This is a genomic window from Martinezella sp. CNPSo 3732 (genome assembly GCF_057784515.1).
This window is the reverse complement of sequence record NZ_JBXSOO010000028.1, coordinates 1-41,986: the sequence shown is the minus strand read 5'-3', so window position 1 is coordinate 41,986 and position 41,986 is coordinate 1. Positions and strand designations below refer to the sequence as shown.

Annotated in this window: 34 protein-coding genes; 10 read left to right on the top strand and 24 right to left on the bottom strand. The window is 61.6% G+C overall.

What is annotated here, in order from left to right; translation table 11 throughout:
- Positions 1-21: 21 nt before the first annotated feature.
- From trxA to AC13RM_RS29445, 12 genes are all read right to left on the bottom strand, one after another.
- The gene (trxA, locus tag AC13RM_RS29500) at positions 22-342 is read right to left on the bottom strand and encodes a thioredoxin (protein ID WP_015338194.1); all 321 of its coding nucleotides are present in this window, start codon (positions 340-342) and stop codon (positions 22-24) included.
- 75 nt (positions 343-417) lie between these two features.
- Positions 418-3,984 (bottom strand): double-strand break repair helicase AddA, encoded by a 3,567-nt coding sequence (addA, locus tag AC13RM_RS29495; protein ID WP_488556003.1) that lies wholly within the window; start codon positions 3,982-3,984, stop codon positions 418-420.
- Positions 3,977-7,168 (bottom strand): double-strand break repair protein AddB, encoded by a 3,192-nt coding sequence (gene addB / locus AC13RM_RS29490; protein WP_488556002.1) that lies wholly within the window; start codon positions 7,166-7,168, stop codon positions 3,977-3,979. The genes addA and addB overlap by 8 nt, the downstream gene beginning before the upstream one ends.
- 4 nt (positions 7,169-7,172) lie before the next feature.
- A complete protein-coding gene (locus tag AC13RM_RS29485; RefSeq protein ID WP_488556001.1) occupies positions 7,173-7,904 on the bottom strand; it encodes a nucleotidyltransferase family protein in 732 nt (243 codons plus the stop codon).
- Positions 7,905-7,977: 73 nt separating this feature from the next.
- Positions 7,978-9,489: a tRNA (adenosine(37)-N6)-threonylcarbamoyltransferase complex ATPase subunit type 1 TsaE gene (gene tsaE, locus AC13RM_RS29480; RefSeq protein ID WP_488556000.1), complete on the bottom strand. Its 1,512-nt coding sequence runs from the start codon at positions 9,487-9,489 to the stop codon at positions 7,978-7,980.
- Positions 9,486-11,903, bottom strand: a complete 2,418-nt coding sequence (locus tag AC13RM_RS29475) for a PAS domain-containing sensor histidine kinase (RefSeq protein ID WP_488555999.1) — start codon at positions 11,901-11,903, stop codon at positions 9,486-9,488. Before AC13RM_RS29475 ends, tsaE begins: the two co-directional genes overlap by 4 nt.
- 366 nt (positions 11,904-12,269) lie before the next feature.
- Positions 12,270-13,670, bottom strand: a complete 1,401-nt coding sequence (gene ahcY / locus AC13RM_RS29470; RefSeq protein ID WP_113233588.1) for an adenosylhomocysteinase — start codon at positions 13,668-13,670, stop codon at positions 12,270-12,272.
- Between the two features lie 181 nt (positions 13,671-13,851).
- Positions 13,852-14,127: an HPr family phosphocarrier protein gene (locus AC13RM_RS29465; RefSeq protein ID WP_069613940.1), complete on the bottom strand. Its 276-nt coding sequence runs from the start codon at positions 14,125-14,127 to the stop codon at positions 13,852-13,854.
- Between the two features lie 19 nt (positions 14,128-14,146).
- Positions 14,147-14,548: a PTS sugar transporter subunit IIA gene (locus AC13RM_RS29460; RefSeq protein ID WP_015338202.1), complete on the bottom strand. Its 402-nt coding sequence runs from the start codon at positions 14,546-14,548 to the stop codon at positions 14,147-14,149.
- Positions 14,549-14,688: 140 nt separating this feature from the next.
- A complete protein-coding gene (locus AC13RM_RS29455; protein ID WP_113233587.1) occupies positions 14,689-15,153 on the bottom strand; it encodes an HPr kinase/phosphorylase in 465 nt (154 codons plus the stop codon).
- Between the two features lie 8 nt (positions 15,154-15,161).
- On the bottom strand, positions 15,162-17,000 hold the full coding sequence (locus AC13RM_RS29450) for a sensor histidine kinase (protein WP_113233586.1): 1,839 nt from the start codon (positions 16,998-17,000) through the stop codon (positions 15,162-15,164).
- 39 nt (positions 17,001-17,039) lie between these two features.
- Positions 17,040-17,771: a response regulator transcription factor gene (locus tag AC13RM_RS29445; protein ID WP_208409584.1), complete on the bottom strand. Its 732-nt coding sequence runs from the start codon at positions 17,769-17,771 to the stop codon at positions 17,040-17,042.
- 351 nt (positions 17,772-18,122) lie between these two features.
- On the opposite strand from AC13RM_RS29445, the gene AC13RM_RS29440 reads away from it, so the two are divergent.
- The 3 genes from AC13RM_RS29440 to AC13RM_RS29430 all read left to right on the top strand — a co-directional run bounded on the left by AC13RM_RS29440 (position 18,123) and on the right by AC13RM_RS29430 (position 21,308).
- Positions 18,123-19,733, top strand: coding sequence for a phosphoenolpyruvate carboxykinase (locus AC13RM_RS29440; RefSeq protein ID WP_374824648.1), 1,611 nt, complete (start codon positions 18,123-18,125; stop codon positions 19,731-19,733).
- A 243-nt stretch (positions 19,734-19,976) separates the two neighbouring features.
- Positions 19,977-20,411 (top strand): alternative ribosome rescue aminoacyl-tRNA hydrolase ArfB, encoded by a 435-nt coding sequence (gene arfB, locus AC13RM_RS29435; RefSeq protein WP_106999661.1) that lies wholly within the window; start codon positions 19,977-19,979, stop codon positions 20,409-20,411.
- Positions 20,412-20,699: 288 nt separating this feature from the next.
- Complete coding sequence (locus AC13RM_RS29430) at positions 20,700-21,308, top strand: alpha-ketoglutarate-dependent dioxygenase AlkB (RefSeq protein ID WP_374824645.1); 609 nt, start codon at positions 20,700-20,702, stop codon at positions 21,306-21,308.
- Positions 21,309-21,311: 3 nt separating this feature from the next.
- Here the strand turns inward: AC13RM_RS29430 and coaA are convergent, their stop codons facing one another.
- The 7 genes from coaA to hisB are packed head-to-tail and all read right to left on the bottom strand — an operon-like array spanning position 21,312 to position 25,982.
- A complete protein-coding gene (coaA, locus tag AC13RM_RS29425; RefSeq protein ID WP_113233582.1) occupies positions 21,312-22,307 on the bottom strand; it encodes a type I pantothenate kinase in 996 nt (331 codons plus the stop codon).
- A 7-nt stretch (positions 22,308-22,314) separates the two neighbouring features.
- Positions 22,315-22,629 (bottom strand): phosphoribosyl-ATP diphosphatase, encoded by a 315-nt coding sequence (locus tag AC13RM_RS29420; protein ID WP_113233581.1) that lies wholly within the window; start codon positions 22,627-22,629, stop codon positions 22,315-22,317.
- Between the two features lie 13 nt (positions 22,630-22,642).
- Complete coding sequence (gene hisF / locus AC13RM_RS29415) at positions 22,643-23,431, bottom strand: imidazole glycerol phosphate synthase subunit HisF (RefSeq protein WP_113233580.1); 789 nt, start codon at positions 23,429-23,431, stop codon at positions 22,643-22,645.
- Positions 23,428-24,171: a 1-(5-phosphoribosyl)-5-[(5-phosphoribosylamino)methylideneamino]imidazole-4-carboxamide isomerase gene (gene hisA / locus AC13RM_RS29410; RefSeq protein WP_113233579.1), complete on the bottom strand. Its 744-nt coding sequence runs from the start codon at positions 24,169-24,171 to the stop codon at positions 23,428-23,430. The genes hisF and hisA overlap by 4 nt, the downstream gene beginning before the upstream one ends.
- Positions 24,172-24,197: 26 nt before the next feature.
- Positions 24,198-24,848, bottom strand: a complete 651-nt coding sequence (gene hisH / locus AC13RM_RS29405; RefSeq protein WP_488555998.1) for an imidazole glycerol phosphate synthase subunit HisH — start codon at positions 24,846-24,848, stop codon at positions 24,198-24,200.
- Between the two features lie 2 nt (positions 24,849-24,850).
- Positions 24,851-25,348, bottom strand: a complete 498-nt coding sequence (locus AC13RM_RS29400; protein WP_113233577.1) for a DUF2628 domain-containing protein — start codon at positions 25,346-25,348, stop codon at positions 24,851-24,853.
- A gap of 25 nt (positions 25,349-25,373) precedes the next feature.
- On the bottom strand, positions 25,374-25,982 hold the full coding sequence (hisB, locus tag AC13RM_RS29395) for an imidazoleglycerol-phosphate dehydratase HisB (protein ID WP_015338215.1): 609 nt from the start codon (positions 25,980-25,982) through the stop codon (positions 25,374-25,376).
- A 213-nt stretch (positions 25,983-26,195) separates the two neighbouring features.
- Between hisB and hslV the strand changes: the two genes are divergently transcribed.
- The 6 genes from hslV (at position 26,196) to AC13RM_RS29365 (ending at position 35,352) form a co-directional block, all read left to right on the top strand.
- On the top strand, positions 26,196-26,723 hold the full coding sequence (gene hslV / locus AC13RM_RS29390; protein ID WP_113233576.1) for an ATP-dependent protease subunit HslV: 528 nt from the start codon (positions 26,196-26,198) through the stop codon (positions 26,721-26,723).
- A 47-nt stretch (positions 26,724-26,770) separates the two neighbouring features.
- Positions 26,771-28,081, top strand: coding sequence for an ATP-dependent protease ATPase subunit HslU (gene hslU, locus AC13RM_RS29385; protein WP_113233575.1), 1,311 nt, complete (start codon positions 26,771-26,773; stop codon positions 28,079-28,081).
- A 163-nt stretch (positions 28,082-28,244) separates the two neighbouring features.
- Complete coding sequence (locus AC13RM_RS29380; RefSeq protein ID WP_113233574.1) at positions 28,245-29,198, top strand: DUF1402 family protein; 954 nt, start codon at positions 28,245-28,247, stop codon at positions 29,196-29,198.
- A gap of 116 nt (positions 29,199-29,314) precedes the next feature.
- Positions 29,315-30,709, top strand: coding sequence for a cytochrome P450 (locus AC13RM_RS29375; RefSeq protein WP_113233573.1), 1,395 nt, complete (start codon positions 29,315-29,317; stop codon positions 30,707-30,709).
- Positions 30,710-31,062: 353 nt separating this feature from the next.
- On the top strand, positions 31,063-33,066 hold the full coding sequence (locus tag AC13RM_RS29370) for a hydantoinase/oxoprolinase family protein (protein WP_113233572.1): 2,004 nt from the start codon (positions 31,063-31,065) through the stop codon (positions 33,064-33,066).
- 117 nt (positions 33,067-33,183) lie between these two features.
- Positions 33,184-35,352, top strand: a complete 2,169-nt coding sequence (locus AC13RM_RS29365) for a malate synthase G (RefSeq protein WP_488555997.1) — start codon at positions 33,184-33,186, stop codon at positions 35,350-35,352.
- Positions 35,353-35,830: 478 nt separating this feature from the next.
- Here AC13RM_RS29365 and AC13RM_RS29360 read toward each other — a convergent pair whose 3' ends face one another.
- Positions 35,831-36,505, bottom strand: coding sequence for a L,D-transpeptidase (locus AC13RM_RS29360; protein WP_112414816.1), 675 nt, complete (start codon positions 36,503-36,505; stop codon positions 35,831-35,833).
- Positions 36,506-36,686: 181 nt separating this feature from the next.
- Here AC13RM_RS29360 and AC13RM_RS29355 point away from each other — a divergent pair, with 181 nt between their 5' ends.
- On the top strand, positions 36,687-37,175 hold the full coding sequence (locus tag AC13RM_RS29355) for an MmcB family DNA repair protein (RefSeq protein ID WP_374824614.1): 489 nt from the start codon (positions 36,687-36,689) through the stop codon (positions 37,173-37,175).
- Between the two features lie 58 nt (positions 37,176-37,233).
- On the opposite strand, the gene AC13RM_RS29350 is transcribed toward AC13RM_RS29355, so the two are convergent.
- The 4 genes from AC13RM_RS29350 to AC13RM_RS29335 form a co-directional block, all read right to left on the bottom strand.
- Positions 37,234-37,821: an ActR/PrrA/RegA family redox response regulator transcription factor gene (locus tag AC13RM_RS29350; protein WP_113233595.1), complete on the bottom strand. Its 588-nt coding sequence runs from the start codon at positions 37,819-37,821 to the stop codon at positions 37,234-37,236.
- A 75-nt stretch (positions 37,822-37,896) separates the two neighbouring features.
- A complete protein-coding gene (locus AC13RM_RS29345) occupies positions 37,897-39,189 on the bottom strand; it encodes an ActS/PrrB/RegB family redox-sensitive histidine kinase (protein WP_488556005.1) in 1,293 nt (430 codons plus the stop codon).
- 47 nt (positions 39,190-39,236) lie between these two features.
- The gene (gene hrpB / locus AC13RM_RS29340) at positions 39,237-41,702 is read right to left on the bottom strand and encodes an ATP-dependent helicase HrpB (protein WP_488556004.1); all 2,466 of its coding nucleotides are present in this window, start codon (positions 41,700-41,702) and stop codon (positions 39,237-39,239) included.
- Position 41,703: 1 nt separating this feature from the next.
- The coding region (locus tag AC13RM_RS29335; protein WP_488555996.1) for a hypothetical protein at positions 41,704-41,986 on the bottom strand (283 nt) is incomplete at its 5' end.

Below are 41,986 nucleotides of genomic sequence, written 5' to 3'. Positions count from 1 at the left end.
GTTTCACGCGATCGATACCGATCAGGCTGCGCTGGAGATCCAGTTCTGCAGGGCCGTCTTGGGAGCTGCGCCGACCTTGATGTCGGCGACTTCGCCGGCCTTGAACATGGCAAGTGTCGGGATCGAGCGAACGCCGAACTGGGCGGCCAGTTCCGGGTTTTCGTCGATGTTGAGCTTGGCAACCTTGACCTTGCCTTCGAACTGCACGGCGAGCTCTTCGAGAGCCGGGGCGATCATCTTGCAAGGACCGCACCATTCGGCCCAGAAATCAACGACGACAGGCTCTGCTGACTGCAGCACTTCGGTGGCGAAGTTGGAGGTATCGACTTTAACGGTAGCCATAGGCTGCTCCTTACCAGGATTTGCGGGTTGCTAGATATGTGATGGTGCGGTGCCCAGATTTCAATATCTGGTATTTCACTTTGTCTCGAGCTCCGCAAGCGCCAATGCAAGCGCCCCGTCCGACAGCGTGTAGATCGAGGCATTTTCGGTATAGACCAGCATGCAGTCAACGCGCTTTCCCGGATAGAGCGGCGAAAGGATCTCGCGGTAGATCGCCAGCTGGGCTTTGTGCGCGAAGGGGATGCTGCTTTCCTCGCGGGGCGGCACGCGATTCGTTTTGTAGTCAAGAATGACCACACGATCATCCAGCACTGCGAGCCGGTCGATGCGGCCGGAGACGGCGTAGGACTGATTGCCGAGCTGGAGCGTGCCCATGATCGAGACTTCCGCCTGCGCATGCGTGCTGAACGTGCCCTGCAGATCCGGATGCGCCAGCAGCGCCATGACAGATTTTACCAGCGCTTCTTGCTCGACTTGCGGCCAGAAGCGCGCGGCCCGCTCCGCATAGCGTCGGGCGGCATCGGCGCGTTCGTCGGGCGCGATCTCGGGCAAGGTCTGCAGCATCCGGTGGATGAAGCGGCCCTTTTGCAGGGCGCGATCCGACTTGGCTTTCTCGCCGAAAAGCGCCGAAGTCACCAGCAGATCGTCGGCTTCCTCGTCGATGACGGTGCCGACGCCGGAGGGGCTGAGCGGCCGCGGCAGGCTTCTTTGCGGCGGCAGCGGCCGGCTGAGACTGTCGGGCAGGCCAACACGCTCAGGGCGTTTCTCATGCTCCCTCGCGGTCTCGAATTCGAGTTGGACCTGGGCAATCCGCCAGCTCAACCCCTCCCAGTCGCCGTCAGGTCCGGTGAAGGTCTTCTGCGTGCAGTGTAGTTCATCCCCGTGCAGGGCGGCTGAGATCATGGCGTGCCAGGTGTCGGCATTTTCGCGGATACCGCGGTAACCGCAGATGATCAGCCGGTCGGCGGCGCGGGTCATGCCGACATAGAGCAGCCGGCGATACTCCTCCTCCGCCAGCGCCTGCAGCCGCGCCGTATCGGCCTGCGTGAGAGAATTGGCAAGCGCCGACACCGGCACCCAGACCGGCAGCGGGATCTCGTCTCTGCCGGTTTCAATCAGTCGCATCTTGGGCAGATGCGTATGGGTGAAGGCCTTGCCGCCGCCATCGACAAGGAAGACGATCGGCGCCTCCAGCCCCTTCGAGGCGTGCACCGTCATGATCCGCACCTCATTGCGGCCCTTGTCCTGCTCGCGCTTGACCGTCGGCGCCTCCAGTTCCAGCGTCGAAATGAAGGATTGCAGGCCGGGCAGGCCGCTCGTCTCGTGATCGAGGGTGAAGGTCAGGAATTCGTCGAGGATATCGCTGACCTCGGTGCCGAGCCGCGCCAGAAACTGCCGCCTGCCGCCGAAGCTTCCGAGCACCCGAGCATAGAAATCGTGCACGGGCAGGCTCTTCGACAAGGCAAGGAAGGTTCTTAAGCGTTCGACCACCTGGCTGAAGCGATCATGGCCGTCTGCGGCAAATCTCTGCAGGTGGCTCCAGACGCTTTCCTCGTCATCGCGATAGGCGGCGACCGCAAAGACATCCTCTTCGCTGAGGTCGAACAATGGGCTCTTCATCAGCGCGCACAGCGAAAGATCGTCTTCCGGCAACAGTAGGAAGCGGCCAAGCGCGAGAAGATCCTGAATAGCGATATGGCTCGTCAACACCAGACGATCGGCGCCGGCAACGGGAATGTTGCCGCGCCGCTTCAGGGCGCGGGTCAGCGCGTTGACGAAGCTGTCACGCTTGCGCACCAGCACGAGAATATCGCCGGCTTCGATGAAGCGCGCCTTGCCCTTCTCGATGATCGTTTCCCGGCCGATGAGATTGCCGATCGTATGCGCCATCCGCCGCGCCAGAATGGCGGCCGGCGCGCTCTCAGGCGTCGAATCGAAAGGTGCCGTCCAGTCCTCTTCCTTGGCGGCGGGCTCCGGCGCGATCATCTCCCAGAGATCGACGGCGCCGGGGTGGCCGATGCGGCTGGAGCGATGCACGACCGGTTCGTTGACGGCACTGAGGCCCCGGGCATTCTCCGGACTGGTGAAGACGTGGTCTACTGCGCCGAGCACATCGGCAGTCGAGCGGAAGGAGAGTGGCAGGCGGATCGACGAGAATTGCTGCCCGCTCGCCGCCACGCGCCGCCGGGTGCGGTCGCTCTCCTCGGAAAAGCGTTCAGGACGGGCGCCCTGGAACGAATAGATCGATTGTTTCTCGTCACCGACGGCAAAGATCGTGCGCAGCGTCGGGCGGGCGCTGTCGCCGGAGAAGAAATCCTCCGCCAGCGACTGGATGACGCTCCACTGGACCGGGCTCGTATCCTGCGCCTCGTCCACCAGGATGTGGTCGATACCCTGATCCAGCTTGTAGTGAATCCAGGGGCCGACATCCTTCTTGGTCAAGAGATCGGCCGTGCGGGTGATGAGGTCCTCGAAATCGAGCTGGCTGCGGCGCTTCTTCAGCTCCTCATAGTCGCGGTTCAGGCGATCGGCGAGAATAAGGGCAGCATGGGTGGCGCGATACATCCGCATCAGCTTCAACCGGTCGCGGCCGGCAACGACATGCGCGCGCGCCTCAGCGACCGCTTCGGCGAGGGCAGGCGCATCTGCGAGCATGGCCTTGACGAAGAACTGGCTGTCTGACTTTGGTTCGCCCTTGGCGGTCAGCATGGCCTTTTCCAGGATCTCGGCGCGGGCAAGCGGATCTGCCTCGCGCTTGGCAAGCCGCAGCGCATAAGCAACTTCCTGAGCCTTGGCGCCACCCTTCTCGTCGGCAAGCGTGAGATAAAGCTCCAGTGTTGCTCCGGACAGACCGGGCAACGGCCAATATTGCTCGGCAATGCTCGCTTCCGTCTCGCCGGGCCCAAGGCCAAGCCGGGCAAGCAGTGCTGCTTCGATGCCGCCTTTGCGCTCGGCCGCTTCGGTGAAGCGACGGATCGCGTTACGGTTGGCGACGATATCACCCAGTAGGGTCTCAAGGCCGGATTCATCACCGAGATCGAGCACATAGTCGAAAGCTCGCGCCAGTTCGGCATCGCCATGCGGTGTCGTTGCCGTCAGCAACGCGCGGCGTGCGTCGTCGAGCAGGACTTCGGCGGCGCGGTCGTCGAGAACGGAGAAATGCCCGGCGACGTTCGCCTCAAGCGGGAATTGATGCAGCAAGGCCTCGCAAAAGGCATGGATGGTCTGGATCTTCAGTCCGCCCGGCGTTTCCAGCGCCTTGGCAAAGAGCCGCCTCGCCTCGGCGAGCTTGAAGATATCAGGCTCCTTGCCCTCGATATCGGCGATGCGTGTCTTCAGCTCCTCGTCTGGCATCGTTGCCCAGGCGGCCAGCCGATCGAAGACGCGGTTCGACATTTCGGACGCTGCCGCCTTGGTATAGGTGAGGCAAAGGATCGCCGAGGGCCGTGCGCCTGATAGCAGCAGGCGGATAACGCGCTGCGTCAGGACATGCGTCTTGCCGGAACCGGCATTGGCCGAAACCCAGGCCGAGCGTTCGGGGTCGGAGGCTATGGATTGCTGGATCGTCGTCCAGCCGATCCAGACGCCGGGGTCGTCGCTTTCGGGCAGGGTAGCGAAGTCGTCGGCGGAAAAATCACTCATCGCCGCCGCCTTCCTGCTCGGTCTCGGCCGTCGACCATTCCGAGACACGGGCGAGGTGATCGTAGTCGCCGCCATATTCGAACTGCTGAGCGGGGATCAGCCGCGAGGAAAAACCCTTCTCGCCCGACTGCAGCAGCGAGACGAACTTCACCAGCTGGTCCATCGCCTCCTGCGCGAGATCCATAGCCGACTTCGCTTCCGTCTTGCCGCCCCGGCTGGAATGCTCGTTGTTGACCTGATCGACCTTGAAGCGATCGCCGGGCCTCAGCCGGACATACAGCAGGTTTTCCGGTACCAGTGCGCCGATATTGCGAAAGGCGCCGGCCTTCAGCGCATAGGCTTCCAACGCCAGCTGCGGATCGAGCAGTGCGCGCGCCTGCGGCGGCGAGGGATTATAGCCGGTCTTGTAGTCGATAAGGTCCGCGCCCTTGTCGCTCTTGATGTCGATGCGGTCGGCAACGCCTGTCAGCCGAATGCCGATCGGCTCGATCTCGACGCCAGCAGGCACTTCCGTTGCCGTTTTGCGCACTTCGGGCCGTCGTTCCGCTTCCCAGGCAAGAAAGGCGCGCGCCACCTCGCGGAAACGTGGTCGCCAGACGCTGTCGATATGGACGGGCAGCTTTTCGGCATCGAAAAGCTCTGCAATGATCCGATCCATGGCCAGCGTCGCATCCGGCGTGCCGGCCACGTGCCCCTCGCGGACGAAGCGGTCGATGATCTTGTGGTAGAGCGTGCCGCGTTCAGCCGGGCCGGGATCGCGGTTGAACGGATCGACCGGATCGAGCCGCAGCACGCGCCGGGCGTAGATCGAGTAGGGATCGCGCCGCAGCCGGCCCACTTCGCTGAAGGAGTAGCTCTTCGGCTGCAATTCCACGGGCGGCTTTGGCGCAGGGCGCAGTGCCGGTGCCTGGTTTTCACCCTCGTCGATCATCGCAGCCCAATGGCGATACTGGTCGCCGCGCGCCTTCATGGCCTCTTCCAGTTCCTTGCCGCCGAGCGCGATCAGCCGCTGCAGCCAGCGAGATGCAACCGTCGGCGTCGAGCCCTGGCGCAGCGCGCGGGAATAGATCAAGTCGCGGGTACCGTTCGCCATTTCGAAATCGTGGGCAAGCTGGCCGATGCGACGCTCCGGCGGCTCCAGTCCGATCTCGGTCTTCATGCTGCGCGAAATGAAGGGATTGTTGGCCGTCTGCCCCGGCCATGAGCCCTCATTCAACCCGCCGAGGATCAGCGTGTCGACGCTCTGCAAGCGCGCTTCCAGCGTACCGAAGATGAAGAGGCGGGGATGGCTGAGCGCCCGTGGCTTCACCGCCTGGCCCACGCAGAGTGCTGCCATGATATCGATCCACTGCACCCCGTCGGCTTCAAGTTGACCTTCGGTTTCGATGACATCCCGAAGGAGGCTGGCAAGCGTGTCGCCGGATTCGCCGGACCAGAGACCTGCCAGGCTGCCACGCTCGTCGACGGCGACGGCTTCAAGGGCACGGCCCGTGCGCTCCGCCCAATCCGAAAGTGTGAGGAGACCCTCTGACGCGCAGAGGGAAAGCGCTGATACCAGCGGTTCGCATGCCGCAGTCACTCGCTGGGCCAGAGCTCGCGCATGCTCGATGGCTTCAGGCGGTAGCGCTTTGCGCCATTGCGGCGCATGGCGGTCATTACCCTGCTCCGTCACGCGGTCGTCGAGCAGGGCTTCCAGCCTGCCGATGTCGATGTTGTCGACGCCGCCTCTCAGCGCCAGGATCTCCAGCGCATCGACGCCCGGTTGATGTGTTTCCGCAGGCAGGCCGAACAAGGCGAGGGGATGTTTCAGCAGCGCGACAACGGCAACGGGGTCGCCGGGGCGGAGGGATGCTTCCAGCAGCAATTGCAGTAGCGTGCCTTGCGGCGTCGCGTTCAGCGGCGTACCGGCGGAATCGTCGGCGGTGATGCCGAAACGGGCAAGCTCGGCGGTCACGCGGCGGGCGAGATTGCGGTCGGGCGTGATCAAGGCCGCCTGGCTCTCACCGCCGTTGCGTCCCGGCTTTTCCAGCGCCAGCCGCAAGGCGATGGCGATCGCGGTCGCCTCCTCACGCTCGTTGGCCGCTTCGATCAGCGCCACGTCGGCGAATGCATTCGAGATCGCATCGGGAGCGAGCGTCTTGCGCCAACTTCCCCAGCCGCTCGTCGCCTTGGCCGGCGCCAGTGCGCGCGACAGGATCTGCGTTCGCATCTGCATGGTTTCAGCCGCATCCGCGATGGGTTCGACATCGCGCCGCGTGACCTGCAACCGTTTCAGCAGCAGCGAGAGACCATATTGCGGATGGCTGCGCGTCGTCGGATCGGCCCTTTCGCCGATTGAGGTTTCCGGCGCGACGAGCTGCCAATCCTCCTCCGGCATCGTAAGATCGAGGCCGGGCAGCACGATGACACCTTGCGGCAAGGAGGCGACCGCTGCGATCAGCTCTGCAGTGGCCGGCACCGAGCCGGTCGAGCCTGCTATGATAACCGACCCCGGATGCCGCATAGTGGACATGCGCTGCGCCTCGGCGCGTAGGACGGCATTGCGATTGCGGGCGGGCGAGGACTTTCCGAGTTCTTCAAGACGCGCCGGCCAAAAGGCGCTGGCAATCGCCAGGAATTCCGCCGTCAGCTGCCACCAGAGCGCATGATCCTCCGCGCTGAGAGCCGCAAGCTCGCTCCATTCGCGGTCCTCCGTCTCCAGCGAATCGATGAGTTCGGCGAGATTGCGCGCGAGCCATATGGCGTCAGCCGGGCTTGCAGGCGCCACCAGCGGCGAATCGGAGTGAATATCGCGCACGATCTGCGGCAGCTTATTGCGCCAGGCAAGGATTAGCCGCGCCAGCTCCAGCAATCGGGCGGTATTGGCAAGCGGCTGCGCCAGATCGGCCGTTTCCGGCAGGGTTTCTTCGAAATAGCCGCTGTCGTCATCGGTTTCGCCGAGCGGGCGAATGATCGGCAGGATGGCGGAGCGGCCGCCGAGCAGGTCGACGAATTCCGAACGCAGCACGCGCGCCGCGCGCCGCGTCGGCAGGAAGATGCTGACTTTGGCGAGCGACAGCGGGTCGGCTGGATCGTGACGGAAATGCTCGGTCAGCCGGCCATCGCAAAGAGCCGTCGCAAGGGTCCTCAGGAAGGGCAGGCCTGCCGGAATCGTCAGAATGCGCTGCCGGTGTCCGCCTGCCATAGGCTCACGCAAACGCCCGGAAATTCCGGATCGTTTCCTCCGCCTCGCCGACCGCCTCCGGCGTGCCGACAGTCAGCCAGTGACCGTCGAGCATCGTGCCATAGAGCCGGCTGCGAGCGATGGCCTTGTCGTAATATGTGTTGATGTTGAAGGCGTCGTCAGGTGCGTCGTCGAGGAAGGACGGGTTCATCGCAATTGCACCGGCATAGACGACGCCGTCGTGTCCGACATCGCGATAGCGGGCGAGCCTTCCATCTTGCGCCATGGCGAAGTCATTCTTGCCATTATGACCCGTGGTCCGTTCCAACTCAACGCAGAGCATAGCCATGTCCATGCGCTGCTCGTCGTAGAATCCGGCTAGCTTTTCAAGATTGGTGGGATGGCCTAGCCTCTCGCCGATCCAGAACAGATCGGCATTCATGACGAACACCGAATCGCGGCTCAAAAGTTTCAAGCCCTTGACGAGACCACCGCCATTGTTCATCAGCGCGTCCCGCTCGTCGGAAATCAGGATTTCGAGGCCGCGATAGCCGCGCAGATGTGCTTCCATCTGGTCGGCGTGGTGATGAACGTTGACGACGACCTGCTCGACGCCGGCTTCCGCCAGCGCATCCAGCGCATAATCGATCATCGGCTTGCCGGCGATCTTCACCAGCGGCTTCGGGATAGTGTCGGTGATCGGTCGCATGCGGGTTCCAAGCCCCGCCGCCAGTACCATGGCTTGCTTGATGGTCATTTCGTCTCGAACCTTCGATTCGTATCTGCTTTCCTTAGCACAAGGCTAGAAAGCCGTCGCGGGTCTTGGCCCGCTATACCCGGCCAATACCGGCCTTCTCGCACCATTCGCGCAGAGGCGCGAGCGCTTCGTGCTCGAAGGCGATGGCAAGATAGGCGAGCGTGCGCGGCATATGCTTCAGATATCCGGGCTTGCCGTCACGCTGCAAGAGCCGCACCCAGAGGCCGGCGAGCTTGCAATTGCGCTGTGCCGACATGATCGCCCAGCTCTTCAGGAATTTCGCCTCGTCGAAGCCGCCCTGGACGTGCCGAAGCGCGAGGTAGTCGGCCATCAGCTGGTCATGCAGATCGCGCTCGATCGTCACCCGCGCATCCTGCACCAGCGAGGCGACGTCATAGGAGGTCGGTCCGATCATCGCATCCTGAAAATCGATCATGCCGACACGCTTTATGCCCTGTTCATGCGCCCGCCAGATGATATTCGGTGAATGCATGTCGCGCAGCAGCAGGTTCTTTTCCGCGTCATCGAGCTGATCGATCAGTCTGTCCCAGATCGCCAGGTAGCTGGCTCGTTCCTCATCGCTTGCCGGCGTGCCGCGCTTCCAGGGCAGATGCCAATCGAGCAGCAGCCGCGCTTCCATCTTCATGGCGGTCCGGTCGAAATCCGGAATGTGATGGATGTGATCCGGCGTGACCGGAATGTCGCGGGGAATGGAAAGACCGTGCAGATGCGCAAGGCAGGCGACACTGGCGCGATAGCGCTCGGCAATAGGCTTTCCTCCGGCGTCGACCACGCCGTCGGTGCCGAGATCCTCGATCAGAAGAATGCCGAGATCGTAGTCGGCAGCGAAGATTTCCGGAGCGGCGAAGCCATTTTCTCTGAGGATGTTGGCGATCGCCACGAAGGGATAAGTATCCCAGGCAAGATGCGCGACCTTGGGATAGGGCTTGCCGTCGAGTACCGGCGGCCCTTCCGGCAGCCGTGGCCAATCCATCAGGATCACGCGGTCGCTGCCGTCGGCGGGATAAAGGGACTCGTAAGCCCGCAGCGAGGCATCGCCAGTGAGGAAACGTCTGGCGGCACCGCGATAGCCATGCGAATCGAGAAAGGCGCGTATAGCCAATACGCGCTCGATGCGTGCGATCTGCTTCGCCGGTGCCGTGATGACGGCGCGCCGTCCTTCGCCCTCATGCGTCAGCTTGAGATCGATGCGCTCTTTCGGCAGCTCGCCTTCGGCCATTTCGGGCCATTCGACAAGGCAGATGCCGGTCTGCAGGGCTTCGTCGAAGCCGAGCTCCGTCAACTCGCTGGGGTCACCGAGCCTATAGAGGTCGAAATGCGAGACCGGGATGCGCAGCTCGTAGGATTGCACGAGGGTAAAGGTCGGGCTCGGCACGTCCAGTTCGGGATCGTCGGCCATGGCGCGCAGCAGCGCGCGGGCGAGCGAGGATTTCCCCGCGCCAAGATCGCCTGATAGTGCCAGACAGTCGCCGATCTTCAGGGCCAGCGCCAGATCTTCGCCGAGCTGAGCCGTGGCGGCGTCATCTGCGAGGAAAAGGGAAATGCTGCTTTCTGAGGCTGTCATTCTGCTGCGACGGAGTGGGGCAGTTCGGCCGAAGGAATTCGGCAGGTGACCGTCGTTCCCTTGCCCGGCTGGCTTTCGATCGAAACCTCGCCCTCATGCAGGCTGACGAAGCTTTCGACGATGGAAAGGCCGAGGCCGGCACCGCTGCGCTTGCCGCCTTTGCCGCCGGAGGCGAAGCGGTTGAAGACGCTTTGGATCAGTTCTTCCGGTATGCCCGGACCCTTATCGGCGACTGAGAAGACGAAATCCGCGCCTTCACGTCCGCATTTCAGCGAAATCGTCGATCCTTCCGGCGCGAAATTGGCGGCATTGGTCAGGAGCTTGAGCAGGATCTGCTTCAATCGCTGCTGATCGGCAACGATGGAGCCGAGGTGCGCCGGCACGGTGATTTCGAGCGTCACACCGCTTTCCTGCAGCCGGTCGGCGATCTGCATCGAGACTTCGTCGAGCAGATCGGAGAGCACGATTTCGGAATAGTTCAGCCGCATGATGCCGGCGTCGAGCGTCGCGAGATCAAGGATGTCGTTGACCAGCGTCAGCAGCACGGAAGACGAGGTCGAGATATGATCGATATATTCGGCCTGCCGCTCATTCAAAGAGCCGATGCCAGGCGTCTTCAGAAGGTCGGTGAAGCCGATGATGTTTGTGAGCGGCGAGCGCAGTTCGTAGGAGACATGCTGGACGAAATCGTTCTTCAACTCGTCCGCCTTCAGCAGTGCTTCGTTCTTCTCGGTCAGGGCGCGTTCGGCGCGCACGCTGTCGGTCTTGTTGACGAAGGTCAGCATGGTCTGCGCGTTCGGCAGCGGAATGACCGCGTAGTCGAGCACCAGATTGGAATAGAGCTCCAGCGTGCCTTGTGAGGATGGGCGCTCATCGTCGAAGCTGGTGATCTGCTCGGCAAAGCGCTTCCAGCCGTCCGGCCTGTCATAGGAGGGCAAGCAAGCTTCGGCGAGCGCCTGGATATGCGTGCCAGGCTTCGCCTGCGCCTCGGTGATGTTCCAGAGAATGCGGAATGCCGGGTTCGACAGGCGGATGCGGCCATCGGGGCCGAAAACGGCGACGCCTTCCGATAGATGGTCGATGGTCTCGCCCTGGACCTTGACCAGCGTGTTGTAGCGCGTTTCGAGATCGACCTGCTCGGTCAGGTTCTCGAATACCCATGTGGCGCCGCCCTGCGGATGTGCGGTCGCGAAAACCTTGAGAATCTGGCCGTTCGGCAGGTGCCAGAGATCGGTCTGCGTGTCGAGCGCGCGATAGACCGAAAGGACGCCGTCCTTCCAGGTCTTCCAGTTCAGCTGTTCCGGCAGCTTCTTGGCGCCGCGCAGCCGGTCCAAAAGCTCGCTATTGTCGGGTCGTTTCTCAAGGAAGGCGATATCGAGTTCCCAGAGCTGGACGAAGGCCTGATTATAGAATTGCAGTCGTCTGTCGCCATCGAAAATCGCAACCGGTGTTGCGAGATGGTCGAGGGTTTCGGCGTGGCTTTTGAGTGTACGGGCAAGCTCGGCGCGAACCGCTTCCGCTTCGGAAATATCGATCGCGATGCCGGCGGAGCCGTTTGGTGATTTGACGTCGACGACGTCGAAGAACGTGCGGTTGCCGTGCACGACGGTCGAAATCTTGTCGTGGAAGGGCGATTCCGGCGTTGCCGATGCGCGGATGCGCTCGCGGGCGACGGTCGTCAGGAATTCGCGTTCTTCGCGAATCGCCTCTTCCGCCGAAATAGCCTCGACAGCCTCGCCATAGGCTTGATTGACCCAGGTGAGCTTGCCTTCCGCATCGCGCTGCCAGACGGGCAGGTCGATGGCATCGAGCAAATTCTGGAAGGTGGAGATCGAGGTCATCAGTCGGTCGCGTTCGATCTTCAGCTCGGCGAGTTCGGCGCGCAGATTGTTGAGCGCGATGAAGCGGACGAAGGCGCGGCCGCCGGAAATGCGACCCTGTGCCTCCAGGATTTCGTCGCGGTTGGTTTCGACCACCATGTCGAAGCTCTGGCCGCTGCCGCGCAGCGTGTCGATCGCCTTGTCGAGCTCACCGGCCGACCATGATTTCAGCCAGCGGCCGAAGGCGAGGAATTCATTGTCCTGCGGCGCGCCGGTCTCGACCGGAAGCTGACCGAGCAGTTCGGGCCGCGCATTCTGGCCATCCCAGATGACGATGCGGCGGTTCTTGTCGGCAATCAGCGCCTGATATTGCGAAATACGCTGGTTGGCGTCCGAAAGGGCCGTACGGATCTCGCGGCTTTCGCTTTCCATGTTGCCGCGCTGCCGGACCATCCACATGGTCGAGAGGAGTGCGGCAGAGATCACGCCGATAATGACGGAGAAGACGGCCATTTCCGAAGAGGTGAAGAGGCGCATGCTCGCCTGCGCGGCATCGTTGCTCTGAGCGAGAACGGGACCTGCCAGGCCGGTCATGAGACCGCCAAAAACGCTGAGCCGCAGTAAGCGGCTCAGGCGCGCCAGCCGACCTTTGCCCTGCTTCATTTTTGTTGAAAGCCGATATGCACTACCCCGCTGCAACCGCGTCGCCACTCGGTGTAGCGCTGGTTGATGCAGGTTGTCTTCCCCTTCAAACATAAGAGGTCTGTCTCCGTCTTATAATGTGCCGCATCCTGACAAGACATCCCATTTTCATGGCTCCGGGCACGCCCGGTTCGTCACGAATCAAGTGTAAAAACAATACTGCCTAGGGGAATCTGGGGGAAGGGAGCTGGCTAAAAAATAAGCCCCGGCATTTGTCAATGCCAGGGCCACAAGATGTTGTGGATACTGTTTTAATAATCAGTATCTGTAGTGGTCAGACTTGAATGGGCCCTTCGGCGTCACACCGATATACGAAGCCTGCTCTTCCGAAAGCTCCGTCAGCTTCACGCCGAGCTTGGCAAGATGCAGACGGGCGACCTTCTCGTCGAGGTGCTTCGGCAGTACGTAGACTTCGTTCTTGTAGTGCCCGGGCTTGGTGAAGAGCTCGATCTGCGCCAGCGTCTGGTTGGTGAAGGAAGCCGACATCACGAAGGAGGGATGGCCGGTGGCGTTGCCGAGGTTCAAGAGACGGCCTTCCGACAGCAGGATGATGCGGTTGCCCTTGGCGAACTCGACCATGTCGACCTGCGGCTTGATGTTCGTCCACTTCAGGTTCCGCAGCGCGGCAACCTGGATCTCGTTGTCGAAGTGGCCGATATTGCCGACGATCGCCATGTCCTTCATCGCGCGCATGTGGTCGATGCGGATGACGTCCTTGTTGCCGGTCGTGGTGATGAAGATGTCAGCCGAGGAAACGACGTCCTCGAGCTGAACGACTTCATAGCCGTCCATGGCTGCCTGCAGGGCACAGATCGGGTCGACTTCCGTGACCTTGACGCGGGCGCCGGCACCGGAAAGCGAAGCGGCAGAACCCTTGCCGACATCGCCATAGCCGCAGACGACAGCGACCTTGCCGGCCATCATGACGTCGGTGGCGCGGCGGATACCGTCGACCAGCGATTCCTTGCAGCCGTACTTGTTGTCGAACTTCGACTTGGTGACGCTGTCGTTGACGTTGATGGCCGGGAAGGGCAGAAGGCCCTTCTGGCTAAGCTGGTACAGACGGTTGACGCCCGTGGTGGTTTCTTCCGTTACGCCCTTGATGGCGTCGCGCTGCTTGGTGAACCAGCCGGGCGTTGCCTGAAGGCGCTTCTTGATCTGTGCGAAGAGGATTTCCTCTTCTTCCGAATGCGGGTTGGAGAGCACGTCCTCACCGGCTTCGGCGCGAGCGCCGAGCAGGATGTACATGGTGGCATCACCGCCATCGTCGAGGATCATGTTGGAGAGGCCGCCATCGGTCCACTGGAAGATCTTGTCCGTGTAGGTCCAGTAGTCTTCGAGGCTTTCACCCTTGATGGCGAAGACCGGAACGCCGGAGGCGGCGATCGCGGCGGCGGCATGGTCCTGCGTCGAGAAGATGTTGCACGATGCCCAACGCACCTGAGCGCCGAGTGCGACCAGCGTCTCGATGAGAACGGCCGTCTGGATCGTCATGTGCAGCGAACCGGTGATGCGTGCACCCTTTAGAGGCTGCGCTTCGCCGAATTCGGCGCGGCAGGCCATCAGGCCCGGCATCTCGGTTTCGGCGATCGTGATCTCCTTGCGGCCGAAGTCGGCAAGGCCGATATCCGCGACGATGTAGTCCTTTTCAGTGCTCATGAAGGTCTCCAGCCTGAACGATGCAGCCGCGCCGCGGGCAGACGCCTCGGCCGAATGCAACAAGAATTGCACGCTGACAGCGTGTGGATGATGCCGTGTAGCAGGCTTCAGGATGGAAATCAATAATGATATAAAGAAGTCTTTATGTCTTTATATCCAATTCGCAATCGCAGGAAAACGCCTAGATTTCCTCGCCAAACTTGTTGGCGACCAGCTGGTCGAGCGCCTCGAGCGCTTCTGCGGCCTGGTTGCCGCTCGCCGTGACCAGCACGCTGCAGCCGGGGCTGGCGGCGAGCATCATCAGGCCCATGATCGAGGTGCCGCCAACTGTGGTGCCATCCTTGGAAACGGTGATCGCGGCGTCGTAGGCTTCGACGGTCTGCACGAATTTCGCCGATGCACGGGCATGCAGACCCCGCTTGTTGATGATCAGGAGTTCCCGGGAAAGCTCGGTCATGGGGGCGGTGTTTGCCTCGTTATTTGCCACTGAGCACACGGCTGGCCACGTTGATATATTTGCGCCCGGCCTCTGAAGCTTCCACCAGGGCCCTTTCCATGTTGTTGTCGCCGCGCACGCCTGCGAGCTTGATCAGCATCGGCAGATTGACGCCGGCGATGACCTCGGTGTGGCCGCTATTCATGACGGAGATTGCGAGATTGGAAGGAGTGCCGCCGAACATGTCGGTGAGGATGATGACACCGTGCCCGTCGTCGGCACCGGCAACGGCCTGCAGAATATCCTGCCGCCGCTTGTCCATGTCGTCTTCGGGACCAATGCATACCGTTTCTATGAACTTCTGCGGACCAACGACATGCTCGACAGCATGCCGAAACTCTTCAGCCAGCTTGCCATGAGTGACAAGCACAAGTCCAATCATGATATTACTGCTCCCATCGCATACGCAAACAGGTGGCCCATATCGCAATGCAGCAATGTCGTCCACCAGTGGGGGGACATCTTGGCGATGAAAAGACGAAGTGCAAGCTTAAAATACAGGATTTGCGCGCCTGTTCGGGCCTAAATGGCCGATTCATCCAAACTCGCGCCGATTTTCGCCGTTATTATGGCAAGCGGATTCGCCGAGGTTGCAGCCAATCGGATCAACGGCAACCGCGCGGATGCGGTAATATCGATCAGCTCATCCTCGGGTGGCAGTCTTTCGGCCGTTGCCGTGTCGACAGGCCGGATGGCGAAGTGCATTTCGGCCTCGGAAATGTAAGGCATGCGAACGATGCCGGTATAACGGATTTCCATGAGTCCTGCGATCGAGGGCGGGCATTTTGCAATAACGGAGCCGTTGTGTTCGCTGATCAGTACCCGGTCGTCGGCAACAAGGCTTGCCGCCAGTCCGAGGGGCTTGGCGGCGGCAATGCAGGAGAAGGCGAGAGCGGATTTGCCGCTGCCCGAAGGGCCAAGGAACAAAAGCCCGGTCTTGCCTATGACGATCGCCGTTGCATGGATATTGGTGGTTTCGCCGGTCATGCGGCTGCTCACGCCGTGGTCTGGGCGGGCAGGGATAGGATGAAGCGGGCGCCGAGCAGCGTCGCGCCATCGCTGTCGACGATATTTTCCGCGCGCAGCGAGCCGCCGTGCGCCTCGGCGATCTGCCGGCTGATCGAAAGCCCGAGACCGGAATTCTGCCCGAAACCTTCGGATTCGGGCCGGTCGGTGTAGAAGCGCTCGAAGATACGGTCGATATTTTCGGCCTGAATGCCCGGACCATTATCTTCGATATAGATGACGCAGCGCGTCCGCGTCCGCGTCAGCCGCACGGTGATCTTGCCGGTTTCCGCCGGAACGAAGGAACGTGCGTTTTCGATGAGATTGGTGACGATCTGGCCAATGCGCAGGTCGTGACCGTCGATGGAGAAATTCGCCTTGTTGCCCGGCTTGCGGTCGACGATATAGTCGATCTCGACAGCTTTCTTGCTGTGTCCGACCTGCCTTGAAATCTCGATCATGTCGCGCAGGAGCACTTCCATATCCAGCGATCTCGCATCCGAACGGGCGAGCTCCGCGTCGAGGCGCGATGCGTCGGAGATATCGCTGATCAGGCGGTCGAGGCGGCGAACGTCGTGCTGGATCACGTCCATCAGCCGCTTCTTCGAATCATCGCTCTTGGCGAGCGGCAGCGTTTCGACAGCGCTGCGCAGCGATGTCAGCGGGTTTTTCAGTTCGTGGCTAACGTCGGCTGCGAAACTTTCGATCGCATCGATGCGGTCGTAAAGCGCCGATGTCATGTCGCGCAGCGCAATCGACAGGTTGCCGATTTCGTCCTGGCGAGCGGAAAAATCCGGAATCTCCTCGCGCTCCTTCGCCCCGCCGCGGCGCACGCGGATGGCCGCAGCCGAAAGCCGGCGCAGCGGATTGGCGATGGTGGAGGACAAAAGCAGCGACAGCACGACGTTGACCAGCGTCGCGACGCCGAAGACACGCATGATTGCGAGACGCTCGGCATGAACGATCTTGTCGATATCACCGGCCTGGGTCGAGAGCAGCAACACGCCGAGCACAGCGCGGAAGCGCTGGATCGGCACGGCGACCGAAACGATCAGCTCGCCCTTCTCCGTGGTGCGGACAACGGCGCCGCGTACGCCGGTCAGCGCGTTCATGACTTCAGGATAGATCGAGCCGTCGCCGCCGGGCGCTTCTTTATAGACAGGCAGGTTGCCCGGCTGCAGCATCTTGTTGAGCAGGCCGCTGAACCAGTCGGACCAGCTCTGCTTCTCGTCTTCGACGGGCGGCAGATCGTAGCGCAGCACCTGGCCGCGGGAATAGAGATGGCGGCTGTCCAGCAGCAGGTTCGCGTCTGCATCGAAGATGCGCGCGCGCGTGCGCGTCGGCGAGATCAGCCGCGTCAGCACCGGCGCCACCTTTTCCGGATCGATCGGGAATTCGAGATCCTCGTCGTTCGGAACGGGCGTGATGCTCTGGCCGGCCTGCAGCTCCAGCAGCTTCTGCGGGTCGATGGTGATGGAGTTGGTATCGACCGATGCCGATGCCGAGACGGCGCCGGCGATGATCTCGCCTTGCGTCAAGAGGCTCTCGACGCGGGCATCGATCAGGCCTTCGCGGAACTGATTGAGGTAGAGAATGCCGCCGACCAGAACGACGAGGGCGGCCAGATTGAAGAACAGGATGCGCCGCGTCAGGCTCGAAAATACGGCATTACCGAAGATACGGCGGATCAGAACAAACGGATGAGTCCAGCGCCGGCGCGCAATCCGAGCGCCGCTCGGGCTTTCCGAGTCGTCTATATCCCTGTCCTGCACCAGCTGTGCCAAGCCAACGGCCCTTTCGAAGAACGGGATCGTCGATCCCGTCCGCATGCTCTTATTCCATCGTTCGCCGTATGGTCCAGTTAACTCTTATGCAGCTTCGCGGAAACGGTAGCCGACGCCATACAGCGTCTCGATCATATCAAAATCGAGGTCGACCATCTTGAATTTCTTGCGCAGCCGCTTGATGTGGCTGTCGATCGTGCGGTCGTCGACATAGACTTGCTCGTCATAGGCCGCATCCATCAGCGCATCGCGGCTCTTGACCACGCCGGGACGCTGCGCCAGCGAATGCAGGATGAGAAATTCGGTGACGGTGAGCGTTACCGGCTCGCCCTTCCAGGTGCAGGTATGGCGTTCTTGGTCCATCACAAGCTGTCCGCGTTCCAGCGAACGGGCCTGCTGCGCAGCACCCGGCTTGGCGGCGGCTGCGCCGCCGGCAGCATTTGCGGCTTCGCGGGCGGAGGCGCGGCGGAGAACGGCCTTGACGCGTTCGACCAGCAGGCGCTGGGAGAACGGCTTGGTGATGAAATCGTCGGCGCCCATCTTCAGGCCGAAGAGTTCGTCGATCTCTTCGTCCTTCGAGGTGAGGAAGATCACCGGCAGGTCGGATTTCTGGCGCAGGCGGCGCAGGAGCTCCATGCCGTCCATGCGGGGCATCTTGATATCGAAGATCGCCAGTTGCGGCGGCCGGGCAAGCAAGCCGTCCAGCGCCGAGGCTCCGTCCGTATAGGTCTCTACCTTATATCCCTCTGCTTCCAAGGCAATCGATACGGAAGTCAGGATATTGCGGTCGTCGTCAACGAGCGCGATTGTCAACATGGTGTTCGTCTCCGTCATCAGTGCGCGTCTCCCGGATTTGGAATCCAGCCCAGGCGGTCTGCCAGCTCGGTCGGCGGTAACCTGGCGCGCTTATGGGGATAAAGGTGGAACAAATTGTGGCAAAGATAAAGGGGAGGATTGTTGCCCGGAAAAACCCTTGCGCAGGGGTTGTGTGACGTGACGTCGCGCCACCCGCTATTCAAACGATTTAAAAATGAGGAAATTTATTTAAATCGATTAAATAACTGATATCATTAAATATTTTTCGCTTATAGCTCTTGTGCTTTTAAAAAGAGCCCTCTACGCTTTAGTTAGTTCTAACGGCCAAGCCCCTTTGTAGAGGAAAAAGTGATGGAGCAATTCGGCGTCCGCAATCCCGCGACTGAACTGGGATCGATCGGCCTGGGAGCCGCCGCCAGTGTGCGTTACAACCTCATGGAAGCTCACCTCTATGAAGAGGCGATTCGCCGTCGCGAAGCCGATCTGACCGCCGACGGTGCGCTCAGGGCCTTGACCGGCCAGCACACCGGCCGTTCTCCGAAGGACAAGTTCGTGGTGCGCAATGCCACCACCGAAGACCAGATCTGGTGGGACAACAACAAGCCGATGTCGCCGGAGCATTTCGAGCTCCTGCATGAAGACATGCTGGCCCATGCCCGCGGCAAGGACCTGTTCGTGCAGGATCTGATTGGCGGCGCCGATGCCGAATATGCTCTGCCGACGCGCGTCATCACCGAATTCGCCTGGCATTCGCTATTTATCCGCAACCTGCTGATCCGCCCCGATCGCGCGGCGCTGGAAAGCTTCGTGCCGCAGCTGACGATCATCGATCTGCCAAGCTTCCGCGCCGATCCGGAGCGTCATGGCTGCCGCACCGAAACGGTGATTGCCTGCGATTTCGTCAATGGCATCGTCCTGATCGGCGGCACCTCCTATGCCGGCGAGATGAAGAAATCGGTGTTCACGGCGCTCAACTACATGCTGCCGGAGCGCGGCGTCATGCCGATGCATTGCTCAGCCAATGTCGGTCCCGAAGGCGATGCAGCGATCTTCTTCGGCCTGTCGGGCACCGGCAAGACGACGCTCTCTGCCGATCCCACCCGCACGCTCATCGGCGACGACGAGCATGGCTGGGGCGAAAACGGCATCTTCAATTTCGAAGGCGGCTGCTACGCCAAGACCATCCGTCTTTCGGCAGAAGCCGAGCCGGAAATTTACGCCACGACGCGCCGTTTCGGCACCGTGCTGGAAAACGTCGTGCTCGATGAGCACGGCCGGCCGGATCTCGATGATGGCTCGCTGACGGAAAACACCCGCAGCGCCTACCCGCTGCATTTCATCCCAAATGCTTCGGAATCCGGTATCACCGGCCACCCCGAAACGATCATCATGCTGACGGCGGACGCTTTCGGCGTCATGCCGCCGATCGCAAAGCTGACACCGGATCAGGCCATGTACCACTTCCTGTCCGGCTACACCGCCAAGGTCGCCGGCACGGAAAAGGGCGTCGTGGAGCCGGAAGCGACCTTCTCGACCTGCTTCGGCGCTCCCTTCATGCCGCGTCATCCGGCCGAATACGGCAATCTGCTCAAGGAGCTGATCGCCCGCCACGGCGCCCGTTGCTGGCTGGTCAACACCGGCTGGACCGGCGGCGCCTACGGCAAGGGAAGCCGCATGCCGATCAAGGCGACGCGTGCGCTGCTCGCGGCCGCCTTGAAGGGCGATCTCGATAATGTCGAATTCCGCACCGATGCGAATTTCGGCTTTGCTGTGCCGGTCGCCGTTGAAGGCGTCGATACCGCCATCCTCGACCCACGCTCCACCTGGGCCGATGGCGGCGCCTATGATGCACAGGCGAAAAAGCTGGTGCAGATGTTCGTCACCAATTTCGCCAAGTTCGAGGATCATGTGGACGGCAACGTCCGTGATGCCGCCCCGGGGATGCCGGTCGCTGCAGAGTAAATAATCTCTCACGGGAGCCATGACTCACGTGAAACCCACTCGCCCTCGTGGTTCGAGACGGCCCTCTGGGCCTCCTCACCATGAGGGCTAGTCTCTTGTGCCCGGTCGCATAGCTTGCTCCGCCTCATCCTGAGGTGCGGAGCTCGAAGAGCAAAGCCTCGAAGGACGAGACGGCCGCCAAACTCGCCACAACCATATTTTCAACCGCGCATCAATGTGGGATAGACAGGCGCGGAGAAAATCATGGCCAGCGAAGCGCTTTACATTAACGACCGGATCACGATTGCCGGCTGGGAGCTGACGGAACAGTTTGTTCTGGCAGGCGGTCCCGGCGGTCAGAACGTCAACAAGGTCGCGACCGCCGTCCAGCTTTTCTTCAACGTCCAGAACTCCCCCTCGCTGACCGACCGCGTCAAGGCGAATGCGATCAGGCTTGCCGGCCGGCGGGTTTCCAAGGATGGCGTTCTGATGATCGAGGCCAGCCGCTTCCGCAGCCAGGATCGCAATCGCGAAGATGCCCGCGAGCGGCTGAAGGAACTGATCCTCGAAGCCGCCGCCCCACCGCCGCCGCCCCGCCGGAAGACCAAGCCGACAAAGGGATCGATCGAGCGCCGGCTGAAGGAGAAATCCGGGCGCTCCGAGGTCAAGAAGATGCGCGGCAAGGTTGGTGGCGACTAGTTCGGCTTTTCGGGCTGCGATCTTAGTCTGGGTGGGCCAAGATAGCTTGCCAGGCGAGTGCAATTTCGCGGAAGCTAAGTGCCTGGCCCCTCATCCTAGCCTTCTCCCCGCAATGCGGGGAGAAGGGACGACAGCGTGACACAGCGGGTTTCCTCTTTGCGACAGCCTGCTTGAGGCACGAAAGACTCCCTCGCCCCGCTTGCGGGGAGAGGGCTGGGGTGAGGGGCCATGCAGGAAGGCGAGGCGATGACGCATTCACCTGACCAGCGATACCATCAGGAAAACAAAATGCTGCTCCCCAACGGAATTCGCCATCTCCCCGGCTATCTCGACCACCCTGCCCAGGAAGCGCTCGTCGAGGCGATCCGCGTCGTCGTGGCAGAAGCACCGCTCTACACACCGGTCATGCCGGGTACCGGCAAGGAGATGTCGGTCCGGATGACCAATTGCGGTTCGCTCGGCTGGGTGACCGACAAGCAGCGCGGTTATCGCTATCAGTCGACGCACCCCGTTACCGGCCACCCCTGGCCGGCCATGCCGCAGCAATTGCTGGATCTCTGGGGTGATATAGCGGGCTATGAAAAGTCGCCCGAAGCCTGCCTCGTCAATTTCTATGGCGACGATGCGCGCATGGGTCTGCATCAGGATCGCGACGAACAGGATCTCAAGGCGCCGGTGCTGTCGGTCTCGCTCGGCAATACCTGCCTCTTTCGGGTCGGCGGGCTCAGCCGCAATGACCGCACGCTATCCTTCAAGCTTGCGAGCGGCGATATAGTCGTTCTCGGGGGAGAGGGAAGGCTATGCTTCCACGGCGTCGATCGCATCTATCCGGCGACCTCGACGCTCTTGAAGAATGGCGGCCGGATCAATCTTACCCTCAGGCGCGTCCAGCCCTAAGCCTCAGAGCTTCCTCAACGCCACCTGCTCGATCAGGTGATTCTTGCCCTTTTGCAGGATGAGATCGGCGCGCGGCCGCGTCGGCAGAATGTTCTGGCGAAGGTTTTTCAGATTGATGTTCTTCCACAGCCCCTCGGCGATCGCCAGCGCCTCTTCCTCACTGATCGAGGCGTAGCGGTGGAAGAAAGAGTTGGGATCGCGGAAGGCGGTTTCGCGCAGCCGCATGAAACGGGCGACATACCAGTTGTGGATGAGCTCCTCGTCGGCATCGATATAGATCGAGAAGTCGAAGAAATCGGAGACCATCGGCACGATCTTGCCATCGGCCGGCAGATGCCGCGACTGCAGCACGTTGATGCCCTCGAAGATCAGGATATCCGGGCGGTCGACCGTCTTGAATTCGTTCGGCAGCACGTCGTAGACGAGGTGCGAATAGGAGGGTGCCTGCACATTCGGCTGGCCGGCCTTGATCGCCGAGAGGAAACGCAGCAGCGCCGCCGTATCGTAGCTTTCCGGAAAGCCTTTGCGCTGCATCAGGTTGCGGCGCTGCAGCTCGGCGTTCGGATAGAGAAAGCCGTCCGTGGTGACGAGATCGACCTTCGGGCTCGACGGCCAGCGGCCCAGCAATTCCTTCAGGATACGTGCTGTCGTGGATTTGCCGACGGCGACCGAACCGGCGATGCCGATGACGAAGGGCGTCTTAGCGATATCGGAGAGGCTGAGGAAGCGATTGCGCTGCTCGAAGAGAATCTGCGAGGATTCCACATGCGAGGACAACAGCCGCGACAGCGACAGATAGATGCGCCTGACTTCGTCGAGATCGATCGGGTCGCCCATGGAGCGCAGCCGCTTCACTTCGTCTGATGTCAGCGTCAGCGGCGTGTCCGCGCGGAATTTCGCCCATTCTTCCGAGGAAAAGAAATAATAGGGCGAATAGGCTTTCGCCTGGAAGATATCGAGCGTCTCGTGTGCCGGCTCGGTCTTGGTCGCTGTCGTCATCGCGTTCTTACCGGCTTGCCTTCTCTTGAAGGCCGGATTGACTGGTGCGCCTTTCGAGCTCACCCATGACATTCTCTAACGGAATGCCGGCAATCTTCAATACGACCATAAGATGATATAGCAGATCGGCGGCCTCATAGGTAAGATTGTCGCGATCGTTGGTGACCGCTGCCATCACGGCCTCGATCGCTTCTTCGCCCAGTTTCTTCGCTGCCTTCGGCTGGCCGGCGGCAACAAGCTTCGCTGTCCAGGATTCGTCCGGCGAAGCCTTGGAGCGTTCCCCGACGATTCGTTCGAGGTCGGAAAGGGTAAATCCGCTCATCGCTTGCTGTCTCCTAATCCAGCCGCATCGGAATGCCGCGCTCGGCCATGTAGCGCTTTGCCTCGCCCACCGAATAGGTGCCGAAGTGGAAGATCGAAGCGGCGAGCACCGCCGTCGCATGGCCTTCCTTGACGCCGGCGACGAGGTCGTCGAGATCGCCGACACCGCCCGATGCGATGACGGGCACGCGTACCGCATCGGCGATCGCCCGTGTCAGCTCCAGATCATAGCCGACCTTCGTGCCGTCGCGGTCCATGGAGGTGACGAGCAGCTCGCCGGCACCGCGCTCGACCATCTTGCGGGCAAAATCGACGGCATCGATGCCGGTCGCGTTGCGGCCGCCGTGGGTGTAGATTTCCCAGGCGCTCAGATTGTCGCCACCGAGCGCCTCGGTCCGGCGCCGCTTGGCGTCGATGGAAACGACGATGCACTGGTTGCCGAACTTGTCGGCCGCTTCAGCCACGAAATCGGGATTGTTGACCGCCGCCGAATTGATCGAAACCTTGTCGGCGCCGCAGAGCAGCAGCTTGCGGATGTCGGCGATGGTGCGCACGCCACCGCCGACCGTGACCGGCATGAAGCATTGTTCGGCGGTGCGGGCCACGACGTCGAAGATAGTGTCGCGATTGTCGGAGGAAGCGGTGATATCGAGGAAGCAGAGTTCGTCGGCACCGGCCGCGTCATAGGCCTTGGCGGCTTCGACCGGATCGCCGGCATCGACGAGATTGACGAAATTGACACCCTTGACGACGCGGCCGTCCTTGACGTCGAGGCAGGGGATGACGCGGGCTTTCAGGGTCATTGCGCTGCCTCCTTGGCCTGCTTGATCAGGGCCAGTGCCTCTTTCGGATCGATCCGGCCATCATAAAGCGCGCGGCCGGAAATCGCACCTTCCAGTTTGCGGGCGTCCGGCTGGATCATGCGGCGGATGTCATCAAGCGAGGCAAGGCCGCCGGAGGCGATGACGGGGATGGAAACGGCGTTTGCCAGTTCCAAGGTCGAATCCCAGTTGATCCCCGTGAGAATGCCGTCGCGATCGATATCGGTATAGATGATCGCGGCAACGCCGACACCTTCGAATTTCTTGGCGAGTTCGATGACGCCGAGTTCGGAGGCCTCGGCCCAGCCCTCGACCGCTACCTTGCCGCCCTTGGCATCGATGCCGACAGCAATATGGCCGGGATAACGCCGGCAGGCTTCGACGACAAGCGCCGGATCGCGCACGGCCACGGTGCCGAGGATAACGCGGGCAAGCCCGCGCGACAGCCAGTTTTCGATGTGGTCGAGCGTGCGGATGCCGCCGCCGAGCTGCACCGGGTTCTTCGTCGCCTTGAGAATGGCATCGACGGCGGCGCCGTTGACGGTCTCGCCGGCGAAGGCGCCGTTGAGATCGACGACATGTAGCCATTCGAAGCCCTGGTCTTCAAAGGCTTTCGCCTGGGCACCGGGATCGGGGTTGTAGACGGTTGCCTGCTCCATATCGCCGAGCTTGAGGCGCACGCATTGGCCGTCTTTTAGGTCGATAGCAGGAAAAAGAATCATGATGTCTGTCCTTGGAGCGCTAGGCGTTACGGCTTCCAGCGCAGGAAATTGGCGATCAGGGCAAGGCCGAGTTTCTGGCTCTTTTCCGGATGGAACTGCGCGCCGGCGATATTGTCACGGCCGACAAAGGCGGTCATCGGCCCGCCATAGCTCGTCGTCGCGATCACATCGTCCCCGTGGTCGGCGGCCAGATGGTAGGAGTGGACGAAATAGGCATGCAGGCCGTTCGGCCCCGTCTCGATCCCGTCGAAAAGCGCGTGCGAATGACGGATATCCAGCGTGTTCCAGCCGATCTGCGGGATTTTCAGGCTGGGATCGCTCGGCGTCATTTCCTTGACGTCACCCTTGATCCAGCCAAACCCTTGAGTGATCGTCTTTTCCAGCCCGCGCGACGACATCAGCTGCATGCCGACGCAAATGCCGAAGAAGGGGCGAGCCTTGTGTTCCACGACCTCGACCACGGCTTCCGCCATGCCGGGCACGGCATCGAGGCCCCGACGGCAATCGGCATAGGCGCCGACGCCGGGAAGCACGATGCGGTCGGCGGTGGCGACGCGCTCGGCGTCATCGGTCAGGTCGATCTCTGCGTCGATGCCTGCCTCGCGGGCAGCCCGCTCGAAAGCCTTGGTGGCCGAGCGCAGATTGCCGGAACCATAGTCGATAATCGCGACGCGCATGATCAGCGTCCTCCGTCATAGCCGGGAAGGCCGAAGCTCGGGCCTGGGCGGCTGGTATTCGTGTTGATGGCGGAGATATCCCAATTTTTAGGGTGGATATCCGGGTTTGGCTTCTGCTCGAGCGCGAAAAAGTGGATTTCCTCCGCAGTCGCCAGATCGTGTGCCGAGACGAGGTTTTCAACCTTCCAGCCGCGGCTGATGAGACGATTGCTGACCGCATGTCGGCCCTCAAGAGCCGCAAGGGCGCGGACACCAAGCAGAAGCGTGGCTCCGGCGGCGAAAAAGCCCGGCTGACGCATCAGTTCCAGCGCAATGCCCTGCAGCAGGAAGGCGGCGACCGCGTGTAGCCACTGCCGATGAAAGAGCATCCAAAGCGTCGGAAATAGGAACGCCGTCCATGAAAAGCCGTCACAGATGAATCGCGTGTCATCGCGATACCGATCCGAAGTATCGGAACGGTTCGATGCTCCGGGCGGAGACAAAATCAGATAGCTTGCCATCTCTTCACTTTCCCCATGATGGGGCTCAGGCGAGCGTGCCTTTCGTCGAGGGCACCCGGCCTGCCTGCCGCGGATCGATCTCGGTTGCGGTGCGCAAGGCGCGCGCAACGGCCTTGAAGCATGTCTCGGCTATATGGTGATTGTTGGCGCCATAATGGTTGAGGATATGCAAGGTGATGCCGGCATTCTGCGCTAAGGCCTGGAAGAATTCACGCACCAGTTCGGTATCGAAGGTGCCGATCTTCGGGGCGCTGAACGAGACGTTCCAGACGAGGAAGGGCCGGCCCGAGAGGTCGACGGCGGCTTTCGTCATCGTCTCGTCCATGGCGAGATCGATCGAGGCATAGCGGGTGATGCCGCGCCGGTCGCCCAGCGCCTTGGCAATCGCCTGGCCGATCGCGATGCCGGTATCCTCGACGGCATGGTGATCGTCAACATGCAGGTCGCCCTTGGTATCGATCTCCATGTCGATCAGCGAATGTCGCGACAGCTGTTCCAGCATATGGTCGAAGAAGCCGACGCCGGTCGAAATCGTCGATTTGCCGCTGCCGTCGATATTGACGGAAACGGAGACCGAGGTCTCGTTGGTCTTGCGGGAAACGCTTGCCGTGCGGCTCGCTGCGGTCTCTGCCATGGGCTGCTCCATCGGAATACGGCCGTTCCATATCAGGCGGATCGGGAAATATCCAGAAGTTACGCAAGGGCCTTACGCGTTTAGCCGGCTTGCCGCCATTATTCGGGCGCGGTTGCCATTTGCAATCGTCAAAACCCCTCTTACATAGGTGCTGACGGGGCCGATAAGCGGCCCGACAGAAAGCCCGCCGCAACGGGGGCAAACAGGTGTTGAATGACGACAATCGTGACTATTCGCAAGAACGGCAAGGTCGTGATGGCTGGTGATGGCCAGGTGAGCCTTGGCCAGACCGTAATGAAGGGCAATGCGCGCAAGGTTCGCCGCATCGGCAAGGGCGATGTCATCGCCGGTTTCGCCGGCGCGACCGCCGATGCCTTCACCCTGCTCGAACGCCTCGAAAAGAAGCTCGAACAATATCCCGGCCAGCTGATGCGCGCCGCCGTCGAGCTCGCCAAGGACTGGCGTACCGACAAATATCTGCGCAACCTCGAAGCCATGATGCTGGTTGCCGACAAACAAGTAACGCTCGCCATCACCGGCAACGGCGATGTGCTTGAGCCCGAACATGGCGCCATGGCGATCGGCTCCGGCGGCAATTTCGCGCTCGCCGCCGCACGCGCTCTGATGGACAGCGACAAATCGGCTGAAGACGTCGCCCGCCGCGCCCTCGATATCGCTGCCGACATCTGCGTCTACACGAACCATAACGTGGTCGTCGAAACGCTCGATGCCGAAGCCTAAGACGTTCCTCTCTTGATAGTTTCCAGCCCTGACAGGGAACATACGAAATGACAACTTTTTCCCCCCGCGAGATCGTTTCCGAGCTCGATCGCTATATTGTCGGCCAGCATGAGGCCAAGCGCGCCGTGGCGATTGCATTGCGCAATCGCTGGCGCCGCCAGCAGCTCGAGCCTGAGCTGCGCGACGAAGTCATGCCTAAGAACATCCTGATGATCGGCCCGACCGGTGTCGGTAAGACGGAAATCTCCCGCCGCCTTGCCAAGCTCGCCGGCGCCCCCTTCATCAAGGTCGAGGCCACCAAGTTTACCGAAGTCGGCTATGTCGGCCGCGATGTCGAGCAGATCATCCGCGATCTGGTCGAAGTCGGCATCGGTCTGGTGCGCGAAAAGAAGCGCGCCGAGGTGCAGGCCAAGGCGCATATGAGCGCCGAAGAGCGCGTGCTCGATGCGCTGGTTGGCGCCACCGCCTCGCCGGCGACACGCGACAGCTTCCGCAAGAAGCTGCGTGACGGCCAGCTCGACGACAAGGAAATCGACATCGAAGTCGCCGATACCGGCTCCGGCATGCCCGGCGGCTTCGAGATCCCCGGCATGCCCGGCGCCAATATCGGCGTGCTCAACCTGTCCGAAATGTTCGGCAAGGCCATGGGCGGCCGCACGAAGAAGGTGCGCACGACCGTCAAGGATTCCTACAAGGAGCTGATCCGCGACGAGTCCGACAAGCTGATCGACAATGAGGCGATCCAGCGCGAAGCTGTGCAATCGGCCGAAAATGACGGCATCGTCTTTTTGGACGAGATCGACAAGATCGCCGCCCGCGACGGCGGCATGGGTGCCGGCGTCTCCCGCGAAGGCGTGCAGCGCGATCTGCTGCCGCTGGTCGAAGGTACGACGGTGTCGACGAAGTACGGTCCGGTCAAGACAGACCACATCCTCTTCATCGCGTCCGGTGCGTTCCACGTGTCGAAGCCGTCGGACCTCCTGCCGGAGTTGCAGGGCCGCCTGCCGATCCGCGTCGAGCTCCGGCCTCTGACCAAGGAGGATTTCCGCCGCATCTTGACCGAGCCACAGGCAAGCCTGATCCGCCAGTACAAGGCGCTGATGGAAACGGAAGACCTGAAGCTCGACTTCACCGACGACGCGATTGACGCGCTTGCCGATGTCGCCGTGCATCTGAATTCCACCGTCGAGAATATCGGCGCCCGTCGCCTGCAGACGGTCATGGAGCGGGTGCTCGACGAGATCTCCTATAACGCCTCGGATCGTGCCGGCGTGTCGGTGACCATCGATGCCGCCTATGTCCGCGAGCATGTCGGTGATCTCGCCACCAACACCGATCTGTCCCGCTTTATTCTGTAAGCAGGCCAGTGAAGGCGATTTAAGACAGCAAGCACTCGACAGCGGGCCGTTAACTTTTTAGTTAGGGGCCTGTTTCTTTGTGTCGTATGGCTTTATTCGGCCAAGATTATCCTTCAGGCAGCCGCACGGAAACATCGGTTTAAACTTCGACAGGACAGCCATCTTGCGACGGATACTGATCACTCTTTTTCTGGCAGTTGTCAGCCTTTCCTGGATCCCTGCCTATGCGGATGCGGCGACAACGGTGCCTTCGGGCAACCGCAATGCTGAGCAGCCGCCGGTTCCCGGCGCCTCCGTCCGGCGGACCCGCGGCACGAATTCGAGCTTTGAGCGCAAGTATCAGAAAGTCCGCGAATTGCTGGCGACCGATACGAAGCTGATGGCAAAGATCAAGTCGACGGCGCGGGCCTATGGTATCGAGCCCATCCACATCATCGGCGCGCTCGTCGGCGAGCATACCTACAATGTCGACGCCTATGACGGTCTGCAGTCCTACTACGTCAAGGCGGCGTCCTATGCCGGCCAGAGCTTCCGCTTCGCCTATAATGGCGAGAATGTCGACGATTTCGTTGCGCGGCCGCAATTCGATGCCTGCAAGGGCAAGAGCGATTCATACAGCCTCTGGACCTGCCGCGAGGATGTCTGGGACGACGATTTCCGCGGCAAGACGGTTGGCGGCAAGTCCTATCCTGACAATCGTTTCAGTGCTGTCTTCTTCCAGCCCTTCTATGCCGGCCAGACCTTCGGCCTCGGCCAAGTCAATCCGCTGACGGCGCTTGAGCTGTCGGATCTCGTCAGCCGCACTTCGGGCATCCCGAAGCTCAGCGAGAAGGATGCCGGCGGCGTCTACAAGGCGATCATGGACCCGGATCTGTCGCTTGCCTTCGTCGCGGCCTCGATCCGCAAGTCGATCGATGATTATCGCTCGATCGCCGGCATGGATATTTCGGGCAATCCGGGCATCACCGCGACGCTCTACAATCTCGGCAACTCCCGCAAGCGCGCCGCCGCCCTCGCGGCCAAGAACCGCGGCTCTTCGCAGCCGGTCTGGCCGGAAGAAAATTACTATGGCTGGCTCATCAATGATAAGCTGAGCGACCTGAAGTCGCTGTTATAAGCGCGCAGCGCGACGTTTTATCGTCTGGATTTCGCAGGCGGCGCTCCCCATATCGAGGTGCGCCGCTCTGACTGCGTTCGTTCGGCAATGGCTGCTTTTCGAGGAGAATTGATCTGATGGACATGATTCCGGAAGCCTTCTCCCCACCGGCACCGATCCCGCGCACCGTGCCGCCATCGCGCTTGACGATCATCCGCACGATCCTGCGCAATCCGCTCGAACTCTGGGGCGAGCCCTCCTATACGCTGCCCTGGATCAAGACCAAGTTCTTCAACGAGCGGACGCTCATCGTCAATGATCCCGGCCTGATCAAGCATGTTCTGGTCGACAATGCCGCCAACTACCGCATGGCCGATATTCGTCAGCTCGTGCTCCGGCCCATTCTGCGCGATGGCCTGCTGACGGCGGAAGGGCCGGTCTGGAAGCGCTCGCGCAAGGCGGTCGCGCCGGTGTTCACGCCGCGCCATGCCCAGGGTTTCGCCGGCCAAATGTTGAGCCAAAGCCTGGAATATCTGCATAAATACGATGAGATCGGCAACGAAGGCGCGGTGTTCGATATCGCCGCCGACATGACCGAACTGACCTTCGCCATTCTGGCGGAGACCTTGTTTTCCGGCGAGATCGTCACCGAAGGCGAGCATTTCGCCGATGAGGTCAATGAGCTCCTGCATCGCATGGGCAGAGTCGACCCCATGGATCTCCTGCGCGCACCTGCCTGGGTGCCGCGCATCACCCGCATCGGCGGCCAGCGCGTGCTCGACAAGTTCCGCGGCATCGTCCGCACCACCATGGACCAGCGGCTGAAAAAGATGCGGAAGAACAGAGCCAGCGCACCCGACGATTTCCTGACGCTGCTTCTCGAAAAGGCCGGTCCGCACGGGCTGACCATGGAAGAGATCGAGGACAATATCCTCACCTTCATCGGCGCCGGGCATGAGACAACAGCCCGAGCACTGGCGTGGACGCTCTATTGTGTCGCCAACAGCCCGCATATTCGCGAGGCCATGGAAGAGGAAATCGACCGGGTACTCGCAACCGATGCGGAGCCGGTCGCCTGGCTCGATCTCATGCCGCATGTCCGCGCCGCTTTCGAGGAAGCGATGCGCCTCTATCCGCCGGCACCGTCGATCAATCGCGCCGCCATCGCCGATGACGAATGGGTAAGCGCCACGGGCGAGCGCGTGACGATGGAGAAGGGGATCACCGTCCTCATCATGCCCTGGACGCTGCATCGCCATGAGCTTTATTGGGAAAAGCCGCGCGCCTTCATGCCGGAGCGCTTTCTTCCGGAAAACCGCGCCAAGATCAATCGTTTCCAGTATCTGCCTTTTGGCGCGGGCCCCCGCGTCTGCATCGGCGCGACCTTCGCGCTTCAGGAAGCGGTCATCGCCCTCGCCGTGATGATGCGCCGCTTCCGCTTCGACCTGACCGAAGAAACCAATCCGTGGCCGGTGCAGAAGCTGACGACCCAGCCACGCGGCGGTTTGCCGATGCGGGTTACGAGGCGGTAGCGTGCGGGCTTTATCCCGCCCCTGGCGGGCGGGAAAGCAATTTCTTGGGATTAGGCGAGGGCTTGTCCCTCGTCTAATTCTTAGAAATTGCAAGGGCGGGGGTAGGTAGGGATGCACCGAATCTTGATATCATTTGAGCGAGAAACGGACCGCCGCTCTTGCAATTTCAATGATTTAGAAATTGCGCCAAGTTTTGGACGTGTGGAACTTCCGGTGCCGCAATTCCTAAACCAATGAAATTGCTTTCTCGCCCGCCAAGGGCGAGATAGGCTCCGCGCTTGCCACTTCGCTTCCGTCATAATCGACATAGTGGAAGCTCATATTCATCGCCTAACTCAGAGGTTCCATATCTCGTGACATCTCACTTCCTGCTCGGCATCGATACGGGTGGAACCTATACCGATGCCGTTCTCTTTCATGAAACCGATGGCGTGATCGCCAAGGCGAAATCGCTGACCACGCGGCATGATCTGGCTGTCGGCATTGCCGGCGCCGTCGATGCCGTCATCGCCAAGGCCGGCATTTCCGTTTCAGCCATCGGCCTCGTATCGCTGTCGACGACGCTTGCGACCAATGCGCTTGTCGAAGGGCAGGGCGGCCGTGCCGGCCTTATCATGATCGGCTTTGGCCCCGAGGACCTCAAGCGTGACGGCCTTGCGGAAGCATTGGGCTCCGATCCTGTGCTCTATCTCCCCGGCGGCCACAATGTTCACGGCAATGAAAATCCGCTCGATCTGACGCCGCTGCGCGACGCCCTGCCGGAACTGGCGAAGTCGGTGTCGTCTTTCGCCGTCGCCGGCTATTTCGCCGTGCGGAATCCGGCTCATGAAATCAGGGTGCGCGATTGCATCCGCGAGCTTTCGCATCTGCCGGTCACCTGCAGCCACGAGCTTTCATCGAAGCTTGGCGGCCCGCGCCGCGCCCTGACGACGCTGCTGAACGCCCGCCTCGTCTCGATGATCGATCGTCTCGTCGGTGCCTGCGAAGGGTTTTTGGCGACGCGCGGCATTTCGGCACCGATGATGGTGGTGCGCGGCGATGGCGCCTTGATTTCGGCCGATGAAGCCAAGCTGCGGCCGATCGAGACGATCCTCTCGGGTCCGGCCGCAAGTCTCGTCGGCGCGCGCTATCTCACTGGTCTCGATAATGCCGTCGTTTCCGATATTGGCGGCACCACCACCGATGTCGCCGTCATGGAGGATGGCAGGCCGCGGCTGGATGCCGATGGCGCCGTGGTCGGAGGCTATCGCACCATGGTCGAGGCCGTGGCCATGCGCACTTATGGCCTTGGCGGCGATTCCGAAGTGAAGATCAACGACCGCGGCCTCGTCGCCGCCTTCGAACTCGGCCCGCGCCGCTTGTTGCCGCTGAGCCTCGCCGCTCACATGCATGGCGATGCCGTCTTGAATGTCCTGGAGCAGCAGCTGCGGGCGACGCATCTCGCCCGCAATGCCGGCCGTTTTGCGTTGCGCACCGGTGTGCCGGATCATCTGGCAAGCGGTCTTACAGCACCCGAGCAGGGGTTGTTCGATCGAATCGGTGCCGTTCCCGTTGCGCTCGACAAGCTTCTGACAATGACATCGCAGAAGGCGACACTGGATCGGCTTGTCGCGCGCGGTCTCGTGCATCTGAGTGGCCTGACGCCTTCCGACGCCATGCACGTGCTCGGAGGGCAAAACCAGTGGAATGCAGAGGCTGCCCGCCTCGGGCTGGCCCTGGCGATGCGGCTGAAGGATGGGTCGGGACGCCTCATCGCCGAATCTGTCGAGGAATTGGCGCAGAAGATCGTCGATCGCCTCACCCGTCAGTCAGCCGACGTCATTCTTGCCGCCTGCTTGGCCGAAGATGGCGTGGCCGATCTGGACCCCGCCAAATCCATCTCCATCGATCGTGCGCTTCGCCGTGCGCCGGGGATCGCGCGTTTTGCCATTTCGCTCGATCGGCCGCTTGTCGGCCTAGGCGCTTCCGCTCCGGTCTATTATCCAGCTATTGCCGGGATGCTGGCGACCGAGAGCGCCATTCCCAGCGATTCGGATGTGGCGAATGCCGTCGGTGCCGTCGTCGGTCAGGTCCGCACCAGCGTCACCGTCTTCGTCACCATGCCGGAGGATGGCATCTATGTGCTGAACGGCGCCGGCGAAAGCCTGCGCTTCACCAATGAGGATCGGAGCTTCGCCGATGCCCGCTCGCGCGCCGTCGAGGCGGCGATGGCGCAGGCAAGGCTGAATGGCGCCGTGGATCTGGTGGTTGCGGTGAACGAGCAGGTGGATGCGCCCGAGGTGGAAGGCAGTCGCAAGCTGATCGAGGCCCGGTTCGTGGCGACCGCTACGGGCCGTCCCCGTATCGCCGCGGATTGATTATTTCCCCAGCGGCATAAATCTTTCGAACTATTGCCAAATTGACAGAAGTGAAACCGTGAGCAAAGTGGCAACATGTAAAAATTGAGCCGTGAACGGCCTTGAGGAGTATATGGCATGAGCCGCATTGAAAAACACGGGCTTCGGATCGAACAGGTCCTCTACGATTTCCTCGTCAAGGAGGCGCTACCGGGTTCGAGCGTGGATGCGGAGGCCTTCTTCGCCGGCTTTTCCAAGATCGTCCACGATCTCGCTCCAAGGAACGGCGAGCTTCTCGAGAAACGTGACCGCATGCAGGCGGCACTTGACGATTGGTATCGCAAGAACGGCGCGCCCGTCGATCTCGCTACCTATGAAGCTTTCCTGCGCGAGATCGGCTATATCGTGCCCGAAGGCCCGGCCTTCACGATCTCGACCGCCAATGTCGATCCGGAAATCTCAGAGATCGCCGGCCCGCAGCTCGTCGTTCCCGTCATGAATGCCCGCTATGCCTTGAATGCGGCCAATGCCCGCTGGGGATCGCTCTACGACGCCCTCTACGGCACGGATGCCATTCCCGAGACGGATGGCGCCGAAAAGGGCAGGGGCTACAATCCCAAACGTGGCGAGAAGGTCATCGCGTGGGTTCGGGATTTTCTCGATTCTACCGTGCCGCTTGAGGGTGCCAGCTGGAAGGATATCACCGGCTTTGCCGTAAAGGACGGCGCCTTGGCGGTTACGATTGATGGCGGCGCTGGAGAGCTCGCCGATAGCAGCCATTTCGCCGGCTATCTCGGTGATGCCGCCACGCCGACTCATATCCTGTTGAAGCAGAACGGCATCCATATCGAAATCGTCATCGACACGACCACGGCCATCGGCAAATCCGACCCGGCCGGCATTTCCGATGTCCGCCTGGAATCGGCAATCACGACGATCATGGACTGCGAAGATTCGATCGCAGCCGTCGATGCCGAGGACAAGGCCGAAGTTTATCGCAACTGGCTCGGCCTGATGAAGGGCGATCTGACAGAGGAAGTCGTGAAGGGTGACAAGACCTTCACGCGCCGGCTGAACCCCGATGTCGCCTACACTGCGCCGGATGGCAGCACGTTCGATCTGCATTGCCGTTCCCTCATGCTGGTGCGCAATGTCGGCCACCTCATGACCAATCCCGCCATTCTCGACCGCGATGGCAACGAGGTGCCTGAGGGCGTCATGGATGCCGCGATCACCGGCTTGATCGCACTCTACGACATCGGCCCGAATGGCCGCCGCAAGAATTCCCGCACCGGCTCGATGTATGTCGTCAAGCCGAAGATGCACGGTCCCGAAGAGGTCGCCTTCGCCGTCGATATTTTCTCGCGCGTCGAGGACCTGCTTGGGATGCCGCGGAACACCATCAAGATGGGCATCATGGACGAGGAGCGCCGTACGACGGTCAACCTCAAGGAAGCCATTCGCGCTGCCCGCGAACGCGTCGTCTTCATCAATACCGGCTTCCTCGATCGCACCGGCGATGAGATCCATACCTCGATGGAAGCCGGCCCGATGATCCGCAAGGGCGACATGAAGCAGGCGGCCTGGATCGGCGCCTATGAGAACTGGAACGTCGATATCGGCCTGGAATGCGGCCTTTCCGGTCATGCCCAGATCGGCAAGGGCATGTGGGCCATGCCGGACCTGATGGCGGCCATGCTCGAGCAGAAGATCGCCCATCCCAAGGCCGGCGCCAACACCGCCTGGGTGCCGTCCCCGACGGCGGCTACGCTGCACGCTACCCATTACCACCGCGTCAATGTCGCCGAGGTGCAAAAGAGCCTGAAGAGCCGCGCCCGCGCCAAGCTATCAGACATCCTCTCCGTGCCGGTCGCCTCGCGGCCGAACTGGACGCCGGAGGAAATCCAGCGCGAGATCGACAACAACAGCCAGGGCATCCTCGGCTATGTCGTTCGCTGGGTCGATCAGGGCGTCGGCTGCTCCAAGGTTCCGGACATCAACAATGTCGGCCTCATGGAAGATCGCGCCACCCTGCGCATCTCGGCGCAGCACATGGCCAACTGGCTGCACCACAAGGTCATTACCGAAGCGCAGATTCTGGAAACGATGAAGCGCATGGCCGCCGTGGTCGATCAGCAGAATGCCGATGATCCCAACTACATCGCCATGTCAGGCAATTTCGACGGTTCGGTCGCCTTTCAGGCGGCGCTCGATCTCGTTCTCAAAGGGCGCGAGCAGCCGAACGGCTATACCGAACCGGTCCTGCATCGCCGCCGCATGGAACTGAAGGCAAAGCAGGCGGGTTGAGCCTTCGCTTCTATTGTTTTTTCGGTGACGCTGCGTGCTTGGCGCGATCTCCTTCTCCCCTTGGGGCAGGGGTATCGCATATGGGGTGGCTCGGCACCGGAAATTCCTTCTCCCCCGCGGGGAGAAGGTGGCCCGAAGGGTCGGATGAGGGGGGCTATCGATTTGAATTCATGGATTTTCGTAGCCTTGGCGGGCACCCCCTCATCCTCCTGGCGGCACCTTCTCCCGGCTGGGGAGAAGGGGTCAGCTGCGATTTCAGTTCATATGCGATACCCCTGCCCCTTGGGGAGAGGGCAGGGTGAGGAGGTGTTGCCGCCAGCTCAATGTTTCAGAAAGAATCATCTCTTTGCCGCACCTCCCCCCTCATCTGCCCTTCGGGCACTTTCTCCCCGAGGGGAGAAGGGGAGTGCTTCCCGCACCAAACAAAAAGGCCGCCGGATACCGATCCGGCGGCCTTTTCAATCCGAATATCCAGTGATTACTGGACCACCACAACCTTGGTGCTGCGACCCGGAAGAACGCGGCTGTAGAGATCGATCACGTCCTGATTGATCAGGCGGATGCAGCCGGAGGAGGCAGCGGTGCCGATCGAAGCCCATTCCGGTGTGCCGTGCAGGCGGAACAGTGTGTCCTGGCCCTTTTCATTATAGAGATACATGGCGCGCGCGCCGAGCGGGTTCGACAGGCCGGGGTTCATGCCGCCATCGACATACTTGGCGATTTCCGGACGGCGAACAGCCATTTCCTTCGGCGGGTGCCAATTCGGCCATTCCTGCTTCCAGGCTACGTATGCGGTGCCGGACCAGGAGAAGCCCTGCTTGCCGACGCCGATGCCGTAGCGCATCGCTTCGCCATTGCCGAGGATGTAGTAGAGGTGACGTTCGCGCGTGTTGACGATGATCGTGCCTTCAGCCTCATCCGTCTTGTATTCGACGATCTGACGGCGGAACTGCGGCTTCACCTTCTGGATCGGGATCGCCGGCAGCTGAAAGCCATTGTCGGTCGTCACACCATAATCGCCATCGAACGTCTTGATGGTCTCGGTGGCCGAATTTGCGGTAGCGGCCGGCGCTGCTGCGGCGGTGGTGGCATAGCCAGCCGATGCGAGCATTGCGACAAGGCCGAGTGCGGTCATAGCATTACGGATGCGCATGGAAGTCTCTTGAATTTTCGTGGCGGGAAACGGATGGCTATCAACCATCTTTGTCTAAAGTTTATTTTCCATTAAACTTGGCTTTGCAAGCTGCTCTGGCCCTACAAAAATAGGGCCGGCGCGCAAATTAGAAGGACATGGTTTTTTTGCAACAACGCCGGGCCTGTCCGCGAGACAATTCATGACGATTTTGAACGTTTACAATAACAATCCGTTAATAGATGGCCGGCAGTCGGAACGGGCCATGCTTGTACGCAAGGGCGTGCAACTATTACTGCACGACATGCGTCACGCCGTGCTACCCGAGCTGCCGCTCGCCAGCGGGCGCCGCGCCGATCTCATCAGCCTCTCGGAAAAGGGCGAGATCTGGATCATCGAGATCAAGACCTCGATCGAGGATTTTCGCGTCGACCGCAAATGGCCCGAATACCGGCAGCATTGCGACCGGATGTTCTTCGCGACGCACAAGGACGTGCCGCTGGATATCTTCCCGGAGGATTGCGGGCTGTTTCTGTCTGATGGTTACGGCGCCCATATGCTGCGCGAGGCGCCGGATCATCGCCTGCCGCCTGCGACGCGCAAATCTGTAACGCTCAACTTCTCCCGCGCCGCCGCCCAGCGCCTGCTGTTGGCAGAATGGGCGACGGGCAAGTCCTTCGCTTCCGAATAGGTCATCTCCCAGCGCAATTCCGGACGGAAAACCGCTGCACACTTTTCCTGGAATTGCTCTATTTCGGCGCCCGCTTGGCAAGGATGCGCTGCAGCGTGCGGCGATGCATGTTGAGGCGGCGGGCCGTCTCCGAAACATTGCGCTCGCACATTTCATAGACGCGCTGAATATGCTCCCAGCGCACGCGGTCCGCAGACATCGGATTTTCGGGCACTTCGGCCTTCTCGCCAGGGCGCTGCGTCAGCGCTGCATAGACGTCGTCGGCGTCGGCAGGCTTGGCCAGATAGTCGAGCGCGCCGAGCTTGACGGCGGTCACCGCCGTCGCGATGTTGCCATAGCCCGTCAGCACCACGATATGCGTGTCGTCCCGCCGCTGGCGGATGGCTTCGATCACGTCGAGCCCGTTGCCGTCGCCGAGGCGAAGGTCGACCACGGCATATTTCGGCGGGGTCGCCTTGGATTTGGCAACGCCTTCCGCCACCGATTCCGCCGTCTCGACTGCAAAGCCGCGTGCCTCCATTGCCCGCGCCAGCCGGCGCAGAAAGGGACCGTCGTCATCGACGATCAGCAATGTGGCATCCGGGCCGATATGGGCCTCGGCATCCTTCGCCCCGGCTTGCGGGGCAACGCTTTCCTTATCCGTCATTTTATCTTCTATCCCGGCGACCATCCGCCTGCATATTCAACCGATTTTGACGATGGCAGTTTTAAGCCGCGAAAATCATTTTGTCGAATTACTGTCGATTAACACGCGCGGCCATTCGACGCGGACGCGAGCTCCCGGCGTCTCGGAATCGCGATTGCCGAAGGAAAGCGTGGCGCCCGAGCGCTCGAGCAGCGTCTTGGCGATGAAGAGCCCGAGCCCCAGGCCGCCTGCCGTGTCGTCCCGCTGGCGGGAGGTGACATAGGGTTCGCCGATCCGTGCCAGTATTTCCGGCGAGTACCCGCCGCCATCGTCCTCGATGATAATAGTCAGAGTTTCGGCGGTGTATTCCACCGTTACGGTCACCGTCTTGTGGGCATAGTCGACTGCATTTTCGATGAGGTTGCCAAGGCCGTACATGATGCCGGCATTGCGCGAGAGAACAGGCTCGCCGGAGCGGGGACTCTTTTCGATGAGTTCCAGGTTGATTCCGAATTCGCGGTGCGGCGCGATGATCTCTTCCATCATCGACGAGAGCGTCAGCCGCCGCATATGCGCTTCGTCCTCGGAAGAGAGCGTCGTCAGCCGCCGCAGGATATCGCGGCAGCGTTCGCTCTGGCTGCGCAGCAGCGCCACGTCCTCGCGGAACCGGTCGTCTTCTTTAAGCTCCCGTTCCATCTCCTTGGCGACGACGCTGATCGTCGCAAGCGGCGTGCCGAGTTCGTGTGCGGCCGCTGCCGCCAGTCCGTCGAGCTGCGACAGGTGCTTTTCCCGCTGCAGCACCAGTTCGGTTGCCGAGAGCGCGTCGGCAAGCTGCGAGGCTTCCATGGAGACGCGATAGGCATAGAAGGCGGCAAAGGCCATGGTGGAAGCGATGGAACACCAGACGCCCAGCTGCATGACGCTATGCACGTTGACGGAGACACCCTCGTACCAGGGAAGCGGGAAGGGTGAGAAGGCAAGGCCGGTAATGCAGATCATCGCCAGCAGGATCAGCGGCATGCTGTAGAGGATCGGCTGCGAGGCGAAGGAAATGATGACGGGCACGCAGACCAGCGCTGAGAAGGGATTGGCCAATCCGCCGGTAATCAGCAGCAGTCCACAGAGCTGCAGAAGGTCGAGACTGAGCAGCGCGAAGGCGGCCGGTGGCTCCAGCCGGTGCGTCGGCGGATAGCGCAGCGTCAGGAAGAAGTTGATCCAGGCAAGGCAGGCGATCAGCACGCAGCAGGGCAGGAGCGGCATGGGAAATTTCAGCCAGAAGGCGACGATCATGACAGTCACCGTCTGGCCGCCGACCGCAAGCCAGCGCAGGCGCACCAGCGTCTGCAACCTTAGCCGCCGGCTGGTATGATGCCCCTCCTGCGCCTTCATTTCGGCTTCGGAGAGTTTTTCCAGTCCCCGGAAGAAGCGTGCCATTATCAGGTCCCTCGTGGCTTGGCGCGTGTTGTCGGCAAGGCCTCGGCCGGGTCTTCCGGCCAGGGATGCCTCGGGTAGCGGCCGCGCATATCGGCGCGCACATCCTTCCAGGATCCGGCCCAGAAGCCCGGCAGGTCGCGCGTCGTCTGGATCGGGCGATGTGCCGGCGATGTCAATTCCAGCACCAGCGGCAATCTGCCGCCGCCGATCGTCGGATGTTGCTTCAGTCCGAACAGCTCCTGCACGCGGATGGTGAGCAGCGGCTCCTCGCCGTCATATTGAATTGGATGGCGCTGACCGGTGGGCGCCTCGAAATGCGTCGGCGCCATCCGGGCGAGATCGCGCTGCAGCTCGTGCGGCACCAGCGACATCAGTCCCTTCGAGAGCCCGCCGGCCGAGATATCGGAGAGACCGGGCACATCGCTTTCAAACGGCGTGAACCATTCGTCGAGCCGGGCAAGCAGCGCCTCGTCGCTCATATCGGGCCAGGGCTCGCCGATCGTCCTATATAAGAAGCCGATCCTGTCCCGCAGCTGCGTGGCTTCCTTGGAGAAAGGCAAGATACCGATCCCGAGTTCGCGAATACCTTCGGCGAGCGCCTTGGCCGCCTGTTCACCGGAGGGGCGAGGCAGAGGCGTCTCCTCGAAGATGATAGCGCCGAGCCTTGTCGCCCGCCGCGCCCGCACCTGACGGCTCGCTTTGTCGAAGAAGCTCTGATCTTCGGTGCGGATCTCGCCCGGCAGATGTTCTTCGACATCGGCGCGGGAAATCTCCGCCGCCGCGAGTATGCGCGCCTGTGCCGCCCGTCCCGTCAGGTCGGCAATGACGAGCATCTGCGATCCCGCCAGCCGTTCGGTCTCCGGCAGCTCCGCGCCGCGCCCATTGGCCATGACGAATCGCCCCCGCCCGCCGCGCTGCAGGGCGATACGATCGGGAAAGGCATGCAGCAGGAGCGCACCGGCAAGCGGAGCAATAGAAGCGATAGGGCTGCCGCTGCTGCCGGCAGCCTGAGCAAGGCGTCCGGCCAGCCGGCGCGCCGCCTCGGCCCGCTCGCCCTTTTCCGCCTTGAAGCGTCGCAGCCGGTCTTCCAGGTCGATGCTCTGCCCGCCGAGGCCCTGTTCCGTCAGCAGCACGGCAAGCAGCGCCGCCTCGCGCGCCTGTCCGAATTCGCCAGCGGAAATAACCATGGCCGCCAGCCGTGGCGGTAGGGCGAGCTCGCGCATAAGCCGTCCGCGCGCCGTCAGCCCGTTTTCCGCATCGAGCGCGCCCAGCTGCCGCAGTAAGGTCCGCGCCTCGGCAAGCGTCGTTGCCGGCGGTTGGTCGACGAAAGAAAGTGTTGCAGGATCCTGTACGCCCCAATGAGCGAGATCCAGTGCGAGACCTGAAAGGTCGCTCGAAAGGATCTGCGGTGGCGTAAAGGCCGGAAGCGCCGCCGTCTGTCCCGGATGCCACAGGCGGATGGCGATGCCAGGCTCGGTTCGCCCGGCGCGGCCGGCGCGCTGATCGGCCGAGGCGCGCGATACGCGCACCGTCTCTAGCCGCGTAATGCCGGTCGAAGCCTCGAAGACGGGCAGGCGCTGCAATCCGCTGTCGATGACGATGCGCACGCCGTCGATGGTGATGGAGGTTTCAGCGATCGACGTCGCCAGCACGATCTTGCGGGTGCCCTGCGCGGCCGGCTTTATCGCCGCATCCTGCTCCTTCTGGCTGAGATTGCCGTAGAGCGGCGCGATCATTGTCTCCAATCCTAAGCGGCCTTCGAGCCGCTGCACCGTGCGGGTGATTTCCGCCTGACCGGGCAGGAAGCCGAGGATGGAACCCTGTTCGCTCGCATGCGCATTGAGGATGGCCCGCGTCACCGTATCCTCGATCCGCTCTCCCGCCGGCCTATCCTGATGGCGGATATCGATCGGAAAGCTGCGACCCATGCTTTCGATAACGGGTGGACGGTCGAGCAGGGTCGCGACACGCTCTACGTCCAGCGTTGCCGACATCACAAGGATGCGCAGATCCTCCCGCAGTGCCGACTGAACGTCGAGCGCCAGGGCCAAGCCGAAATCCGCATCCAGCGAGCGCTCGTGGAATTCGTCGAAGATGACAGTGGAGATGCCGGAGAGTTCGGGGTCGTCGAGGATCATCCGCGCGAACACGCCCTCTGTCACGACCTCGATGCGGGTCTTGGAAGAAATACGGTTGTCGAGCCGCATACGATAGCCGACCGTATCGCCAACCTGTTCGCCGAGCAGCGAGGCCATGCGGGCAGCGGCGGCCCTTGCCGCCAGCCGCCGTGGTTCCAGAAGAACGATCCTGCCATCGCCGCGCCAGCCTTGACCCAATAGATAAAGCGGCACCAGCGTTGTCTTGCCGGCGCCGGGCGGTGCGGAAAGCACGGCACACCGCTCGCTGGCGAGTGCCGCGCCGATATCGGCAAGCACATGCGAGACCGGCAGCTCCGGCAATGAAGGCACTCTATATGTCACGCCGGCTAGCTCCGCATATATCCGTAGGCAAAACGTGCATCTGTCGGGTGGGCGCGGCTTGCGCCCGCCTTTTATCGAGAAGCACCATATCCGCTCCCTTCAATTTCTCGATGTCTATTAGGTCCTGGGTATCCAGCTGGCAATGCGAGCTGGATCCGATGCTTGCAACGGGCGCAAGTAGCTCTTTGGGAGCGCTTATCTGGACGATTCCGGCAGTCGGCGTAAAATGAATCCCAAAATCGCGGTCAATCGCGAAAAATTCTCCGTCATTC

Coding starts and splice junctions, on each gene's coding strand:
- trxA (WP_015338194.1), bottom strand. CDS start 342: ATGGCTACCGTTAAAGTCGATACCTCCAACTTCGCCACCGAAGTGCTG.
- AC13RM_RS29485 (WP_488556001.1), bottom strand. CDS start 7,904: ATGACCATCAAGCAAGCCATGGTACTGGCGGCGGGGCTTGGAACCCGC.
- AC13RM_RS29430 (WP_374824645.1), top strand. CDS start 20,700: ATGCTGCTCCCCAACGGAATTCGCCATCTCCCCGGCTATCTCGACCAC.
- AC13RM_RS29450 (WP_113233586.1), bottom strand. CDS start 17,000: ATGCGGACGGGATCGACGATCCCGTTCTTCGAAAGGGCCGTTGGCTTG.
- addB (WP_488556002.1), bottom strand. CDS start 7,168: ATGGCAGGCGGACACCGGCAGCGCATTCTGACGATTCCGGCAGGCCTG.
- AC13RM_RS29445 (WP_208409584.1), bottom strand. CDS start 17,771: ATGTTGACAATCGCGCTCGTTGACGACGACCGCAATATCCTGACTTCC.
- AC13RM_RS29460 (WP_015338202.1), bottom strand. CDS start 14,548: ATGATTGGACTTGTGCTTGTCACTCATGGCAAGCTGGCTGAAGAGTTT.
- hisH (WP_488555998.1), bottom strand. CDS start 24,848: ATGCGCGTCGCGATTATCGACTATGGTTCCGGCAATCTGCGCTCGGCC.
- AC13RM_RS29375 (WP_113233573.1), top strand. CDS start 29,315: ATGGACATGATTCCGGAAGCCTTCTCCCCACCGGCACCGATCCCGCGC.
- hisB (WP_015338215.1), bottom strand. CDS start 25,982: ATGGCAGAGACCGCAGCGAGCCGCACGGCAAGCGTTTCCCGCAAGACC.
- addA (WP_488556003.1), bottom strand. CDS start 3,984: ATGAGTGATTTTTCCGCCGACGACTTCGCTACCCTGCCCGAAAGCGAC.
- AC13RM_RS29475 (WP_488555999.1), bottom strand. CDS start 11,903: ATGACCGGCCTGGCAGGTCCCGTTCTCGCTCAGAGCAACGATGCCGCG.
- arfB (WP_106999661.1), top strand. CDS start 19,977: ATGGCCAGCGAAGCGCTTTACATTAACGACCGGATCACGATTGCCGGC.
- hisA (WP_113233579.1), bottom strand. CDS start 24,171: ATGATTCTTTTTCCTGCTATCGACCTAAAAGACGGCCAATGCGTGCGC.
- AC13RM_RS29455 (WP_113233587.1), bottom strand. CDS start 15,153: ATGACCGGCGAAACCACCAATATCCATGCAACGGCGATCGTCATAGGC.
- AC13RM_RS29360 (WP_112414816.1), bottom strand. CDS start 36,505: ATGCGCATCCGTAATGCTATGACCGCACTCGGCCTTGTCGCAATGCTC.
- AC13RM_RS29345 (WP_488556005.1), bottom strand. CDS start 39,189: ATGAAGGCGCAGGAGGGGCATCATACCAGCCGGCGGCTAAGGTTGCAG.
- ahcY (WP_113233588.1), bottom strand. CDS start 13,670: ATGAGCACTGAAAAGGACTACATCGTCGCGGATATCGGCCTTGCCGAC.
- tsaE (WP_488556000.1), bottom strand. CDS start 9,489: ATGACAGCCTCAGAAAGCAGCATTTCCCTTTTCCTCGCAGATGACGCC.
- AC13RM_RS29465 (WP_069613940.1), bottom strand. CDS start 14,127: ATGACCGAGCTTTCCCGGGAACTCCTGATCATCAACAAGCGGGGTCTG.
- hslU (WP_113233575.1), top strand. CDS start 26,771: ATGACAACTTTTTCCCCCCGCGAGATCGTTTCCGAGCTCGATCGCTAT.
- AC13RM_RS29355 (WP_374824614.1), top strand. CDS start 36,687: ATGACGATTTTGAACGTTTACAATAACAATCCGTTAATAGATGGCCGG.
- hslV (WP_113233576.1), top strand. CDS start 26,196: ATGACGACAATCGTGACTATTCGCAAGAACGGCAAGGTCGTGATGGCT.
- hisF (WP_113233580.1), bottom strand. CDS start 23,431: ATGACCCTGAAAGCCCGCGTCATCCCCTGCCTCGACGTCAAGGACGGC.
- AC13RM_RS29400 (WP_113233577.1), bottom strand. CDS start 25,348: ATGGCAAGCTATCTGATTTTGTCTCCGCCCGGAGCATCGAACCGTTCC.
- coaA (WP_113233582.1), bottom strand. CDS start 22,307: ATGACGACAGCGACCAAGACCGAGCCGGCACACGAGACGCTCGATATC.
- AC13RM_RS29440 (WP_374824648.1), top strand. CDS start 18,123: ATGGAGCAATTCGGCGTCCGCAATCCCGCGACTGAACTGGGATCGATC.
- AC13RM_RS29365 (WP_488555997.1), top strand. CDS start 33,184: ATGAGCCGCATTGAAAAACACGGGCTTCGGATCGAACAGGTCCTCTAC.
- AC13RM_RS29420 (WP_113233581.1), bottom strand. CDS start 22,629: ATGAGCGGATTTACCCTTTCCGACCTCGAACGAATCGTCGGGGAACGC.
- AC13RM_RS29350 (WP_113233595.1), bottom strand. CDS start 37,821: ATGACGGATAAGGAAAGCGTTGCCCCGCAAGCCGGGGCGAAGGATGCC.